The 53,128-nt window shown below is 61.0% G+C and carries 68 protein-coding genes and 2 tRNA genes (1 of these 70 cut by a window edge); 50 read left to right on the top strand and 20 right to left on the bottom strand.

Annotation, left to right across the window (positions count from 1 at the left end; all coding sequences use genetic code 11):
- Window positions 1-112 precede the first annotated feature (112 nt).
- From nagZ to LB571_RS24820, 10 genes are all read left to right on the top strand, one after another.
- Window positions 113-1,132, top strand: coding sequence for a beta-N-acetylhexosaminidase (gene nagZ, locus LB571_RS24775; RefSeq protein WP_140716626.1), 1,020 nt, complete (start codon window positions 113-115; stop codon window positions 1,130-1,132).
- 62 nt (window positions 1,133-1,194) lie between these two features.
- Window positions 1,195-1,995, top strand: coding sequence for a segregation and condensation protein A (locus tag LB571_RS24780; RefSeq protein ID WP_140724173.1), 801 nt, complete (start codon window positions 1,195-1,197; stop codon window positions 1,993-1,995).
- The gene (scpB, locus tag LB571_RS24785) at window positions 1,992-2,756 is read left to right on the top strand and encodes an SMC-Scp complex subunit ScpB (protein ID WP_140616077.1); all 765 of its coding nucleotides are present in this window, start codon (window positions 1,992-1,994) and stop codon (window positions 2,754-2,756) included. The genes LB571_RS24780 and scpB overlap by 4 nt, the downstream gene beginning before the upstream one ends.
- A gap of 180 nt (window positions 2,757-2,936) precedes the next feature.
- Window positions 2,937-3,158 carry a twin-arginine translocase TatA/TatE family subunit gene (locus tag LB571_RS24790; RefSeq protein WP_015317533.1) on the top strand — a complete coding sequence of 74 codons (222 nt, stop codon included), beginning with the start codon at window positions 2,937-2,939 and terminating at the stop codon, window positions 3,156-3,158.
- A 29-nt stretch (window positions 3,159-3,187) separates the two neighbouring features.
- The gene (tatB, locus tag LB571_RS24795) at window positions 3,188-3,958 is read left to right on the top strand and encodes a Sec-independent protein translocase protein TatB (protein WP_015317534.1); all 771 of its coding nucleotides are present in this window, start codon (window positions 3,188-3,190) and stop codon (window positions 3,956-3,958) included.
- Window positions 3,955-4,830: a twin-arginine translocase subunit TatC gene (gene tatC, locus LB571_RS24800; RefSeq protein ID WP_015317535.1), complete on the top strand. Its 876-nt coding sequence runs from the start codon at window positions 3,955-3,957 to the stop codon at window positions 4,828-4,830. The genes tatB and tatC overlap by 4 nt, the downstream gene beginning before the upstream one ends.
- 101 nt (window positions 4,831-4,931) lie before the next feature.
- Window positions 4,932-6,236 (top strand): serine--tRNA ligase, encoded by a 1,305-nt coding sequence (gene serS, locus LB571_RS24805; RefSeq protein WP_224598804.1) that lies wholly within the window; start codon window positions 4,932-4,934, stop codon window positions 6,234-6,236.
- Window positions 6,236-6,994, top strand: coding sequence for a 5'/3'-nucleotidase SurE (gene surE / locus LB571_RS24810; protein ID WP_224598806.1), 759 nt, complete (start codon window positions 6,236-6,238; stop codon window positions 6,992-6,994). The genes serS and surE overlap by 1 nt, the downstream gene beginning before the upstream one ends.
- Window positions 6,991-7,650 carry a protein-L-isoaspartate(D-aspartate) O-methyltransferase gene (locus tag LB571_RS24815; protein WP_140723708.1) on the top strand — a complete coding sequence of 220 codons (660 nt, stop codon included), beginning with the start codon at window positions 6,991-6,993 and terminating at the stop codon, window positions 7,648-7,650. The genes surE and LB571_RS24815 overlap by 4 nt, the downstream gene beginning before the upstream one ends.
- Before the next feature lie 164 nt (window positions 7,651-7,814).
- Window positions 7,815-9,347, top strand: coding sequence for a peptidoglycan DD-metalloendopeptidase family protein (locus tag LB571_RS24820; protein WP_140616085.1), 1,533 nt, complete (start codon window positions 7,815-7,817; stop codon window positions 9,345-9,347).
- A 103-nt stretch (window positions 9,348-9,450) separates the two neighbouring features.
- Here the strand turns inward: LB571_RS24820 and LB571_RS24825 are convergent, their stop codons facing one another.
- A complete protein-coding gene (locus LB571_RS24825; RefSeq protein WP_015317540.1) occupies window positions 9,451-10,347 on the bottom strand; it encodes an NAD-dependent epimerase/dehydratase family protein in 897 nt (298 codons plus the stop codon).
- Window positions 10,348-10,462: 115 nt separating this feature from the next.
- Here LB571_RS24825 and LB571_RS24830 point away from each other — a divergent pair, with 115 nt between their 5' ends.
- The gene (locus LB571_RS24830) at window positions 10,463-11,281 is read left to right on the top strand and encodes an AraC family transcriptional regulator (protein WP_224598809.1); all 819 of its coding nucleotides are present in this window, start codon (window positions 10,463-10,465) and stop codon (window positions 11,279-11,281) included.
- A gap of 39 nt (window positions 11,282-11,320) precedes the next feature.
- On the opposite strand, the gene LB571_RS24835 is transcribed toward LB571_RS24830, so the two are convergent.
- A complete protein-coding gene (locus LB571_RS24835) occupies window positions 11,321-12,196 on the bottom strand; it encodes an ATP-binding protein (RefSeq protein ID WP_015317542.1) in 876 nt (291 codons plus the stop codon).
- Window positions 12,197-12,487: 291 nt separating this feature from the next.
- On the opposite strand from LB571_RS24835, the gene yajC reads away from it, so the two are divergent.
- From yajC to LB571_RS24865, 6 genes are all read left to right on the top strand, one after another.
- The gene (yajC, locus tag LB571_RS24840) at window positions 12,488-12,829 is read left to right on the top strand and encodes a preprotein translocase subunit YajC (protein WP_010909882.1); all 342 of its coding nucleotides are present in this window, start codon (window positions 12,488-12,490) and stop codon (window positions 12,827-12,829) included.
- 51 nt (window positions 12,830-12,880) lie between these two features.
- On the top strand, window positions 12,881-15,430 hold the full coding sequence (gene secDF / locus LB571_RS24845) for a protein translocase subunit SecDF (protein WP_015317543.1): 2,550 nt from the start codon (window positions 12,881-12,883) through the stop codon (window positions 15,428-15,430).
- Window positions 15,431-15,457: 27 nt separating this feature from the next.
- A complete protein-coding gene (locus LB571_RS24850) occupies window positions 15,458-15,850 on the top strand; it encodes an Mth938-like domain-containing protein (protein WP_224598813.1) in 393 nt (130 codons plus the stop codon).
- A 1-nt stretch (window position 15,851) separates the two neighbouring features.
- Window positions 15,852-16,700: a phytoene/squalene synthase family protein gene (locus tag LB571_RS24855; RefSeq protein WP_224598815.1), complete on the top strand. Its 849-nt coding sequence runs from the start codon at window positions 15,852-15,854 to the stop codon at window positions 16,698-16,700.
- An 84-nt stretch (window positions 16,701-16,784) separates the two neighbouring features.
- On the top strand, window positions 16,785-17,219 hold the full coding sequence (locus LB571_RS24860) for a hypothetical protein (protein WP_224598818.1): 435 nt from the start codon (window positions 16,785-16,787) through the stop codon (window positions 17,217-17,219).
- Window positions 17,219-18,169 carry a sterol desaturase family protein gene (locus tag LB571_RS24865; RefSeq protein ID WP_015317547.1) on the top strand — a complete coding sequence of 317 codons (951 nt, stop codon included), beginning with the start codon at window positions 17,219-17,221 and terminating at the stop codon, window positions 18,167-18,169. Before LB571_RS24860 ends, LB571_RS24865 begins: the two co-directional genes overlap by 1 nt.
- Before the next feature lie 8 nt (window positions 18,170-18,177).
- On the opposite strand, the gene LB571_RS24870 is transcribed toward LB571_RS24865, so the two are convergent.
- The 5 genes from LB571_RS24870 to LB571_RS24890 form a co-directional block, all read right to left on the bottom strand.
- Entirely contained in the window at window positions 18,178-18,501 is a 324-nt protein-coding gene (locus LB571_RS24870; protein WP_224599064.1) for a type II toxin-antitoxin system RelE/ParE family toxin, read from the bottom strand.
- Window positions 18,476-18,775 (bottom strand): type II toxin-antitoxin system ParD family antitoxin, encoded by a 300-nt coding sequence (locus LB571_RS24875; protein WP_224598820.1) that lies wholly within the window; start codon window positions 18,773-18,775, stop codon window positions 18,476-18,478. The genes LB571_RS24870 and LB571_RS24875 overlap by 26 nt, the downstream gene beginning before the upstream one ends.
- Window positions 18,776-18,845: 70 nt before the next feature.
- On the bottom strand, window positions 18,846-20,258 hold the full coding sequence (trmFO, locus tag LB571_RS24880; protein WP_041163435.1) for a methylenetetrahydrofolate--tRNA-(uracil(54)-C(5))-methyltransferase (FADH(2)-oxidizing) TrmFO: 1,413 nt from the start codon (window positions 20,256-20,258) through the stop codon (window positions 18,846-18,848).
- Window positions 20,259-20,828: 570 nt separating this feature from the next.
- Complete coding sequence (locus tag LB571_RS24885) at window positions 20,829-20,969, bottom strand: DUF1127 domain-containing protein (protein ID WP_015317551.1); 141 nt, start codon at window positions 20,967-20,969, stop codon at window positions 20,829-20,831.
- 48 nt (window positions 20,970-21,017) lie between these two features.
- A complete protein-coding gene (locus tag LB571_RS24890) occupies window positions 21,018-21,158 on the bottom strand; it encodes a DUF1127 domain-containing protein (protein ID WP_013531315.1) in 141 nt (46 codons plus the stop codon).
- 235 nt (window positions 21,159-21,393) lie between these two features.
- Between LB571_RS24890 and LB571_RS24895 the strand changes: the two genes are divergently transcribed.
- Both LB571_RS24895 and LB571_RS24900 read left to right on the top strand, forming a co-directional pair.
- A complete protein-coding gene (locus LB571_RS24895; protein WP_140616097.1) occupies window positions 21,394-22,512 on the top strand; it encodes a DUF2157 domain-containing protein in 1,119 nt (372 codons plus the stop codon).
- Entirely contained in the window at window positions 22,509-23,093 is a 585-nt protein-coding gene (locus LB571_RS24900) for a GDYXXLXY domain-containing protein (RefSeq protein WP_224598822.1), read from the top strand. Before LB571_RS24895 ends, LB571_RS24900 begins: the two co-directional genes overlap by 4 nt.
- A 111-nt stretch (window positions 23,094-23,204) precedes the next feature.
- On the opposite strand, the gene LB571_RS24905 is transcribed toward LB571_RS24900, so the two are convergent.
- Window positions 23,205-23,287 (bottom strand) — tRNA-Leu (locus tag LB571_RS24905).
- A gap of 360 nt (window positions 23,288-23,647) precedes the next feature.
- On the opposite strand from LB571_RS24905, the gene tig reads away from it, so the two are divergent.
- Together tig and LB571_RS24915 are read left to right on the top strand one after the other, a co-directional pair.
- A complete protein-coding gene (tig, locus tag LB571_RS24910) occupies window positions 23,648-25,132 on the top strand; it encodes a trigger factor (RefSeq protein ID WP_224598824.1) in 1,485 nt (494 codons plus the stop codon).
- 152 nt (window positions 25,133-25,284) lie between these two features.
- On the top strand, window positions 25,285-25,809 hold the full coding sequence (locus LB571_RS24915; protein WP_224528020.1) for a hypothetical protein: 525 nt from the start codon (window positions 25,285-25,287) through the stop codon (window positions 25,807-25,809).
- A 155-nt stretch (window positions 25,810-25,964) separates the two neighbouring features.
- On the opposite strand, the gene radC is transcribed toward LB571_RS24915, so the two are convergent.
- The gene (radC, locus tag LB571_RS24920) at window positions 25,965-26,726 is read right to left on the bottom strand and encodes a RadC family protein (protein ID WP_224598827.1); all 762 of its coding nucleotides are present in this window, start codon (window positions 26,724-26,726) and stop codon (window positions 25,965-25,967) included.
- Between the two features lie 188 nt (window positions 26,727-26,914).
- On the opposite strand from radC, the gene LB571_RS24925 reads away from it, so the two are divergent.
- Window positions 26,915-27,298, top strand: a complete 384-nt coding sequence (locus tag LB571_RS24925) for a hypothetical protein (protein WP_224598832.1) — start codon at window positions 26,915-26,917, stop codon at window positions 27,296-27,298.
- A gap of 30 nt (window positions 27,299-27,328) precedes the next feature.
- On the opposite strand, the gene map is transcribed toward LB571_RS24925, so the two are convergent.
- Window positions 27,329-28,156, bottom strand: a complete 828-nt coding sequence (map, locus tag LB571_RS24930; RefSeq protein ID WP_140716652.1) for a type I methionyl aminopeptidase — start codon at window positions 28,154-28,156, stop codon at window positions 27,329-27,331.
- Window positions 28,157-28,482: 326 nt separating this feature from the next.
- Here map and LB571_RS24935 point away from each other — a divergent pair, with 326 nt between their 5' ends.
- The 6 genes from LB571_RS24935 (at window position 28,483) to LB571_RS24960 (ending at window position 31,612) form a co-directional block, all read left to right on the top strand.
- Window positions 28,483-28,779 carry a DUF982 domain-containing protein gene (locus tag LB571_RS24935; RefSeq protein ID WP_224598833.1) on the top strand — a complete coding sequence of 99 codons (297 nt, stop codon included), beginning with the start codon at window positions 28,483-28,485 and terminating at the stop codon, window positions 28,777-28,779.
- Between the two features lie 158 nt (window positions 28,780-28,937).
- Window positions 28,938-29,201, top strand: a complete 264-nt coding sequence (locus LB571_RS24940; protein ID WP_023769988.1) for a DUF6074 family protein — start codon at window positions 28,938-28,940, stop codon at window positions 29,199-29,201.
- A gap of 114 nt (window positions 29,202-29,315) precedes the next feature.
- Complete coding sequence (locus LB571_RS24945) at window positions 29,316-30,545, top strand: pilus assembly protein TadG-related protein (RefSeq protein WP_224599066.1); 1,230 nt, start codon at window positions 29,316-29,318, stop codon at window positions 30,543-30,545.
- A 21-nt stretch (window positions 30,546-30,566) separates the two neighbouring features.
- A complete protein-coding gene (locus LB571_RS24950) occupies window positions 30,567-30,992 on the top strand; it encodes a TadE/TadG family type IV pilus assembly protein (RefSeq protein WP_140723667.1) in 426 nt (141 codons plus the stop codon).
- Window positions 30,982-31,386: a TadE/TadG family type IV pilus assembly protein gene (locus tag LB571_RS24955; protein ID WP_224598836.1), complete on the top strand. Its 405-nt coding sequence runs from the start codon at window positions 30,982-30,984 to the stop codon at window positions 31,384-31,386. Before LB571_RS24950 ends, LB571_RS24955 begins: the two co-directional genes overlap by 11 nt.
- Before the next feature lie 150 nt (window positions 31,387-31,536).
- Window positions 31,537-31,612 (top strand) — tRNA-Cys (locus LB571_RS24960).
- Between the two features lie 100 nt (window positions 31,613-31,712).
- Here LB571_RS24960 and LB571_RS24965 read toward each other — a convergent pair.
- Window positions 31,713-32,852, bottom strand: a complete 1,140-nt coding sequence (locus tag LB571_RS24965; RefSeq protein WP_224598837.1) for a hypothetical protein — start codon at window positions 32,850-32,852, stop codon at window positions 31,713-31,715.
- 396 nt (window positions 32,853-33,248) lie between these two features.
- Here LB571_RS24965 and LB571_RS24970 point away from each other — a divergent pair, with 396 nt between their 5' ends.
- The 7 genes from LB571_RS24970 to LB571_RS25000 all read left to right on the top strand — a co-directional run bounded on the left by LB571_RS24970 (window position 33,249) and on the right by LB571_RS25000 (window position 36,681).
- Window positions 33,249-34,523 carry a tyrosine-type recombinase/integrase gene (locus LB571_RS24970; protein ID WP_140716656.1) on the top strand — a complete coding sequence of 425 codons (1,275 nt, stop codon included), beginning with the start codon at window positions 33,249-33,251 and terminating at the stop codon, window positions 34,521-34,523.
- Window position 34,524: 1 nt separating this feature from the next.
- The gene (locus LB571_RS24975) at window positions 34,525-35,214 is read left to right on the top strand and encodes a hypothetical protein (RefSeq protein WP_224598839.1); all 690 of its coding nucleotides are present in this window, start codon (window positions 34,525-34,527) and stop codon (window positions 35,212-35,214) included.
- 80 nt (window positions 35,215-35,294) lie between these two features.
- Window positions 35,295-35,498 carry a helix-turn-helix transcriptional regulator gene (locus LB571_RS24980; RefSeq protein ID WP_140663848.1) on the top strand — a complete coding sequence of 68 codons (204 nt, stop codon included), beginning with the start codon at window positions 35,295-35,297 and terminating at the stop codon, window positions 35,496-35,498.
- The gene (locus LB571_RS24985; RefSeq protein WP_140663846.1) at window positions 35,498-35,677 is read left to right on the top strand and encodes a hypothetical protein; all 180 of its coding nucleotides are present in this window, start codon (window positions 35,498-35,500) and stop codon (window positions 35,675-35,677) included. The genes LB571_RS24980 and LB571_RS24985 overlap by 1 nt, the downstream gene beginning before the upstream one ends.
- Window positions 35,677-35,856 carry a hypothetical protein gene (locus tag LB571_RS24990; protein WP_140716660.1) on the top strand — a complete coding sequence of 60 codons (180 nt, stop codon included), beginning with the start codon at window positions 35,677-35,679 and terminating at the stop codon, window positions 35,854-35,856. The genes LB571_RS24985 and LB571_RS24990 overlap by 1 nt, the downstream gene beginning before the upstream one ends.
- On the top strand, window positions 35,840-36,166 hold the full coding sequence (locus tag LB571_RS24995) for a hypothetical protein (protein ID WP_140663841.1): 327 nt from the start codon (window positions 35,840-35,842) through the stop codon (window positions 36,164-36,166). Before LB571_RS24990 ends, LB571_RS24995 begins: the two co-directional genes overlap by 17 nt.
- Complete coding sequence (locus LB571_RS25000; protein ID WP_140663838.1) at window positions 36,163-36,681, top strand: hypothetical protein; 519 nt, start codon at window positions 36,163-36,165, stop codon at window positions 36,679-36,681. The genes LB571_RS24995 and LB571_RS25000 overlap by 4 nt, the downstream gene beginning before the upstream one ends.
- A 208-nt stretch (window positions 36,682-36,889) precedes the next feature.
- Here LB571_RS25000 and LB571_RS25005 read toward each other — a convergent pair whose 3' ends face one another.
- Together LB571_RS25005 and LB571_RS25010 are read right to left on the bottom strand one after the other, a co-directional pair.
- The gene (locus tag LB571_RS25005) at window positions 36,890-37,069 is read right to left on the bottom strand and encodes a hypothetical protein (RefSeq protein ID WP_140716662.1); all 180 of its coding nucleotides are present in this window, start codon (window positions 37,067-37,069) and stop codon (window positions 36,890-36,892) included.
- A gap of 547 nt (window positions 37,070-37,616) precedes the next feature.
- Window positions 37,617-37,826 (bottom strand): hypothetical protein, encoded by a 210-nt coding sequence (locus tag LB571_RS25010; protein WP_224598841.1) that lies wholly within the window; start codon window positions 37,824-37,826, stop codon window positions 37,617-37,619.
- 86 nt (window positions 37,827-37,912) lie between these two features.
- On the opposite strand from LB571_RS25010, the gene LB571_RS25015 reads away from it, so the two are divergent.
- From LB571_RS25015 to LB571_RS25045, 7 genes are all read left to right on the top strand, one after another.
- Window positions 37,913-38,227, top strand: coding sequence for a hypothetical protein (locus LB571_RS25015; protein ID WP_140716666.1), 315 nt, complete (start codon window positions 37,913-37,915; stop codon window positions 38,225-38,227).
- 101 nt (window positions 38,228-38,328) lie between these two features.
- A complete protein-coding gene (locus LB571_RS25020) occupies window positions 38,329-39,255 on the top strand; it encodes a hypothetical protein (protein ID WP_140716668.1) in 927 nt (308 codons plus the stop codon).
- 461 nt (window positions 39,256-39,716) lie between these two features.
- Window positions 39,717-40,259 carry a hypothetical protein gene (locus LB571_RS25025; RefSeq protein ID WP_224598843.1) on the top strand — a complete coding sequence of 181 codons (543 nt, stop codon included), beginning with the start codon at window positions 39,717-39,719 and terminating at the stop codon, window positions 40,257-40,259.
- Complete coding sequence (locus tag LB571_RS25030) at window positions 40,256-40,651, top strand: hypothetical protein (RefSeq protein WP_140716672.1); 396 nt, start codon at window positions 40,256-40,258, stop codon at window positions 40,649-40,651. Before LB571_RS25025 ends, LB571_RS25030 begins: the two co-directional genes overlap by 4 nt.
- Window positions 40,651-40,986, top strand: coding sequence for a hypothetical protein (locus tag LB571_RS25035; RefSeq protein ID WP_140716674.1), 336 nt, complete (start codon window positions 40,651-40,653; stop codon window positions 40,984-40,986). The genes LB571_RS25030 and LB571_RS25035 overlap by 1 nt, the downstream gene beginning before the upstream one ends.
- 89 nt (window positions 40,987-41,075) lie before the next feature.
- Complete coding sequence (locus LB571_RS25040) at window positions 41,076-43,262, top strand: hypothetical protein (protein ID WP_140716676.1); 2,187 nt, start codon at window positions 41,076-41,078, stop codon at window positions 43,260-43,262.
- A 2-nt stretch (window positions 43,263-43,264) separates the two neighbouring features.
- Window positions 43,265-43,576 carry a hypothetical protein gene (locus tag LB571_RS25045; protein ID WP_140716678.1) on the top strand — a complete coding sequence of 104 codons (312 nt, stop codon included), beginning with the start codon at window positions 43,265-43,267 and terminating at the stop codon, window positions 43,574-43,576.
- Window positions 43,577-43,634: 58 nt separating this feature from the next.
- On the opposite strand, the gene LB571_RS25050 is transcribed toward LB571_RS25045, so the two are convergent.
- Entirely contained in the window at window positions 43,635-44,300 is a 666-nt protein-coding gene (locus LB571_RS25050) for an NYN domain-containing protein (protein ID WP_181173025.1), read from the bottom strand.
- A gap of 1,205 nt (window positions 44,301-45,505) precedes the next feature.
- Window positions 45,506-46,165, bottom strand: coding sequence for a hypothetical protein (locus LB571_RS25055; RefSeq protein ID WP_140716682.1), 660 nt, complete (start codon window positions 46,163-46,165; stop codon window positions 45,506-45,508).
- Between the two features lie 123 nt (window positions 46,166-46,288).
- Here LB571_RS25055 and LB571_RS25060 point away from each other — a divergent pair, with 123 nt between their 5' ends.
- The 3 genes from LB571_RS25060 to LB571_RS25070 all read left to right on the top strand — a co-directional run bounded on the left by LB571_RS25060 (window position 46,289) and on the right by LB571_RS25070 (window position 48,534).
- A complete protein-coding gene (locus LB571_RS25060) occupies window positions 46,289-46,510 on the top strand; it encodes a DUF768 domain-containing protein (protein ID WP_140716684.1) in 222 nt (73 codons plus the stop codon).
- A gap of 333 nt (window positions 46,511-46,843) precedes the next feature.
- Window positions 46,844-47,707, top strand: a complete 864-nt coding sequence (locus LB571_RS25065) for an RNA ligase family protein (RefSeq protein ID WP_224598845.1) — start codon at window positions 46,844-46,846, stop codon at window positions 47,705-47,707.
- 107 nt (window positions 47,708-47,814) lie between these two features.
- Window positions 47,815-48,534 carry an SOS response-associated peptidase gene (locus tag LB571_RS25070; RefSeq protein WP_224598857.1) on the top strand — a complete coding sequence of 240 codons (720 nt, stop codon included), beginning with the start codon at window positions 47,815-47,817 and terminating at the stop codon, window positions 48,532-48,534.
- Here LB571_RS25070 and LB571_RS25075 read toward each other — a convergent pair.
- Window positions 48,531-48,725 carry a hypothetical protein gene (locus LB571_RS25075; RefSeq protein ID WP_140716692.1) on the bottom strand — a complete coding sequence of 65 codons (195 nt, stop codon included), beginning with the start codon at window positions 48,723-48,725 and terminating at the stop codon, window positions 48,531-48,533. The two genes, LB571_RS25070 and LB571_RS25075, sit on opposite strands and share 4 nt — an antisense overlap.
- Window positions 48,726-49,379: 654 nt before the next feature.
- Here LB571_RS25075 and LB571_RS25080 point away from each other — a divergent pair.
- Complete coding sequence (locus tag LB571_RS25080; RefSeq protein ID WP_140716696.1) at window positions 49,380-49,601, top strand: DUF768 domain-containing protein; 222 nt, start codon at window positions 49,380-49,382, stop codon at window positions 49,599-49,601.
- Window positions 49,602-49,917: 316 nt separating this feature from the next.
- Here LB571_RS25080 and LB571_RS25085 read toward each other — a convergent pair whose 3' ends face one another.
- On the bottom strand, window positions 49,918-50,514 hold the full coding sequence (locus tag LB571_RS25085) for a response regulator (RefSeq protein ID WP_224598859.1): 597 nt from the start codon (window positions 50,512-50,514) through the stop codon (window positions 49,918-49,920).
- On the opposite strand from LB571_RS25085, the gene LB571_RS25090 reads away from it, so the two are divergent.
- Together LB571_RS25090 and LB571_RS25095 are read left to right on the top strand one after the other, a co-directional pair.
- Entirely contained in the window at window positions 50,501-50,755 is a 255-nt protein-coding gene (locus LB571_RS25090; RefSeq protein ID WP_140716698.1) for a hypothetical protein, read from the top strand. The two genes, LB571_RS25085 and LB571_RS25090, sit on opposite strands and share 14 nt — an antisense overlap.
- A gap of 53 nt (window positions 50,756-50,808) precedes the next feature.
- Entirely contained in the window at window positions 50,809-51,075 is a 267-nt protein-coding gene (locus LB571_RS25095) for an HNH endonuclease (protein WP_140716700.1), read from the top strand.
- Window positions 51,076-51,598: 523 nt separating this feature from the next.
- Here the strand turns inward: LB571_RS25095 and LB571_RS25100 are convergent.
- Genes LB571_RS25100 through LB571_RS25110 form a run of 3 tightly spaced genes read right to left on the bottom strand, consistent with a single transcriptional unit; the run spans window position 51,599 to window position 52,416 of the window.
- Window positions 51,599-51,823 (bottom strand): hypothetical protein, encoded by a 225-nt coding sequence (locus LB571_RS25100; RefSeq protein ID WP_140716702.1) that lies wholly within the window; start codon window positions 51,821-51,823, stop codon window positions 51,599-51,601.
- On the bottom strand, window positions 51,820-52,173 hold the full coding sequence (locus LB571_RS25105) for a hypothetical protein (RefSeq protein WP_140716703.1): 354 nt from the start codon (window positions 52,171-52,173) through the stop codon (window positions 51,820-51,822). The genes LB571_RS25100 and LB571_RS25105 overlap by 4 nt, the downstream gene beginning before the upstream one ends.
- 36 nt (window positions 52,174-52,209) lie before the next feature.
- The gene (locus tag LB571_RS25110; protein WP_411969740.1) at window positions 52,210-52,416 is read right to left on the bottom strand and encodes a transcriptional regulator; all 207 of its coding nucleotides are present in this window, start codon (window positions 52,414-52,416) and stop codon (window positions 52,210-52,212) included.
- 137 nt (window positions 52,417-52,553) lie between these two features.
- Here LB571_RS25110 and LB571_RS25115 point away from each other — a divergent pair, with 137 nt between their 5' ends.
- Window positions 52,554-52,973, top strand: coding sequence for a hypothetical protein (locus tag LB571_RS25115; protein ID WP_140716708.1), 420 nt, complete (start codon window positions 52,554-52,556; stop codon window positions 52,971-52,973).
- A 107-nt stretch (window positions 52,974-53,080) separates the two neighbouring features.
- Window positions 53,081-53,128, top strand: the 5' end (the start) of a protein-coding gene (locus LB571_RS25120; protein WP_140716710.1) for a hypothetical protein. The gene runs 261 nt beyond the window's last position; only the first 48 of its 309 coding nucleotides appear in the window; it begins with the start codon at window positions 53,081-53,083; its stop codon lies beyond the right edge, outside the window.

The following is a 53,128-nucleotide window of genomic DNA, read 5'->3' on the forward strand; positions in this document are numbered from 1 at the left end:
CGCCCCCCCCCCCCCCCCCCCCCCCGACTTTTTCATGTGGAAGCCTGTTTTGCAGCCGGCCATGCGGTCAGGGATGATTCCCTTTGACCTCGCGAAGCCCTAGACTCCTGAAATGACCGAATCAAAATCCATGATCCTCGGCTGTGCCGGGAAAACGCTCACCCGCGAAGAGATCCGTTTCTATCGCAATGAGTGCCCGTGGGCCTTCATCCTGTTTGCCCGCAACATCGGCGAGGCCGAGCAGATCCGCGATCTCGTCGCCGAGATGCGCGACTGCATCGGGCGCCCGGACGCGCTGGTGTTCATCGACCAGGAAGGCGGCAGGGTGCAGCGCCTGCGACCGCCGCTGGCGCCGAACTATCCGGCCGGTGGCGCGCTGGGGGCGCTTTGGCGCGACGATCACGACGCTGGCGTGCGCGCCGCCTGGCTGATGGCGCGGCTGCATGCCTTCGACCTCCTGCGCTATGGTATATCGGCGGATTGCCTGCCGGTGCTCGACGTCCCGATCGAAGGGGCCAGCGATGTCATCGGCGCGCGCGCCTATGGCAAGGATCCGCGTCCGGTCATCGAACTCGGCCGCGCCGCGGCCGAAGGCCTGATGGCGGGCGGCGTGCTGCCCGTGATGAAGCATGTTCCGGGGCACGGCCGGGCGTTTGCCGACACGCATTTCGAGCTGCCTGTCGTCGACGCCTCGCTCAGCGATCTGCAACGGCACGACTTCGCCCCGTTCCGCGAACTCAACCATCTGCCGATGGCCATGACCGCGCATGTCGTCTACAGCGCCATCGATCCCAAGAACCCGGCGACGACATCCGGCAAGGTCATCGACGAGATCATCCGCCGCGAGATCGGTTTTGACGGGCTCTTGATGAGCGACGACACCTCGATGAAGGCACTTTCTGGGGATTTCCCGACAAAGGCCGCCTCGATCCTTGCGGCCGGCTGTGATCTGGTCCTTCACTGCAACGGCGTTTTCGAGGAGATGGCGGGGATCGCATCGCGCACCAAAGGGCTTGAAGGCAAGTCGCTGGAGCGCGCCAAGCGGGCAATGACCTATATAAAGAAAAGCGACACGGTAGAAGAAACCGAGATACGCGCTGAATTCGCCACCTATTTCGACGCGGTGGCATAGCCAAGGGAAGTGACAGGGCAGTGGCGGAAGCATTGGAAAGCAAGGCTCCGAAGGCCGCACCGATGGACCGCCTGTGGGCCGAGAATGACGATTCACGCGTCACCGGCGATCCATCGCTGGTCGTTGACGTGGCCGGCTTCGAAGGCCCGCTCGACCTTCTCCTGCATCTTGCCCGTAACCAGAAGGTCGATCTGGCGCGCATTTCGATCTTGGCACTGGTCGAGCAATATCTGACCTTTGTCGAGACGGCGAGGGCGCTGCGGCTCGAACTTGCCGCCGACTATCTGGTGATGGCGGCTTGGCTGGCCTTCCTCAAGTCGAAGCTGCTGATTCCCAAGCAGCCGGGCGAGGAGGGCGAAAGCGGTGAGGAACTGGCGGCGGTGCTGCAGTTCCGGCTGAAGCGGCTCGAAGCCATGCGCGACGCGTCTGCGCGTCTGGTCAACCGCAACCGGCTCGGTCGCGACGTGTTCGCGCGCGGCATGCCGGAAATGGTGATCATCGAGAAGCGCAACGCCTATTCAGCGTCGCTCTACGACTTGCTGACGGCCTATGCCCAGCAGCGGCAGAAGCAGGCGATCAACAACGTGACGATCGCCAGGCGCGGTGTCTGGTCGCTCAAGGACGCGCGCGACATCCTGACCCGCCTTGTCGGGGCTGTAAGCGACTGGACGACACTGGAAAGTTTCCTGATCGTGTACATGACCAGCCCCGAGGAAAGGCGCACGGCGATCGCCAGTTCCTTCGCGGCAACATTGGAACTGGTGCGCGACGGCACGATGGACGTGCGGCAGGATCAGACATTTGCCCCGATCTATTTGCGCGGCCGCACGCAAGCAATCAAGGCAGTCGAGGTGGCATCATGAGCGAACGCGCCAACGCTTCGGTTATCCCGTTCAAGGTCGAGGACGAGCCTGGGCAGGAGTTGTTCTCCGAGGATGTGGCCGAGCAGGTGCAGAACCCGGCCGAGCGTCTGCATATGGCGGAAGCCGTGCGCATGGCGGAGGCGATCGTGTTCGCCAGCGCCGAACCCGTCAGCGAAAAGCAGCTTGCCGCACGCCTTCCCGATGGCATCAATGTCGCGCTAGCCATGAGGGAGCTGCAGCAGATCTACGCCCGGCGCGGCGTCAATCTGGTGCGGGTTGGCGATGCCTGGGCCTTCCGAACCGCTGGCGACCTGGCTTTCCTGATGAGCCGCGATACGGTGCAGCAGCGCAAGCTGTCACGGGCGGCGCTCGAGGTGCTGGCGATCATAGCCTACCACCAGCCGGTGACGCGCGCCGAGATCGAGGACATCAGAGGTGTCGAAACCTCGAAGGGCACGCTCGACACGCTGCTCGAAACGGAATGGGTGCGCATGCGCGGCCGCCGCAAAACGCCCGGCCGCCCCGTCACCTATGGCACCACCGAAACCTTCCTCGACCATTTCGCACTCGAGGAAATCCGTGATCTTCCAGGCATGGAGGAACTGAAAGGCGCCGGCCTGCTTTCGGGCCGCATGCCGTCGAATTTCTCCATCCCGCAACCGCCGGCCGATCCCGACGCGCTGACCGAGGACGAGGATCCGCTGACCGACATCGACCTCGAGGAGCTCGGCCTGCTGACGCCGCGCGTCACGGAAGATTGACCACGAGCGCCTTTCAAAAGCTGCTTTCCGGCTTTACATGCGCCGTTTGGTAGCGGGCCGCATCGCCGAAAATGCGTGACATCCGTCGGCCTTTCATAAACTCTGTCGCGGTTGTGTTTGAATCCCAAAGCGAAAACGCATAGATCATCGCCAGGGAAAACATTCGAGAGAGATTTGGTTATGGGTTCATTTTCGATTTGGCACTGGATGATCGTGCTGGTGATCGTGCTGCTGGTGTTCGGCCGCGGCAAGATTCCCGAGCTGATGGGTGACATGGCCAAGGGCATCAAGAGCTTCAAGAAAGGCATGGCCGACGACGACGTTGCCGACGACAAGCGCACCGTCGAACACCGTGCCGATGAGACCGTTTCGGCCGCGAAGGAAAAGGCCAGCAAGAGCTGAGCCAAAAGTTCTAGTCGGAACAGATTGCCATGTTTGAAGTCGGCTGGACCGAAATGCTGGTGATCGCGATCGTCATGATCGTGGTCGTCGGGCCCAAGGATTTGCCCAACATGCTGCGCACATTCGGCCGCACGACGGCGAAGTTGCGCGCCATGGCCGCCGATTTCCAGAAGCAATTCAACGAGGCCTTGAAGGAAGCCGAGCTCGACGACGTCAAGAAGTCGGTCGACGAACTCCGGGGTCTCAGCCCAGTCGCCGAGATCAAGAAGCAGCTCAATCCGTTCGAGCAGGCGGCAGCCGATGTGCGCGCCGGCGTCGACGCGGCGATGAAGCCGAAGCCGGCCGCCGCCGATCCATCGGCCCCTGCCGCGGCGACGCCACAGGCGGCCGAGCCGTTGAAGAACGGTGCAACGACCATGCCTGGCGTCAATGGCCCGGAAGTCACGACCCCAGCATCGATGTTCCCGGCGATGACCGATGAATCGGTGGTGGCGGCTTCCACGGAACCGAAGGCATCCAAGAAAACCGCCAAGGCGGTGCCGGCTTCAAAAGCGCCATCCATTAAGGTGGTGGCGGCAAAAGCCTCACCCGCAGGGGCGGCAAAAACCGCACCCACGCCCAAGGCGTCGACAAAGGCCACGACAGCGGCAGTTCCTGAAACCGCGGCTGTGACGAAGCCTGCCGTCGCCAAGGCGCCTGCAGCCAAGGCGCCTGCTGCCAAGGCGCCTGCGAAAACCGAACCGAAACCTGCTGGGGCCAAGAAGCCGGTAGCCAAAAAGACGGCTGGAGCCGCCAAGTGAGCGTTTCGGACAAGGAAAAGGACGAGATCGAAAAATCGTCGGCGCCTCTGATGGAGCATCTGATCGAGCTGCGCAGGCGGTTGATCTGGTCTCTCGGTGGCTTCTTCGTTGCCTTCCTGGTTTGCTTCTTCTTTGCCAAGAGGCTGTTCAACCTTCTGGTTGTCCCCTTCAAGTGGGCGACGAAATGGGCAGGGCTGGACCCGCACAAGGTCGAGCTGATCTATACCGCGCCGCAGGAATTCTTCTTCACGCAGGTCAAGCTCGCCATGTTCGGCGGCATGGTCATCGCCTTTCCGCTGATCGCCACGCAGATCTACAAATTCATTGCGCCTGGGCTCTACAAGAACGAGCGCAATGCCTTCCTGCCGTTCCTGATCGCATCGCCCATCCTGTTCCTGATGGGCGCCTCGCTGGTCTATTTCTTCTTCACGCCGATGGTGATGTGGTTCTTCCTCGCCATGCAGCAGGTCGGCACCGATGACCAGGTACAGATTTCGCTGCTGCCGAAAGTGTCGGAATATCTCAGCCTGATCATGACGTTGATCTTCTCCTTCGGCCTGGTGTTCCAGCTGCCGGTGGTAACCAGCCTGATGACGCGCGTCGGCATGCTGTCGTCCAAGGCGCTGGCCGAAAAACGCAAATGGGCGATCGTCATCGCCTTCATCGTTGCCGCGGTGCTGACACCTCCGGATCCGATGAGCCAGATCGGCTTGGCCATTCCGACCATCCTTCTCTACGAGGTTTCCATCTGGGCCGCGCGGTGGATCGAGCGCGACCAGGAGAAACAGCGGCTTGCGCGCGAGAAGCAGGAAGCCGGCGAGACCGTGGCCGGCAAGGCGCCGGACGAGCCGCCAGCGCCGGCGGCCTCGTAGGGCATCGGCGGCGGCGGAAAACGACAACCGCCGCCCGGCCCATCTTGCATCGATCAAGGATGCGGTTTACGCCCCTCAAACCTAGCTTGAGGACGGACACCATGCTTGACATCAAATGGATTCGCGACAACCCGAAGGCCCTTGTCGAGGCGCTCACCAAGCGCTCGTGGTCGGCGGATGAGGCGCAGTCCACGGTCGACGGGCTGATCGCCAAGGACGAGGCGCGGCGCGAACATGTCACCGAGCTGCAGACCAGGCAGGAGCGCCGCAACGCCGCCTCGAAGGAGATCGGCAACGCCATGCGTTCGGGCGATGCCGCCCTTGCCGAGAAACTCAAGGCCGAAGTCGGCGAGATCAAGACCTTCATCCAGAACGGCGAGGCGCGCGAGCGCGAGCTTGACAAGGCGCTGAACGATGCGCTGGCGGTGCTGCCGAATGTGCCGTTCGGCGACGTGCCGGTCGGCAAGGACGAGCACGACAATGTCGTCAAGCATGTCGTCGGCAAGGTGCCGACACGGCCGAACTGGGTGAAGGAGCATTTCGAGATCGGCGAAGCGCTCGGCATGATGGATTTCGAGCGCGCGGCGAAACTGTCGGGATCGCGCTTCACCGTGCTCAGGAGTGGTCTGGCGCGGATGGAACGCGCCATCGGCCAGTTCATGCTCGACCTGCACACGACGGAGCATGGCTATGAGGAAGTGATCCCGCCGCTGATGGTGAAGGACGACGTTCTGTTCGGCACCAACCAGTTGCCGAAGTTCGAGGAGGATCTGTTCTTCACGCCACATGGAGAGGGCAGGCTTGGCCTGATCCCGACCGCCGAAGTGCCGCTCACCAACCTCGTGCGCGAAGAAATCACGGCGCATGAAAAGCTGCCGCTGCGCTTCACGGCGCTGACGCCCTGCTTTCGTTCCGAGGCAGGCTCGGCGGGACGCGATACGCGCGGCATGCTGCGCCAGCATCAATTCTACAAGGTCGAGCTGGTCTCGATCACCGACCAGGAATCCTCACTCGCCGAGCATGAGCGGATGACACAATGCGCCGAGGAAGTCTTGAAGCGGCTTGAGCTGCCGTTCCGGACCATGGTGCTCAGCACCGGCGACATGGGTTTTGGCGCGCGCAAGACCTATGACATCGAGGTCTGGTTGCCCGGCCAGAACGCCTATCGCGAAATCTCGTCCTGCTCTGTCTGCGGCGATTTCCAGGCGCGCCGTATGGATGCCCGTTACAAGGACAAGGATGGTAAGGGCAACCGCTTCGTCCATACGCTGAACGGTTCGGGCACCGCTGTCGGCCGCGCGCTCATAGCTGTCATCGAAAACTATCAGAATGAGGATGGCAGCGTAACCATTCCTGAAGTGCTGCGGCCTTACATGGGCGGCCTGGAAAAGATCGAATCGAAATAATGCGCATTCTTCTGACCAATGACGACGGCATCCATGCCGAGGGCCTGGCCTCGCTCGAGCGCGTCGCCCGCATCCTGTCCGACGATGTCTGGGTGGTAGCGCCGGAACAGGACCAGTCGGGCTATGCGCATTCGCTGTCGATTTCGGAGCCGCTGCGGTTGCGGAAAATCGGCGAAAGGCATTTTGCCGTGCGCGGCACGCCAACCGATTGCGTCATCATGGGCGTCAAGAAGATCCTGCCCGGTGCGCCCGACCTGATCCTGTCCGGTATCAATTCGGGCGCCAACATCGCCGACGACGTCACCTATTCCGGTACCGTCGCCGGCGCCATGGAAGGCGCGCTGCTCGGCATCCGGTCGATAGCGCTCAGCCAGGGCTACAGCACTGTCGGCGAGGATCGCGTCGTCCCCTATGAGACCACCGAAGCGCTGGCGCCGGCACTGCTGAAGAAGCTCGTCGCGACGCCGCTGCCGGACGGCGTCCTGCTCAACGTCAATTTCCCCAACTGCCTTCCCGAGGAAGTGGCCGGCACGGTGGTCACCACGCAGGGCAAGCTGGTGCACAGCCTGTGGGTCGACGAGCGCCGCGACGGGCGCGGCCTGCCTTATTACTGGCTGCGCTTCGGCCGCGAGCCGGTCGAGGGCAAGCAGGGCACCGATCTCTTTGCCCTGCGCAACAGGCTGGTGTCGGTGACGCCGCTGCAGCTTGACCTTACCGCGCATGAGATCCGTGACCAGCTGAGCAAGGCGCTTGCATGAATCAGGGCTTTCCAATCGATGATCGCGAAGGATTTGCCGCTTTCCTGCTGCGCCTGCGCGGCAGGGGAACGGTGCCGAAGGCGCTGATCGCGGCTTTCGAGGCAACGCCGCGACGCGGCTTCCTGGCAGCGCAATACCACCAGATCGCCTGGTCGGACCGCATGCTGCCGATCGAATGCGGCGAAGCGATCGAAGGGGCGGATCTGCAGGCGGCGGTGATCGCCGCATTGGCCATTGAAACGGGAAACCGCGTGCTCGAGATCGGCACCGGTTCCGGCTACACATCGGCTGTCATGTCGCGGCTGGCGGCGCGGGTCGTGACCGTGGATCGGTACAAGACGCTGGTCGAGCAAGCCAGGCAGCGCTTCGAGGCACTCGGCATCAGCAATGCCATCGTGCGGCAGGCCGATGGTTCCAACGGATTGCCCAATGAAGGGCCGTTTGACCGCATCGTCGCCTGGGCGGCATTCGACAGCCTGCCGCGCTTCCTGCTCGACCAATTGTCGAGCGGCGGCATCGTCATCGCGCCGATCGGGCCGGAGGAGGGCGAGCAGGTGCTGGCCAAGCTCACCAAGGTCGGCAGCCGTTTCGAGCGCGAGGATATCGGCCTCGTGCGGCTGCAGCCGATCCTGCGCAGCATTGCAGCGGTTATCTAGTTTCCGGCCGGCCGCCAGATCTCTTTCGGGCTCGCCATCGTGCCGCTGATCATCCCCAAATGTTTTAAGAAAATTTTCGTCGGATTCTAATGGGTTAACCGGCCAGTAACATTAACGCGCTTTAATCCTGTCCAGTTGGTGCAGCGTTTGTGCGGGTTAGTGCGATGCAACTCAGTGTTTTGAAGACAAATAGTCGCAATCTGGCGCGGGGCTGCGCTGTTCTGATGATTGCAGGCGCGGCGGCCGGGTGCAGTTCCCAGGCTTCGCGGTTCAACAGTGTCGACGACGTCTTCACGTCCTCGACCAACAATCAACGTGCCATCATCAACAAGCAGGATGCGGTGCAGCCTTATCCGGGCGATGTCTCGGCTGCTCCGCTTGATGGCAGCCACACGCAGTCGGTGAGCCGTTCCAGCCTCGATCCGGTTTCGAGCCGGCCTTTGCCGCCGCCGGCTTCCGCGCAGGCGCAGCCGGCTCCAGCGCTCGCGCCTGCCGCCAATCCGGTGCGTGTCGCATCGGCGCCGGCCTTGGTTCGGCCCGCTCCTCATGTCGACAGGACGACGACCGGCACTGTCGCGCCGGCCGCCAAGCCTTTCAAGAATGCCCAGCCCGACGAGCCGAGGATGGCCCAGGCAGGCACGCCGCACGCGACCGAAATCACCGTCAGGGACGGCGAGACCATTTCCGGCCTGGCGGCGCATTACAAGGTGCCGGCCGATGTCATCATGAAGGTGAATGGCCTGAGCCCGACCAAGGGGCTGAAGACCGGCCAGAAGATCGTCATCCCGGCCTATGCCTATTCGAGCAAGGCCGAGCCGAAGGTCGCCGACGCAAAGCCGGCAAAGGACGGCAAGCATGACCTGCCGGCCAGCGCGCCGGACAAGGTGGCGGTGCTGCCGCAGCAGCCTAAGCTGAAGGAGGGCAAGTCCGCCGCCCAGGTCGATGCGTCGGCCACGGCGAACCAGCCCAAGGAACCCAAGCCGGCGCAGATGGCCAAGGCAACCGGCGCCGCCGGTACGTATACGGTCCAGTCGGGTGACACGATGTCCTCGATTGCCAGAAAGACCGGCGTCGGCGTGGTCGCGCTGAAGCAGGCCAACGGCATGAAGGACGGCATATTGAAAATCGGCCAGACCTTGAAGGTGCCGGGCGGCGGAACGGCGACGGTTGCCAGCGCCAAGCCGGCCAAGGTCGATCCGGTGACCACCGCGACAACGCAAGTCCCGGCAAAGGCCACGCCTTCGGAAACGCTGGCCTCCTACACGCCGCCGAAGAAGGACGCCAAGGTCATCCAGCAGGCCGAGGACGACGACGCGGTGGCACCCGATGCCACCGGCATCGGCAAGATGCGCTGGCCGGTGCGCGGCCGGGTGATCTCCGGTTTCGGATCCGGCAAGGACGGCGTCGATATCGCCGTGCCCACGGGCACGCCGGTCAAGGCGGCCGAGAACGGTGTTGTCATCTATGCCGGCGACGGCCTCAAGGAATTCGGCAACACGGTGCTGGTGCGCCACGAGAACGGCCTGGTCACCGTGTATGGCCATGCCAGCTCGATCGAGGTCCAGCGCGGCCAGAAGGTCAAGCGCGGCCAGGAAATCGCGCTCTCGGGCATGAGCGGCACGACGGATTCGCCGAAGCTGCACTTCGAAGTGCGCAAGAACTCCGCCCCGGTCGATCCGTCAGGCTATCTCGAATAGAAGAAAAAAAGCGATATGCGGGTCGCCTGACCTCCAGTCCAGCCCGCCGGCTCAGCCCGTTCCGCAAGGAGCGGGCTTTTTCAGTTCTGTCGAAGGCCGGCCCTCAAGCGCGGAGATGATCACGCAGCGTGTCGGCGATCATGACCTCAAGGCTGCTGGCCTTGATACCGAGAAGCACCTCGGCGTCGGAAGAATCCACCAGCAAGGGGTTCTCGAAAAGATAGCTCATCTCGATGAGCTCATGCATACCCAATGCTTCCATCTCGGCAATCGAATAAGAACGGATTTCTGAAACCTCCTGTCGAAGCATCGCAGCGGTTTTCTGGATGAGCTCCCGGGGTGAGGCGTATTGCGAGGGGACGTGAAACGCCCGTCCCCATTCGCCCGTGAAGCGGGAAGCCGCGACCAGCGTCTTGGCGACGTCCTTGGTGAAGGCCCAGGCATGCGTCGCATCGAGGTTTCCAATGAAAGCGGTAGGCTTCCCTTCGATGATGGAGGGCAGGGCGACCAGCGAGAAGTAGCTGATCGCGCTGTGGCCGAGATAGTCGCTGGACCGCACTTCGATTGCCGGCACGTCGGCACGGGCGGCTCGCTGCCACATGATCGTCCTGGCCGTTCCCTTCTTCGAAGTAGGATCCAGGGACAGGTCGGAACGAAGCGGGCTATCGGCATTTTCCCCATAGCCATAGAGGTTGCCCAACACGATGAGTTTCGCGCCGACCGCTTCGGCCGCGCGCACGGTGCCGTCGATGATGGGGAAAAAATCGGTTGGCCACCTGTGATAGGTGGCCATGGCGCACATGAAGATGGCATCGGCGCCTTGGCAGACACGCGCGAGTTCCGACGCATCGGTAGCATCGGCCTGCATGGGCCGCACGTTCCGCAATGCGTTGGAGCCGACGCTTCGGCTGGTGAGAACGACATCATGTCCTTCCTCGCCAAGAAGGCGAGCGGTTTCGCGACCGACCGGGCCCGCTCCGACAACAACATAGAAACTCATGGTGTAACCTCTCGTCCAAGTTTGATGGAGAGGCGTGAGTACAGGTCGACGCCATTGAAAATCGCGCGGGAATTGCCAAATCTCGGACAGGTTTTGCCATGAATCGAGAGAGAGCATGCGGTCGCAATACGCTCCGGCTCAAGCCGTGTCCGATGTAACAATGGCCTCCCGGCATATCGAAGCCGGAGTCCACCGCCTGTCCCGGGCTCCACACCATCGCATCATGGTGCATGCCAGCGCGGCGACACGCTCCTACTGCGATCAGGTTGGGCGATATTTCGTCAGGCGCGCCGGGGATATCGACCTGGTGCCAGCCGGCCAGGAGGGCGGCTTCGAGGCCGAAACCCCGTTCGACACGATCGAGATTGCGTTGCAGCCAGCGCTGATGGAAAGGGTGGTGGCGGAGCTTGGCGGCAAGGGGCAAGCATTGCGGCTCGACACGCGCCACCTGCTTCGCGACCAGCGCATCGAACATCTCGCCCGGGCGCTCGAGAGCGAACTGAATGCAGATTCGCCAAGCGGCCCTTTGTTTGCCGACAGCATTGGCGCCGCACTGGCGGTGAGGCTGCTCGGCCTTGGTGAACCTGATATCGGTCGAACGAACCGTTTGTCGGATACCCAGCTCAAACGCGTGCTGGAGCACATCGAGGCGTCTCTTCACGAGCCGCTTTCGATTCATCGACTAAGCCGCGTTGCCGGCGCGAGCAGCTCCCATTTGCGGACATGGTTCAAAGTGGCGACGGGCGTCACCCTGCACCGCTATGTGTTACGGCGTCGCGTTGAACGCGCACGCGTTCTGCTGCAGCGAGGCGACCTCAGCACAAGCGAAGTAGCTGAAATGACGGGCTTCGCGCACCAGTCACACCTGGCGCATTGGATGCGCCGCGAGATCGGTCAAACGCCGCGCGATTTGCGACGGACGCCGCCCAAATGACGCTGTCGGTTGATCGGGTTGGCGGCGCGATCCATCGCCTCAATCCTTCAATGGCTTGCCGAGCCTGCCGGCCAGATCCTGGGTGAATTGCCAGGCGACGCGGCCTGAGCGGCTGCCGCGTGTGGTGGCCCATTCCAGCGCTTCGGCGCGCAACTGCTCGGGGTCGATGTCGAGGCCATGATGGCTGGCATAGCCGTTGACCATGTCGAGATATTCGTCCTGCGAGCATTTATGGAAGCCGAGCCACAGCCCGAAACGGTCGGATAGCGAGACCTTTTCCTCGACCGCTTCCGATGGGTTGATGGCGGTCGAGCGCTCATTGTCGATCATGTCGCGCGGCAACAGGTGGCGGCGGTTCGAGGTCGCGTAGAAGATGACGTTGGCCGGACGGCCCTCGACGCCGCCTTCGAGTGCTGCCTTGAGCGACTTGTAGGACGTATCGTCATGGTCAAAGGACAGATCGTCGCAAAACAGGATGACGCGGAAGGGGGCCGCCTTCAGCAGGCCCATCAGCTTCGGCAGCGTGTCGATGTCCTCGCGGTGGATTTCTATCAGCTTGAGTGGCAGGCCGGGCTTCGCCTTGGCATTGATCCGCGCGTGTACGGCTTTGACCAGCGACGATTTGCCCATGCCGCGGGCACCCCACAACAGGACGTTGTTGGCGGCGAAACCGGCGGCGAAGCGCTCAGTGTTGTCGACGAGGATGTCGCGGACGCGGTCGACACCGCGGATCAGGCCGATATCCACGCGGTTGACCTTGCGCACCGGCTCCAGATATCCGGGATCGGCCTGCCAGACGAAGCAGTCGGCCACGTTGAGGTCGGTTTCAGGCGCCGGCGGCGGCGCGAGGCGGCTGACCGCCTCGATCAGGCGGTCGAGTTTCTGGTTCAGGGCGTCGATGCTGGTATCGGTCATGTCGGGTCTTTTTTGCTTCGGTTTTTGCGGTGGCAGGTAGGTCCGGTTCGATTCCGGCGGTTTCGAAACCGGTTGCAACCATTTGTTCGAGCGTGATCTTTTCCGAAAACCGGCTCGCGGTTTTCGCGATCCTGCTCTAACACGGCTAAACAGGCCGGAAAAGCAGCCGATTTGCCCGGCCGCGCAGTTGCATTGACAACTTTACCGACTATATTCCGGCCAAATTTCTAGGGGCCGCCAAATCCCGCTTGATCGTTTGGTGGCTGTTTTTCAAAATTCAGGAGTACCTCGATGTTCGTGACACCGGCATACGCCCAAGGCATCGGCGGCGCCTCTCCCGATATGTTCATCAGCATTTTGCCGTTTGTCCTGATTTTCGTGATCATGTATTTTCTGATCATCCGCCCGCAACGCACGCAGCTGAAGAAGCGCGGCGAGATGCTGGCGGCGGTTCGTCGCGGCGACACTGTCGTCACCGGCGGCGGCTTTGTCGGCAAGGTGACGAAAGTGATCGACGACAACGAGCTGGAGATCGATCTTGGCGGCGGCACCAAGGTGACGGCGCTGCGCTCGACGATCGCCGATGTGCGAGTCAAGGGCGAACCGGTCGCCAACCAGAACGCCAAGAAATAACCAGATTCAAGGCGGAGCGATCCGCGGACACGCTCTGACGGACGACGCCCTATGCTTTATTTCTCGCGCTTCAAGATGATCCTGATCTGGCTGGCCGTGGCCGCCACAGTGATCCTCGCCGCGCCCAACCTGTTCCCCGCCAGCACGCTGGCTCAGCTGCCCAGTTGGGTGCCGAAGCGGCAGATGACGCTCGGCCTCGATCTGCAGGGCGGTTCGCACATCCTGCTGGAGATGAACCAGAACGATCTGATCAAGGATCGGTTGGAGACGACGCGCGACGAAATCCGCACACTGCTGCGCGATGCCAAGATCGGCTATACCGGTCTTGCCGGCACCGGCAAGACCCTGCAGGTCCGCATCACCGATCCCGCCCAGCTCGATGCCGCCAAGAAGGCATTGAAGACTTTGACCGATCCTGTCGCCGCCGGCTTGTTCACCGGCGGTTCCATCCAGGAAATGGCGCTGGATGATTCCGAGCCGGGCCTGCTCAAGTTCACCGTCACCGACGCCGGCATCAAATACCGCACGTCGACCGCGTTGGCACAATCGATCGAGGTGGTCGAGCGCCGCGTCAACGAACTCGGCACGACCGAGCCTATCGTGCAGCGGCAAGGCGAGGACCGCATCCTCGTCCAGGTGCCTGGCCTGCAGGATCCGCAGCGGCTGAAGGAAATTCTCGGCCAGACCGCGAAGCTGACCTTCCAGATGGTCGACCAGTCGATGCCGGTGCAGGACGCGCTCAAGGGGCGCCCGCCAGCCGGTTCGTCGGTGCTCTATTCCCAGGACGATCCGCCGGTTCCATACCTGATCGAGAACCGCGTTATCGTGTCGGGTGAAAACCTCGTCGACGCACAGGCGACGTACAATTCGCAGAACAACGAGCCGGTGGTTTCGTTCCGCTTCGATTCCAAGGGTGCCGCCCGCTTCGGCCAGGCCACCGCGCAGAACGTCGGCAAGCTGTTCGCCATCATCCTCGACAACCAGGTGATTTCGGCGCCGCAGATCCGTGAACCGATCCTTGGCGGCACCGGCCAGATCTCCGGCAATTTCACAGCCCAAAGCGCCAACGACCTCGCCGTGCTGCTGCGCGCCGGCGCGCTGCCCGCGACATTGACGGTCATCGAGGAGCGTACCGTGGGTCCGGGCCTCGGCCAGGATTCGATCCACGCCGGCAAGGTCGCCGGCATCATCGGTTCGATTCTCGTCGTGGCATTCATGTTCGTCGCCTACGGTTTCCTCGGTTTCCTCGCCAATATCGCGCTGGCGGTGCACGTGGCGATGATCGTCGGACTGCTGTCGCTGCTCGGCGCGACGCTGACCTTGCCGGGTATTGCCGGTATCGTACTGACCATCGGCATGGCGGTCGATTCCAACGTGCTTATCTATGAGCGTATCCGCGAGGAGCGACGCGCCGGTCGCTCGGTGATCCAGGCGATCGACACCGGCTTCTCGAAGGCGCTGGCGACCATCGTCGATTCCAATGTTACCTCGCTGATTGCGACAGTGGTGCTGTTCTATCTCGGTACCGGACCCGTGAAGGGCTTTGCCATCACCTATGCCATCGGCATCCTGACCACGGTCTTCACCGCTTTCACCTTCACCCGCCTGCTGGTGTCGATCTGGCTGCGCCGCGCACGTCCGAAGGAACTGCCGCGCGCACCGGTGACTTTCGTTCCGCCCGGCACGAAAATTCCGTTCATGGGTATTCGCCGGTGGACGTTCGCGCTGTCGAGCACATTGTCGATACTGTCCGTCGTGTTGTTCATGAGCGTCGGCATCAATTACGGCATCGACTTCAAGGGCGGTTCTCTGATCGAGGTGCAGTCGAAGAGCGGCGATGCCAATATTGGTGACATCCGCAGCCGATTGACGGAACTGAACATCGGCGAAGTTCAGGTGCAGCAGTTCGGTGCGCCCAACGACGTGTTGATCCGCGTCGGCACGCAGGATGCCGGTGAAAATGCCGAGCAGACCGTGATCGACAAGGTGCGCGGCGAGCTGCAGGATCAGTATAATTTCCGTCGCGTCGAAGTGGTGGGCCCGACGGTTTCCGGCGAGTTGGCCAAGCAAGGCACGATCGCCATGATCGTCGCGCTGGCCGGCATCCTGATCTATGTCTGGTTCCGCTTCGAATGGCAGTTCGCGGTCGGCGCCATTGTCGCGACAGTGCACGATGTGGTCATGACGCTCGGTTTCTTCGTCATCACCGGGCTCGAGTTCAACCAGTCGTCACTGGCGGCGATCCTGACCATTATCGGGTATTCGCTGAACGACACGATCGTGGTCTATGACCGCGTCCGCGAGGATCTGCGAAAATACAAGCGAATGCCGTTGCCGCAGCTGTTGAACAACGCCATCAACGAGACGTTGTCGAGAACGACGCTGACGTCCGTGACGACCAGCTTGGCGCTGCTGGCGCTGGTGCTGTTCGGCGGCGAAGTGATCCGCTCGTTTACGCTGGCGATGCTGTTCGGCGTCGTGTTCGGCACGTATTCGTCGATCTTCATCGCGGCGCCGTTGCTGATCCTGTTCAAGCTGCGGCCGCAGGCTTCGGCCGACGAGGAAAAGCCGGTCAGCGGCGGCAAGGCCGTCGCGACCTGACGCGCGGCCCCGAGGGGTGATAGAGTGATGGCCGGCAAAGGCATCATTATCCGCGAGGCGCATTTCCCCGGCCGCGCGCCGATCGAGGCCTATGGCAATGGCGGCTTCCGCTTTGCCGACATGTCGCATCGCGGCTCTCTCATGTGCCTGTCCACAGGCATCCATGGTTGGGAGCCGGCAAATCCCCAAGCGCTGACCGTGGCGGATTTCGACAGGCTGCTCGCCGAGGCCGACAAGGTCGAGATCCTGCTGGTTGGCATGGGTCGGGATCTCAGGCCGTTGCCGGCGGCGCTGCGGGCCGCGCTGAAGGATGCCGGCATAGCGTCCGACCCGATGTCGACTGGGGCAGCAGTGCGGACCTACAATGTCCTTCTGGCTGAAAACCGCGCCGTGGCGGCCGCGCTCATCGCCGTCGATTGATATGTCGCAGAATACTGAAATCGTCATGGATGCGGTGCGCGTCGCCGACCATGATCGGTATCTCACCGCGCTCTACGCGCCGGCCGACAAGCGCAAGCCGCTGTTTTCGCTGTACGCATTCAATGCCGAGATATCAGGCATTCGTGACCGCATCCATGAGCCTTTGCCCGGGGAGGTCCGGCTGCAATGGTGGCGCGATGTCATCGCCGCCGGCGGCGAGGCGGGCGCGGGCCATCCTGTTGCCGAAGCCTTGAACGCCACCATTGCGGCGTTCAAGCTGCCGAAACTGGCCTTTGAGAACATGCTCGAAGCACGCATCTTCGATCTCTACGACGATCCGATGCCGTCGCGCACCGATCTGGAAGGCTATTGCGGCGAGACGGCAGCCGCGCTGATCCAGCTTGCGGCAATGGTGCTCGATCCTGTCGAGGCGCCAAGGTTCGCCGAACTGGCCGGCAGGGCGGGCTGCGCGCAGGCAATGACGGGCCTTTTGCTTCTGTTGCCGCTGCACCGCGGGCGCGGGCAGTGTTTTGTCCCGGCTGACATCCTGGCGGCGGCGGGCTCGTCGCCGGAAGAATTTATTGCCGGCAATGGCGGTCCTGGTGCCCAGCGCGCCGTGGCCGCGATGATCTCGCTGGCGCGCGAACATCTTTCCGCCTTCGAACGGGGTGCTGCCGCGCTGCCGGGGTCGTTGCGTCCGGCATTCCTGCCGCTGGCGCTGTCGCGCGCTTATCTCGACAAGATGGAAGGCTCGCGCCGGGCTCCGCTCGGGGGCGTGGCGCGGCTGTCGGCATTGCGCCGGCACTGGCTGCTGTTGCGCCATGCGGGCAAGGGCTGGCCGACACATTGACGTAAACGTCAATCGTGTTAAGAAGTCCGCCTGCCGAGAACTGTCGCCTAAGACGACAGGCTGGCCCGAAGGAGATCCCCGTCCATGAGCTTGCCCGTGCTGGTCGTGATCGTCGTTCTGGGCATCGCGCTGTCGGTAGCCGCCGTGCATTTCACCGGCGGCAGCAATATGGTCACTCTGACCGGCGCGGATCAAGCCATGGGCCGTTTCGCACAGGACTTTCCCAACGAGATCGCGACCGCGGTTCGACTAACCGCGGACAGCCGGTCCGCTTTTCTCGATCTTGGCCATGGCCGCACGGGCATCGTCCACGGTATCGGCGACTGCTTTCTGACCCGCGTCGTGACGCCTCGGGACGTCGTTGTGTCCCATGCCGACGAGACGGACACGATCCAGCTGCGGTTGACGGACTTCACCTGGAAGGGCGGCCGCTTCCGCTTCGCCAACGCCGCCGACGTGCAGGCCTTGCTGAACGCTCTTGGGCCGCGAGACACGAGTTCCGGGAAGGAGGCAGCGTGATGGACAGCTACGACTTTCCGCAGGTCACCCAACTGGCCATTCCGTTTTTCGTCGCCGCGATCCTGATCGAGCTCTGGCTGGTGCGGACCGGTCGCGCCAAGGGCTCGTTCGAGACCCGCGACACGCTGACCAGCCTGATGATGGGCACCGGCAACGTCGTCGCCGGGCTGCTGCTCGGCGTCGTGTCCTACTGGGCGCTGTTGTGGCTGTGGCAGTTCCGAGTCTCCAATCTCGGCCTGTCGGTTTGGGTGTTCCTGGCGGCCTTCCTGCTCGATGATCTGCGCTACTACGTCTACCACCGCATCGCGCACCGGGTGCGCTGGGTGTGGGCGGAGCACGTCAACCATCATTCCAGCCAGCACTACAATTTGTCGACGGCGCTCAGGCAAAGCTGGACCGGCCTGTTCACCTTCATGTTCGTGCTGCAGGCGCCGCTGGTGCTGCTCGGCTTCCATCCGGCGGTGATTGCCTTCACCTTCGGTTTCAACCTGGTCTGGCAGTTCTGGATCCACACCGAGACGATCGGCAAGATGTGGAACTGGTTCGAGTTCATCTTCAACACGCCCTCGCACCACCGCGTCCATCACGCCACCAACCCGCGCTATCTCGACGCCAACTATGCGGGCACGCTGATCATATGGGACCGCATGTTCGGCACCTTCGTCGAGGAGTTGGAAGAGGACCGGCCGCGCTACGGCATCGTGAAAAATCTCGGCACTTTCAATCCGCTGAAAGTGGCGTTCCACGAATGGATCGGCATGTTCAGGGATGCCTTCGCGCCGGGGCTGACAGTGAGCGAGCGACTGAACTACCTGATCAAGCCACCAGGCTGGAGCCATGACGGCTCACGCGAAACTTCGGAGACGCTGAAGGCTGCTTATGTCAGGCGAAATCCTGCGGAGGCGGGCAAGCCAGGCTTGCCGTTAGCGACCGCCGAGCCGGCCGAGTAGCTGTCCGATCAAGAGGGCTTGTCGCTATCGCGCATCAGCGCTTCGTAGTCGCGGCCGCCGTAGAAGATGTTGACGATGTGAACGACATCGCTTTCGACCACGTAGGCTATAACAGCGGAGTGTTCGAAAGGAACCGTCCTCAGTCCCGGCGCGATGTCATCACGCGGGCGACCGCCACGAGGGACGTTTCCAACGCCCAGGCAGCGTTCCTTGATCCGGTCAACGAAACCGTTGGTGATGCTTTCGCTTCCGCTGCTCTCAAGCACATAGGCGGCGATAGCCTCAAGGTCGGATATAGCTCCTTCGCTAAGAACGGCGAGACGCTGAATCATCATTGTCTCGCGCCAGTTGCGAAATGCGGTTCTTTACTCTGTCGATTGCCTCATTGAGCGGAACGGCGGGTCTCGTATCCTCGATCGACGCCTTCACACGCGCCCTGATCGAGGCCATGCGCTCGGCGTGTTCCTCTTCTTCGCGTTGGAAAGCGCGAAGAGCTGCGCGGATAACCTCGCTGGCCGAGCCGAACGAACCGTCCTCGACTCTTTCGCGGATCATGCGTGCCATCGCGGGTGTGACGGTGACGGATAGTTTCTCGGCTGCTTCCATGGAACGGCTCCGCTCGGCGTAAAGTAGGATAGTATCCTACTTTACGCCGAGCGTCCATCAGGCCGCGAGCTTATTCGGCAGCCTCAGCCGTCTGCGCCGGCACACCCAGCCATTCACGGCAGTCTTGCAGGGCACGCGAGGTGATGGCGTGGCGCTTGGCGACGGTCTTGTCCTTGCCGCGCATGCGCTTGCCCTCGCTCTTCGGCGCCTCGACCGGCGGGAACAGGCCGAAATTGACGTTCATCGGCTGGAAAGAGCGTTTGCCCGGCTCGTCGTCGGAAACGATGTGGCCACCGGTGATGTGGTTGAGCAGCGCGCCGAAGGCGGTGGTAAGCGGCGGTAGCGATGGTGCATGGCCGAGCCGCTCGGCCGCGGCGAAGCGCCCGGCGAGCAGGCCGATGGCGGCGCTCTCGACATAGCCTTCGCAGCCGGTGATCTGGCCGGCGAAGCGCAGGCCGGGTCGCGACTTCAGCTGCAGCGAGGCGTCCAGCAAGGTCGGCGAGTTGATGTAGGTGTTGCGGTGCAGGCCGCCAAGGCGGGCGAAGTCGGCGTTTTCGAGGCCCGGAATGGTGCGGAACACGCGCACCTGTTCGGCGTGCTTCAGCTTGGTCTGAAAGCCGACCATGTTGTAGAGCGTGCCCAGCGCATTGTCCTGCCGCAACTGGACGACCGCATAGGCCTTCACCGTCGGATTGTGCGCATTGGTGAGGCCCATCGGCTTCATCGGTCCGTAGCGCAGCGTCTCGACGCCGCGTTCGGCCATGATCTCGATCGGCAGGCACCCGTCGAAATAGGGCGTGCCTTCCCATTGCTTGAACTCGGTCTTCTGGCCGTCGACCAGCGCCTGCACGAAGGCGAGGTACTGATCCTTGTCCATGGGACAGTTGATATAATCCTTGCCGGTGCCGCCAGGCCCGACCTTGTCGTAGCGCGACTGGAACCAGCAGGTATCCATGTCGATCGTGTCGAAATGGATGATCGGCGCGATGGCATCGAAGAAAGCGAGCGCATCGGCGCCGGTCGCTTCGGCGATCGACTGGGCAAGCGACGGCGCGGTCAGCGGCCCGGTGGCGATGATCGTCTGGTCCCACTCCGCCGGCGGCAGGCCGGGAACTTCCTCGCGCTCGATGGTGATCAGCGGATGTGCCTCGAGCTTTTTCGTCACCGCGTCGGAAAAACCATCGCGGTCGACGGCCAGCGCGCCGCCTGCCGGCACCTGGTTGGCGTCGCCGGCGCTCATGATCAGCGAGCCGGCCAGCCGCATTTCGGCATGCAGCAGGCCGACGGCGTTGTTTTCGGCGTCGTCGGAGCGGAAGGAATTGGAACAGACGAGTTCGGCCAGGCCATCGGTCTTGTGGGCATCGGTGCCGCGAACCGGGCGCATTTCATGCAGGATGACGGGAACACCGGCCTCGGCCGCCTGCCATGCCGCTTCGGAACCGGCGAGGCCGCCGCCGATGATATGGATTGGATTTTTGCTCATGGCCGCCGGAATAATCGCTTGCCGCGGCGATTGCAATTGTCGCGTGGCGGTAACGCGAAACGCCTGGTCGGGAACACCTGCCCCTGAATACAACAACACCCGCCGGGGGAGGAGGTCCGGCGGGTGTCGTTTTGGGGGTCGACCCTCGGGAGGAGGTGAAGGCCGACCGTATTCGTCATCGCCGGGGAGGAGATCGGCTCAGACGAAATTCTCTTCGCATTTTTAGAGAGGGCGAAACCTCTGGGGCAAAATTCGTTTGTCCCGGGGAAACAGCGCCCGCCGCGGGAGGAGGTGCGGCGGGCGCCGTTTGGGTGGCCAACCTTCGGGAGGAGGTGAAGGTTGGGCCTATTCGTCATCGCCGGGGAGGAGGTCGGCTCAGACGAAATTCTCTTCGCATTTTTACAGAGGGCGAAACCTCTGGGGCAAAATCCTTTTGCCCCGGGGAAACAACGCCCGCCGCGGGAGGAGGTGCGGCGGGCGCCGTTTTGATGGTCAACCCTTGGGAGGAGGTAAGGGCGGACCGAATTCGCTTGGGTCGGGGAGGAGGTCGACCCCAGCGAAATTCCTTGGTTACATCGCCTGGCGGGCGATGATCTTGATTTCGTCGCGGACGATGCCGAGATCATGCAGCTGGCGGTTCGAAAGGCGACCCAGCTCGGTAACCGTCTCGCGATAAACGCGCCAGTTACGATAGTTGCGGATCAAGTTCATTGTCGTTCTCTTTTCAAAACTGGTTCGGACCATTCGCGGCCCGAAGGATTAGACCGCCTTGCGAGCGACGTAAGGGATGTCGCTGCGGCTGATGCCGAGGTCGGTCAGTTCACGGTTGCTCAGGCGGCTCAGCTCGGAGACGGTGTCCCGGTAGCGGCGCCAGTTGCGGTAGTTGCGGATCAGGTTCATGGTAGTTCTCGTTTCGTCTTTCTTGCGGATCATTCCGTTTGTGTACGAACCATAAGTAGGGGGACCCATATCGATTTAAAAGCGCTATGGCTGCATGGCAGCAATGCAAATTGTGCAATGCAACATTAACGCGGCTTCACCGACCCGACACAAAGAAGCCAGAATCAGAAAGTGCCGCGACGTCAACGGTTTGGGGCTGATCGGCTGAAAAAAGACCAACTGGGGGAGAAGGGGAATGGCGGGCTATTCATCACGATTAAGGTCCGATATCGCGCGGTGGCGGCAGGCAGGCCTGATCGACGCCGCCACAGCCGATTCCCTGGTCCGTGACGTCGACGCCAACGCCCGCCAGTCGCTCAGCTTCGGCTCGATCCTCGCGATGATGGCGGCCCTGCTCTTTGGAGCGGCCATCCTGATCTTCGTCGCCGCCAATTGGGAAGCGATCCCGCGGCTGGCGCGGGTGGCCGCGCTGTTCGCCGTTATCCTTGGCGGCTATGTCGGCGGGGCGGTGCTGAAGACGCGCGACCATGCGGCGATCGGCGAAGCCCTGTGGATCGTGGCGGCGGCCGCGTTCGGCGCTTCGATCGCGCTGATCGGGCAGATGTACCATTTGTCCGGCGACGAGGCTTCCGCCCTGGTCACCTGGGGCGCCGGCACGGCATTGGCGGCGGTTGCGCTGCGCTCCAACGCGCTGACCGTGGCAGCGATCGGCATCGCCGACGCCTGGCTGTTCCTGAAAGGGTTCGACTATTACAGCCGTAGCGAGTTTCCACACGCCTTCGTCGTCATGGCGGTGGTGCTGTTTGCTGTTTCGTTCTGGACCCGCAGCCAGCCGGCGCGGCATCTGATCATCCTGTCGCTGCTTTTCTATCTGGTGCTCCTGGCCATGGATCACGCGACGCTGCCGGTAGCGATCCCTCTGGTCATCGTCTCTGTCGCGCTTTTTGCTGCTGCCGCCCTTGCGCCGGAACCGGTCGACAGGATCGTGCAACTCGGCGGTCGTTTGCCCCTGCACGCGCTGCTTGGCTTCCTCACCGGCCTGGCCATCATCCAGTTCGAACTGGCTGGCGAGAGCACCTACAACAGCGGTTTCGCCATCGCTTCGGTCGTCGCATTGGCGGGGATCGTCGCGGCAGTCGTGTTCGCAGGCCGTGAGAGCCGTGGCCTGCGCTGGCTGGCCTATCTCGGCTTCGCCTTCGAACTCGCCATCATTTATGTCGTGACGCTTCAGTCGATGCTCGACACCGCCGGCTTCTTCCTTGCCGCCGCGCTGCTGCTGGGCGTGCTTGCGATCGTCATCATCCGCGTGGAAAAACGCATGAAGGGTCCGGCCATTGGGGGAGCCACGGCATGATGACCGGGAAGAGGCTTGTCATCTCGGCGCTGGTGCTGGCGCTCGTCCAACTCGGTTTTCTCAGTTGGATCCTCGCCAGCCGGGCGGCGATCCTGCGTAATGGCAAGGAAGTGCTGCTGAAGATCCAACCAGTCGATCCGCGCGACTTGCTGCGCGGCGACTATATCGTCCTCGGCTATGACATCTCGCGCATACCGGTTAAAATGATGGCCAACATTGCGTCCGACAAACAGTCCAGCGACGACACCTCGATCGTGGTCCGGCTGAAGAAGGGCGCCGACGGCTACTGGACGCCGACCGCCGCCTGGTTCGGCACGGCGCCGACGCCGGCCGCCGCGGACGAAGCCGACATTTCGGGCCATGTCGCCGCAGGTTGGGATCTTCGCGGCGAAGGCATGACGATCGCGCCGGATTACGGCATCGAGCGCTTCTATCTGCCCGAAGGCGAGGGGATGGCGATCCAGAGCGACATGCGGGTGCGCCCGTTCGGGATCAAGCTGGCGCTCGCCGCCGACGGCACGGCGCAGATCAAGGCGCTGATGGATGGCGACAAGACGCTTTTCGAGGAGCCGCTTTATTAGACCGTGGGACGCGCGATAACGACGCCGGTCCTCTTCGCCAGGTTTCGCAGGACGCTCCTTCGTCTAGCGAGCTCCGGGTGACCTGCCACCCGAAGCTCGAAGAGCGAAGGGTGGTGCGGGTAGAGGGACTCGAACCCCCACGATCTCTCGCCAGAACCTAAATCTGGTGCGTCTACCAGTTCCGCCATACCCGCGTGGCCCGGCAATCCCATGTAGCCATCATTCTGTCAATGTCGGAGACAAGATGTCGGCTCAGGGCCGGAATGTTGGTTATTCGCCTAAACGCGAAGACTGTTGAAAATTAGGCTCGCCTGTGACAAAAGGCGTGTCAAATGTGACGGAACGCGACGATCCGCTTCTACAAGATGTGATAAGAAGTAGGAAAAACAAGAACTTATTCACATTTTGGAACGCAGTTTGGGAGAGTTTGAGCCGTATTTCCGGTCAAATCGCCAGGTTCCGTACCAAAAGCCATTCCCGGCAAGAATTACCGGCAGGCTGTGAACGGCAGGGAGCCGTTTGGCAGCCTCATTGGTGAAAACAAAGGTTTTACGATGCAGGTCACCGAAACTCTCAATTCCGGTCTCAAGCGCGAGATCAAGATCACCGTGCCGGCCGGTGATATGGAAGCCAAGCTGATGGCGCGGCTGTCGGACGCCCGCAACAAGGTCCGCATCAACGGCTTCCGTCCGGGCAAGGTGCCGGTGCAGCACCTGCGCAAGGTCTATGGCAAGTCGTTCATGGCCGAAGTGGTCAACGAGATCCTCAACGACTCGACCCGCTCGATCATCACCGGGCGCGGCGAAAAGGCCGCCATGCAGCCTGAGGTCATCATGACCGAGGACGAGAAGGAAGCCGAGAAGATCCTGGCCGGCGGCGCCGACTTCGAGTTCCGCCTCAACTATGAGGTCATTCCGGCGATCGAGATCAAGGATTTCTCCGACATCAAGGTGACGCGCCAGGTGTTCGACGTTCCGGATTCGGAAATTGACGACCAGGTCAAGCGCGTCGCCGAATCGGCGCGCAGCTACGAGCCGAAGACCGGCAAGGCCGCCGAAGGCGACCGCGTCACGATCGACTATGTCGGCAAGATCGACGGCGAGGCTTTCGCTGGCGGCGCCGGCAACGACCAGCCGCTGGTGCTGGGCTCCAAGGAGTTCATTCCGGGCTTCGAGGATCAACTGATCGGCGCCAAGGCCGGTGACGAGAAGCAGATCACCGTGACCTTCCCGGAAAACTACCAGGCGGCGCATCTGGCCGGCAAGGAAGCGACCTTCGAGGTCACCGTCAAGGAAGTGTCGAAGCCCGGCGAGCTCGAAATCAACGACGAGACCGCCAAGAACCTTGGCCTGGAATCGCTCGAGCGCCTGCGTGACATCGTGCGCGGCCAGATCGAGAACCAGTTCGGTTCGATGACGCGCCAGAAGGTCAAGCGCCAGCTGCTCGATCAGCTCGATGCGGCCTATTCGTTCGAAGCGCCGTCGAAGCTCGTCGAAGCCGAGTTCAACAACATCTGGGCGCAGGTCAACCGCGACCTGGAAGCCGCCGGCCGCACCTTCGCCGACGAAGAGACGACCGAGGAAGATGCGCGCGCCGAATACATGCGCCTTGCCGAGCGCCGCGTGCGCCTTGGCCTGGTGCTGGCCGAGATCGGCGAGAAGGCCGGCGTCACGGTTTCGGACGAGGAACTGCAACGCGGCCTGTTCGAGCAGGTTCGCCGCTTCCCGGCCAACCAGCAGCAGGAAGCCTTCGAGTTCTATCGCAGCAATCCCGAGGCGCTCAACGCGCTCAGGGCGCCGATGTTCGAGGAGAAGGTTGTCGACCACCTGCTCGAACAGATCTCGGTCACTGACGTCAAGGTCAGCAAGGAAGAGCTGATGGCCGACGACGAGGAAGACGAGACCAAGGCCAAGGCGAAGCCGGCCAAGAAAGCCGCGTCGAAGAAGGCCGAAGCCAAGGCAAGCGATGCCGCTGACGAGACGGAAGAGCCGAAAAAAAAGGCCGCGCCGAAAAAGAAGACCGCCAAGGACGCCGAATAGGCCGCTCATTGCAGCGAATTCCAAAAGGCCGCCTCCGGGCGGCCTTTTTTCGTTGCCAAACTGCAACATCGGATTCGTTCCTGATGGGCACCGGTGGCGATACGAAGCCTTGATCATTATCTGGTTGGTTGGAAGGCCAGAGGTAATTGGTGATGTCGTTGGGGGTGTTCGTGGGAACGAGGCGCGCTGCCGCCACGGTGCTTTTCCTTGCCTTGGCCTGCGGCGCTGCCGGGGCCGGTACGGAGAATTGGCGTTTTGACACGGCCAATGACGGCCTCGTCACGGCGTCGGTCTATGCCACCAACAAACTGATCACCGGAGGCGGCGCGCTGAGCTACAGCCCGGTGCTGACCATCGCTTGCCGGGCTGACGGCGAGCCGGCCTGGACCGAATGGCTGCAATTGAACGACGCGGTCTCCGCAAGCCGGAAAATCACCATGTCGGTGACCATCGACGGCGCCGGCAAATTCGACGAGAGCTGGTCCGTCGGCACGCGCGGCAGGCAGCTGATGCGCGACGGCGCCGATGGCATCAAGCGCCTCGTTCCGGCAAACCGCCTGCTGCTGTCATGGCGCTTCGGATTGTTGTCGGGGCGTGGCCAAGCCGATTTCGACCTCGCCGGCTTCGACGAGGCGGTCAGCCAGATTGCCGGCAGCTGCAAGACCGATCGGCCTTGATTTTAGAAGAGTGGCGATCTTTTGGGCTGTCGCCACTGGAAGATTGATCCGCGAGTGCGCGGCATCAGCATCGTTCTTTCCACAATTGAATGATTTCAAATTCCGGCCAGGATAATCGCCAGCGCCGTGGCGTTGCCGTCTCGCGAATACAAGACCTAGATCAGCAGCAGGCCCTTCATGCTGGAATAGCCCTTTCGCCCGATGATGATGTGGTCGTGCACGGAAATGCCCAGCCGCTTGGCGGCTTCGATGATCTCTTTCGTCATCTCGATATCGGCACGCGACGGCGTCGGGTCGCCGGAGGGGTGATTGTGGACCAGGATGATCGCGGTGGCCGACAGTTCGAGCGCGCGCTTGACCACTTCCCTGGGATAGACGGGCGTGTGGTCGACCGTGCCTGTCTGCTGCACCTCGTCTGATATCAGCGCGTTCTTCTTGTCGAGGAAAAGGATGCGGAACTGCTCGCGCGCCTCGAACGCCATGGCCGAGCGGCAATAGTCGAGGAGCTGCTGCCATGACGAGAGGATTTCGCGGCCCTGAACCTCGCCGCGCGCCATGCGCTGGGCGGTCGCCGCGACGACCTTCAGCTCGAGCGCCACGGTCGGGCCGATGCCCGTGACCTCCTGCAACAGGCCGACGGGCGCGCCGAGCACTTCGGCCAACGTGCCGAAGCGGGCCAGCAGCGCCTTCGCGACCGGCTTGGTGTCGGCGCGCGGGATCAGGCGGAAAAGCAGGAGTTCCAGCAGTTCATAGTCGGGCAAGGCATCCGGGCCGGCCGAGGCAAAGCGCTCGCGCAGACGATCACGGTGGCCGAGATAGTGAGGCTTTTCGGCGGGAGCCTGTCTGGCCTTCGTGGCTTGCCGCACTGGCACCACGGAGAAGAAACTCCGCTCGTCGTCATCGCCCTGTGTCGCCATGTGCCGCCCATCCAGCCCGAGCAATGATCGCTGATCCCCGCGAAACACTAGGACGGCGGGCGGGGGCGGTCGAGGTCTTTTCGGCGGCAAGGAATAAGTAAGCCACCGACCTCGACGCAATGTCGCGGCAATGGGGGTCGCGCAAGCTCACGGCATCGCCATTGATGGCCCCGCATTGGAGAACCAAGATGCCCAGCCTCGTTCGTATCCTGCTGTCCGTCGGGCTGTTTCTGAGCTTCAGCCCTGCAATGGCTGCCCTGGTGATCGATGCCGTACCCGCCGGTAGCCGCTCTGATCAGAACCTCCCGATCCATTTCATCCAATACGATGATCCTTGCACGGACGGCCGTTACAGCGACGGTAAGCTGCATAACTGCCGGGAGCTCCTGCGCATGCTGGACCGCCGGGAGCGTTATCGGGAACGGCACGACAATTACCGGCGCGAACGCTACGATCCCTGCATCAATGGCAGGGTTAGCGATGGCCGTCCGCGCAGTTGCCGGGAAATAATGCGCTGGCTACGAGATATGAATGAGGACGAAGACTGGCGGCCGCGCAAACACTGGAAATAGGCCGCTATTCAAGACCCTCGCCACGGCGTCCTAAATCGGCAGGCCGGGGCGGTCGAGCTTTTTGGGCGACAGCGTGAAAATCTCGCAGCCGGTGTCGGTCACGCCGATCGTGTGCTCATACTGCGCCGACAGCGAGCGATCGCGCGTCACCGCCGTCCAGCCGTCCGACAGGACTTTCACATGCGGCCGGCCAAGATTGATCATCGGTTCGATGGTGAAGATCATGCCGGCGCGCATTTCCACGCCTTCATTGGCGCTGCCATAATGCAGGATGTTGGGGGCATCATGGAACAGCTGGCCGACACCGTGGCCGCAGAAATCGCGCACCACGGAGCAGCGCTCCGCTTCGGCGTAGGTCTGGATGGCAGCGCCGATGGCGCCGGTGCGCGCGCCCGGCCTGACCGCGGCGATGCCGCGCATCAGACACTCATGGGTGACCTCGAGCAGGCGTTCGGCGGCGCGCTTGATCGTGCCGACCGGATACATGCGCGAAGAATCGCCGTGCCAGCCATCGAGGATGTAGGTCACGTCGATGTTGACGATATCGCCATCCTTCAGCGGCTTGTTGTCGGGAATGCCGTGACAGACGACATGGTTGATCGAGGTGCAGGACGATTTCGTGTAACCGCGATAGTTGAGTGTGGCCGGCAGCGCGCCGTTGTCCATGCCGAACTCGAAGACGAAACGGTCGATCGTGTCCGTGGTGACGCCGGGACCGACCATTGGCACCAGCTCGTCCAGGCAGCGCGCGGTGAGGTCGCATGCCTTGCGCATGCCGGCAAAGCCTTCCTCGCCATAGAGGCGGATCTGGCCGGTGTTTCTGAGCGGTGCAGTGGCGGCGTCGAGATAGGTGACCATTTTGTCCATATAGAAGGTGGCGCGCGGCAGGAGTGAGGCGCGTAAGTGGCACCAGATTTGGCACTTGGGGGCGAAAGGTTCAAGGAAGAACTGCCTGATGCGGTCTCAGCCGCCCGGATATTCGCTTGCCGAGGCAATGCTTTTCCGGTTTTTCGCGGCGTTGCTTTCCACTGCCGGGCCGCCTGGTGCCGGCAGGCTTTGCCTTTGCCGCTGCAGCAAAGCGGCGACTTTCCGCAGTGACGACACATTTCCGTGGCACAAAACGAACGAAGCAACTTTTGACGACGAACGGCGTTGCTGGGCGATGCCGGTTCGGGAGATGTCGAATGGACAGATTGCAATTCGAGGTGCCGGTGCGCATCGCACCAGGCTCCGGCTTGCCCGTCGAGGAAATCTACAGCGTCGAGCAGGCGCTCGATTTTCTGCAGGATTGGCCGGCACGCCGGCAGGGGCCGGTGTATCAGAAAGCCTTCAATGCCTGTTTCGGTGCCACGGTGGATGTGGTCGAGACCGAAGACGCCTGCCGGGCGTTCATGGCGTTCTGCCGTGTCACCGGACTGATGGCCGGCGACATGATGGTGCCGCGCAAGCGCGCCGGCGAGGCGAGAGCACTGCCGGCCTGAGGGCCGCCGGGTGAACCAGTTCGGGTTCGAAAGTACATGACAATTCGCGTGCGCGACGCATCGGCCGGTCACCGTTAAGCTTCCGTTTCCACCTTCGCTGTTAGCCATTGCTTGTTCGGCAATGGTTGATTCGTTGCGTCAGTTTCATGGTTCGGAAGATGTATCCAGAAAAAGTCCGTGCGTTCCCGATCGATCGTCAGCTATTCTTGGTCAGGGAAGTTGCCGCCAAGCTCGGCAATCTGCATGGCGAGACCGCTACCTCGTTCTGGAAGGCAAAAGCGACGGAGTTGCTCGATCTCGTTGTCGGGACGGGCAGGGACAGAACGGCAGCCAGCGACGAAGTACGCAGGTTCTTCCTGGCCGTGCAAAGAGAATTGTTGGCTGAGTCGAACGGTGAGTCCGTGCCAGTTCTTTCTGCCTGAAGCGGCGGACGCCGATCAGACGATGGCATCTCCGATCAAACAATGGCACCCCTGATCGAAAATGAGCCTAAGTTTTTAGCCATTCGTTCATATATGCGTGCTTTCTAATTGATCATGGTATTCAACTGCTTCACCCGGATACGGCTGACGGCGGCTGGCATAGGTCGCAGCAGAGCCGCGAACGTCGCCACCATCTTTGCCCTCACGCTGCCGATCGTTGTCGGTGCGGCGGGTTTTGGCGTGGAAACCTCCTATTGGTACTATAACAGCTTGAGACTGCAGGCCACGGCGGATGCCGCGGCCTATGCCGGCGCGCTGGAGCAGATCTCGGGTTCCGACACGCCGACGATTGTCGCCGCAGCGACCCAGTCGGCCGCGACGAATGGGCTCGGCGAGGGCACGATCGTCGTCAATACGCCGCCTGCATCCGGACCGAACACGGCCAAGAAAGCGGTTGAAGTGATCGTCGGCCAAAAGCTCAATCGGATGTTCACCTCGATCTTCACTCAGACCCAGGTTCCAGAACAGGCGAGGGCCGTGGCCCTCATCACCAATGCTTCGAAGGCCTGCATGCTGGCGCTCGATCCGACCGCCTCGCAGGCTGCCCTGTTCTCAGGCAACACCAGCGTGAAGGTCACAGGCTGCTCGGTGATGGCCAATTCGATTGCCTCGGATGCCATCAAGCTTCAGGGATCGGCGGGTCTCCAGGCCGATTGTCTGATCACGGCGGGCGGCGTCTCTCTCAGCAATCCCGTCACCACCGTTTGCGCGGCCCCGATCACCCAGGCGCTGCCTGCCGCGGATCCATTTGCCGGCCTGCCGGCCCCGGCGGCCTCGAACCCCTGTCAGAACGCCAACAAATCAGCGCTGGGCCCGGGTACATATTGCAACGGACTGAGCTTGAGCGGCAGCGTGACGCTGCAGCCTGGCGTTTATGTTATCCAGGGTGGCGATTTCAAGGTGAACGCGAACGCCAACGTCGCCGGCGATGGCGTCCTTATCTACCTCGCCGGCGGATCGCGTGTGTCGATGAATGGCAACGCCACGGTGAATCTGAGCGCGGCGACGTCCGGCACTTACTCGGGCGTGCTGATGTATGGCGACAGAACGGCCATCGGCGGACAGAGCACCTTCAACGGCACGGCAACCTCGCTGCTGACAGGCGCGCTCTATTTTCCCAAGCAGCAGGTCAATTATCTCGGCAATTTCTCCGGCCAGAACGGATGCACTCAGGTTGTCGCCGACATGATCCAATGGTCCGGCAACTCGACCATCAATCAGGACTGCACAAGTCTCGGAATGCGCGACATTCCCGCCACGCAATCCGTAGCGCTGGTCGAGTAGCCTTCCATGGGACGACCATCAGTGCCGATCCTGAGCGATGACACCGGCGTCGCCGCGGTCGAGTTCGCAATGGTGCTCCCTTTCCTGTGCGTGGCGTTGCTTGGCATCCTGGACGGCTGGTCCTATGTGACCAGCTCGCTGTCGATGCGCGCCGGCGTAAAGACCGCCGCGAACCTGATCATGGCCGGGTCGACCAATGATACGGCGACCCAGGCCGTTGCCATTGCGAGCTGGGAAAAGCGGCCGGCGGACGGCCAGGTCGCCCTAAGCCGGATTTATATGTGCGGGACTACCGTGGTCGACGCGTCCACTTTGTGCAGCGGGCCGAAGGCGCCCTCGGTCTTTGTTCAAATCCAGGCATCTGCCACCTGGCAGCCGCCCGTCACCTTCGGCGTCTTTTCCGCCTCCAGCACCATCGGCCACCTGGAGGTGATCCGTGTTCGGTGATGCGAGGGGCTTCAGGGCCGATCGATCGGGCGGAGCCGCGCTCGAATTCGCGCTGATCGCACCGTTCCTCATCATGCTGCTATTCGGAATCTTCGCCTTCGGCTGGTCGATGAATTCGGCCTCAAGCGTTCGGTACACGCTGGAGGCGTCCGCACGGTCCCTGCAGCTTAACAACACGCTGACTCAGGCCGACATCCAGGCGATCGCGACGCAGAAACTGCTTGCGCTGGGTCTGAAGGATGTCAACGTCACGATCGCCATCGATCCCGTGAGCGGCGGCTTTCGCATGGCGCACCTGACCGCTGCCTATGCGTTCGTCATAGACTTCCCGTACTTCAGTGCCTTTCCGATCAATTATGCGACGACCGTTACCGTGCCGCTGGTCGGCAGCTAGACGTGGGCTGTCCCTGCCATGTCGGCGAAGGACGTTTGGAACGGTTCCATTCCGCCCAGTAACAGGCTCTTTTGCCAGCGCGGGATTGTCGAAATTTTTATCCAAGACATCAAGAATCTTTAAACGTGTGCCCTTTACGAAAGCACGTATGGCCTCGTGGCGGAGCGGCTACGCTAGAGACTGCAAATCTCGGAAGCCTCGGTTCGATTCCGAGGCGAGGCCTCCAAAATCCCGATGCGGCTGGATCGTCGGTCCGGGACGGGATTGGAGCCGTCCCTGGTCCATTACGCATTACGCCGAGCGGTTCCGCTTGGGCGCAAAAAGCTCTAACGGAACAGATATCTCGACACCTCGGGGTTGCCGCGGCGCCACATCACGTTATCGAGGAAGTAGTGGTGTACGTTGATGAAAATCAACACGATGAAGAAGAACAGCGACGATCCAAGGACCTCCCGGTCATAGGGGACAATGGCGGTCAGCGCGGTCGGAATCAGCCAGAAGCCCAGACCACCGAGGAGGAGGCCAGCACTGATGAACTCCAGGAGCCGCACTCTGTAGGCCGGACCAAGAATCGACAGGATTCTGGATTGCAGAATTTTTTCGGCATCGCGCGCATCACGCTCGACATTGCTCTGATAGCGCCAGACCACCGCCAGGTACTGCAAGGAATGGAGCGCCGGCACTACGAGCAGCCAGAGCGGATTTGTCCTTACGATCAGAATCCAAAGATATAGCGACGCGCTGTAGGCGATGATGCCGTTATATGGCAGGCTGCCGCCATTCCTGGTCCAGCGATTGATCAGCATCACAACCGTGGCAGCCGTGGAAGCGGCCGCGGCCGAGAGTGCAATCGCGTTGAGCCATGCAGGGGTGGCAAACGTGTAATATTCCAGCCCCAGGTATTTTCCCTGGCTGACCGCCGTGTTCGTCTGAAGCCACGCGAACAGCCAAACGGCATAGCTGTTGACCAGCAGGATTTTCTTGTCCGGATCGGTGAAGAACCGGCGCTTCAGGACGGCATCCACCATCAACATGCCGTAGCCTTGCTTGACGTAGTGCCAACCCACGAAAAAGAACATCGCGTTGGTTGCATTCCCCAAGAGCCGGGCGTTAGCCGTTATCGAGCCATAAGCGAAAAATGCGCCCATGAGCAGGGGAACGACGATGCCGGCGAAGATGTAGCGGATCTGCAGGTTCCTGTCGTATCCGTCGCCACGCAGCTTCCGCCCAAAATTACGGTAGAAGAGTTGGTAGGAGTGGGCGAAGTGCGGATAGTTGATCAGATAAGCCAGGAAAAGCATCGTCGCCGCAACGAGCCCTTCGTATCTCAGCGGCACGAAATACAGCACGGGCAAAATCAGGAATGCGCTGCCGCCAAGCATCAGAAAGTCCGCGAGCGGACCAAAGAGATATTTTGGAGGCGTTGCCGCAGGAGCGCGTGTATCCGCCGAAAGGTGAACTGCCATGTGAGCGCTCCCTTACGGTCCATTTAACCACCGGCCCGTTTGCTCGACAAGGTCGAGAATCCGAGCGGTCACCGCAACAGGCTTGAGCATCGGCCGCAACGGACGCCGTGATCCTCAAATTGTCGATGCGGTGCCGCCCTGCCAAATCTGCCGGGCACTCGCTGTGTAGAATCGGGAAGGAGAGACCGAGGCCTGAAAAATCTGGTACGCCCAAGGGGAATCGAACCCCTGTTACCGCCGTGAAAGGGCTTCTAAGCCGTCCAGCGCTGTCCATTCATATTTCCTGAACCCGTTGTCCTGTAAGGCTTTGCATCCAGTTATGTTTGTGCTTGTCCAATACGGTCTACGCCTGTATATTGGACAAATAGTTGGACACGGGACGGGCGGGATACCTTCATGGCAAAGCGAGTTCGTGATGCGACACTGGACAGCAAGGATGCTCGGGCGAAGCTCAAGCCGCGCGGCAAACCATATTACAAGAGCATCGGCGCAGGGCTTCACCTTGGCTATCGGAAGGGCAAGGATGCGGGGCGTTGGGTCGTTCGCATGTATGTCGGCGATCAAAATTACCGCGTCGAAACAATAGCCGATGCCGACGACCAGTTGGACGCGAACGGCTCGACACTGCTGACCTTCTGGCAGGCGCAGGATAAGGCCAGGGAACTCCACAAGGCTATGTCTGGTGATACCGGCAAGGTTGCGGGCGCCTACTCCGTCCAAGTTGCCATTGAGGATTATCTGCTTTGGATGGAAGGCAATCGGAAATCCGCAAAGGATGCGCGTTACCGCGCCGAAGCGCTGATTTTGCCCGAACTTGGCAGCGTCGACGTCTCGAAGCTTACGGCCAACCAAATCCGGAAATGGCATCGCAAGGTTGCGACAACCGCGCCGAGGCTCCGCACCAAGGCGGGCAAAGAACAGCGGTTCAAAGATCTCGGGGAAGATGCGGACGCAACCCGCCAGCGCCGAGCAACAGCCAATCGCGTCCTGACCACTCTCAAAGCCGCCCTGAATTATGCATGGCGGGAAGGTAAGGCAACTTCAGATAGGGAATGGCGCCGCGTCGAACCGTTCGAAGATGTCGAGACGGCCCGCGTTCAATACCTCTCCATCGCCGAGGCGCAGCGCCTTGTGAACGCCAGCGGCGGCAAGTTCCGGGATCTTGTACAGACCGCATTACAGACCGGCGCCCGCTATAGTGAGCTTGCACGGCTGCGTGTGGAAGATTTCAACGCCGATGTCGGCACCCTAACCATTCGCGCCAGCAAATCCGGCAAGGCGCGCCATGTGGTGCTGACCGACGAAGGCGCAGAGCTTTTCAAGCAGCTCACTGCCGGCAAGAATCATGGCGACCTGGTGCTGACCACCGAAGCCGGCGGGGTATGGGAAAAGTCCCATCAGTTCCGGCCGATGAACGAGGCTTGCAAGAACGCCAAGATCGTTCCGGCGATCGGCTTCCACGGCTTGCGGCATACTTGGGCAAGCCTTTCCGTCATGAACGGAATGCCGCTTCTGGTGGTGGCGAAGAACCTGGGGCACACTGATACGAGGATGGTGGAAAAGCACTACGGTCATCTGGCGCCGTCCTATGTGGCCGATGCGGTGAGGGCAGGGGCGCCACGGTTCGGCACAGTGCAGATAACCAACGTCGTTTCGATGGGAGGGGCATGAAATGCCGTCCTTCTGGAAAACGCCGCGTGAGATTTTCCGAGCCACTTTCGAACGCGAGGCCATGGCCGAAGTGGACGGGAAATATGTGTCAGCGCACAAACTGCATGACAAATGGCACCAGGTGCTCTTGCAAGAGGCCCGTGTCTGGGAAGCTTCGGGGATGCAGCCTGAAGATCTGCCCGTCTATGAGGCGACCGTCGCGCCGACGAAGGAACTCATAGCAGCATCGAACGCCGAGACACTTCGATTGATGCTTGACCTTGCCGCGCGTGGCAAATGGTTTGCTGTCGGTCGCCGTGTTGCTGACAAGGACGAAGAAGCTATCCCCGCTCGATATTGGCCGTTCCTCGAACTGGACATGAAAAACGCCACAGCCAAAGGCGAGGGCATGCAGTTTCGTGCATTGCGGTGCGCCTTCATCGCCGACGTTCCGGCGGATGATCCGATCCGCACAGAAATTGAGCGCGCCAATTCCATGCAACCAGCATTGCCGACCAAATCGGCAACTGTTGCCCCGGCGGCGCGGCGGCGAGGGCCTGCACCGCAAAAGCTTCTCGGTGTGAAGGCGGCGATGGCCGATTTCGACCGGGCCATTCTCGACGCCATGACCGAGGAAGCCATGGTCGCGCAGTTTAAAGCTTCCCGCGATACTTGCCGCCGCGCTCGTCGGGAATTGTCGGAGTTTAAGTGAAACTATCTACCACCATCGACAATTAGCGACAGTGGAAACTGCCGTCCATCTTGGGCCTGTAACAACACAGGGAAACCCAAATGGACTACTCTTTCGAAGCTTACAGCATTCCCGAGTTTTGCGCCGCTCATCGGATCAGCCGCGCGACGTTTTACAATCTCGTCAATGATGGTCATGCACCGCGCACCATGAAGGTGGGCGCCCGCGTCCTGATCTCCAGGGAAGCGGCGGCGGATTGGCGCAAAGCCTGCGAACTTGGCGCGGCCAAGGCGGAGGCCGCATAATGCAGTTCGATCTCAATCCCGACCAGCAAGTCCAGCACGCAGCCGAATGGCTCGCCGGTGGCGGCAAGACCGGCGCGGCAACCGTTCCTGAGTTGCGCAGCCGCTTCGGCATCACGGCACCCCAGGCAATCGAGGCCATTCGCCTCGCCAACGCCCTTCGTTTGGCGAGGGCGCATTGATGACCTTCAGCGATGACATGATCGAAAAGGCCTCTTGGTTCATCGCCTATGCTGGCGAAGGCCGGACCCATTGGACCACGCGGGAGATGCTGGCGCAGCGCTTCAAACTGACACCGGACGAAGCGTTGACGTTGTTCAAGATCGTGAAGGGAGGCATCAGCAATGCAGACGCCTCTTGAAAACGAGGCCGCCGCCCCGATTGCAGTCGGGAACGGCGGCAAAGGAAGGTTGACGCGTAAGTCTAACGCCGACCGCATTACGCCGCAAGAGAGGTGGAAGCGCGCCAACCCGAAAAAAGTCTGGGCTCAACAGTCCTTGCGGAGTGCCTTGAAGCGGGGGCTGGTCATTCAGGAGCCGTGCAGGGTCTGCGGCAATCTCGATGCCGAAGCACATCATCCGGACTATGACCGGCCGATGGATGTGGATTGGCTTTGCCGGCGTGACCATCAGGCAGAGCATCGGCGCCTTCGGTGCGAGGCAGCCGAATGAGCGCCCGCAGCTTCACCAAGGTAGCGCCGGCCGTCTGGCGCTCCCGGCGGTTTATCAGCTTGCCGGACGAGGCGAAGGTGGGATTTCTCTATCTCCTCACCAATGCCCATGTGACGAGTGCCGGGGTCTACGACCTCCCGCCTGGGTACGCTTGCGCGGATCTCGGCTGGACTGATGCGGCGTATGAGAGCGCACTTCGCGAGCTGGTCGAGGTTGAGTTGATCGACCGCGACCGCGACGTGATCCTCATAGAACGCTGGTTCAAGCATAACCCGCCGACCAACGATGACCACGCCATAGGCACACGGCGCCGCCTCCAGGCAATCGAGAGCGACCGGTTGCGAGAGAAGGCCGTCGCGGGCTTCGATGAGGTCAACGCGGCTCGTATCGAACGGGAAGCACAGAAGGCAGCGGACAAGGCCGCAAAGGCCGCTGGAATGTCCAGATCGGTGGCTGAGACCATCGGAACCACTTCGCGTCTGATGGGCACTCGATTGATGCGGGGTGGCCAATGAGACCCTGTAGACACCCTGTAGTGACCCTGTGCACACCCTCTGTAGGGGTAATTTTACACCCTGTGCCAGGGTGTGCACACACCAAGACCAAGACCGAGACCTTAGACCGAGACCTGAGACCGGCTCAAATCGCAAAGGCCCAACCCGCCATCAGCGCCGCAAGAGGGCTTTGGAGAAAGAGGGAGCCAGGATCGAACGTCGGCTCGCGTCAGGAAACTCGCTGGCCTAATTGGAAGAACTGTATCAACGCCGAAATAAGATCTTCCGCCGTTTCGGAATCGAGCTGCAACTCGATCACCTCGTCGTCGTCGCCAACAAGTTCCACGCTGCCAACAAGCGGGTCTTTCGAGACGACTGTCAGATCGTTTCCTTGGTATTCGGCAGCCACGTTCGTCCTCCCTCAAAAGCTTGTCTGCGACGGCGCCCCGAAGAGCCTACATGTTGCTGGCTGCGTGATGCTGAGGCGGAGCCGGTCTGTTCCTGGCGGGCCGGGGTTTGATGTGAACCGGCCTATTGGCGAGTGTTTTCACCATCGGCGAGTTTACGTGCTGCTTAGCAGCTACGCGCTCGCGTTTCACCAGCTTGGCGACAAAGCTCCGCACCTCGAACATAAAGGGCTCCTCCCAGACGCCCTCCCGCACTGTGAAGCTACGCTTCTTCAGGACGTTCGCAAAGGAATTTCCCGACCGCCGGCTCGGCCCCCGAGTTGGTCAGCTGCCAAATGCCAGCCAGCGGCGAATGCGCCGCCGTCCGAAGCCTCCAGAGCCGCTTGCCTCAGCCATCCTGGCAACCGCTTTCTCGACCAGCCGAGCCGATGCATCCGTGTGTGCGGCTTGCTCCGCCAACTGTCGGCGAAGCGCCGATATCCTTTTTGCCCGATCTGTGTCGGGCATTGTCGGAGTGTGAAATTCGGAATTGTAGATCATAGCACCACCTCAGCCCATGTTGCCGGTCTTGATCTTCGTCAGGTGCTCTCTGGCTTCACAGACACGTCTGTGCGCGCCTCGTATCGTGTCACAGAGGGTAAGGTCGATGCCCACGCCGTAGCGCTTGTCCTGCATCCGCTCGACACGTTTGAGCTCGGATTCAGCTTGGCTCACGCTCAGCCTGGCCTTGGCAAGCTCCAGATCGAAAAGTTCAAGCATTGTTTCGCGTCCGTTGGAATCCCTTCCATTAGGAAACCCTCATATTCTGCTTTGGTTCCTCGTTCCCTGCTTGCGATGGGGAGCGTATGACAGCGCCCGATCCGCAACTGGAAGCCTACGTCGCAGCCGCAGAAGCCGCGCTGGCGGACCTACGTCGCTACGTCAGGAGCGAGCCAATCCCCATCGTACAAGAACGGCCGGCACCCTTTCCGGAGCCCGATCGCCGCCCCGAACTGATCGGCAGGGACTGGATTGAATCCGGAGAAGCGGCGAGCCGATTCAACATCTCGAAATCGAAAGTCCGAAGGTTGTGTCGGGATGACGACCGGCTGTCGTGGAAGGTGGTTGGTCGCTGGTACGTATCTGTGCCTGGGATGAGGGTGACACTGGGCTTCGAGTAGCGTGTACGTTTTGGACGTTTTGAACGTTTCCGCCTGTTGGGGATGGACGTTTCGAAGCTCACTCTCTGTGGCATCGAAACCCAACAAAAGGCGAGTGCGCCGTGATCCAAAACATCCTTAAGACCATCCGTGGCCAGGCAAAGAGCGTTGCCGATCTGGAGCGCGCACTTGGTCAGATCGACATCCCCGGGCTCGAAGCTGATGCCGATAAGCTGGAGGGAGATCGGCGCATCGCACTGCTGGATGGCACCGACAAGGATGTCGAACTGGTCGAGCGCAAGATCGAGGTCGCCAACCGTGAGGTCGAGCGCGCCTATGCCGCCAAGGCCGAACTGGAGCGCAGGATTGAGCAGGCCCGCAATTCGGAGGCAGACCAGGACAAGGTTGCTCGATACCAAGCCGCCAAAGCCCAGGCTGATGCAGCGGCCAAAGCGCTGGCGAAGGAATATCCCGAGATTGGCCGCAAGTTCGTAACGCTGATCAAGACGGTGATCGAGGCGCGAACCGCAATCGAACAGGCAAACCAGAATCTCCCCGATGGTGTGTCGCCGCTGCTCGATCCAGAGTTCGCCGTCCGTGGCAGGCATGGCGAGCCGGAGCGAACCCTCAAAACTGAGGAGGTCGCACTCTGGTGCTATGCCAACTCATCGGGCATCCAGGTCCTCCCTCCGGAGAAGCAGCTAGAATTGGACGCTCGCTTCAAAGGCTCGGATCAAGGGACGGTAAGTAGCGATAGCAGCGGAGGCCACACCAGCGTTGTAAGGCGTCGACTCACCAAGCGCTCCTATCTACCCGCATCCCAGACCGAGAGGCCCGACAGCATCCTCACCATCAAGATGCCGGGGCTGAAGATAGGCGACGTGCCATTCTGGCAAGCACTGCCTTATTCGGATCTGGGTTCAGTGCGAGCCAATCTGGACAAGATCGCATCAATGCGCCCCGCACCAGCGGTGAACGATAGCGAGATCCGCATCGAGTATCACGAGACCACAAGCGCCGACCCTGCCATGGCAGAAGCGGCCGAGTAAGCACCGATGGGCATGTCCTTTGGGTATCACACCATCAGGCCGGACGGTGAAAGCTGCCCGGTCCTACCAATCGCTTGCGCGTTTCTCGTCATGACGCGTGAGCACAGCAGGCAGGACGGCGTTTGGTTCCGCTGCCCTGCCTGCACCTCAGATTGCCATTGCGTTCCTGTCAGTCCGCAACGGCATAGGGCCGAGAGCTTCACAGCGGTTGATCTCGGCCCGCTCAATTCGGGTTGCCACTGTGCCGGCGAAGATCGGCAGACTGGCGGCAAGGGTCGGATGATTGCGGGTGCATCGTCCGGCCCGCTCCCACAACTCCAAGGTACTTCCCAGCTCATAAACCGTATGCGGGGCGGCGTAGCACATCGCACGTCTAGGGACAGGATTTCAAACTTCACTTCCGTTTCCGTTTCGAGGCCGAGCCCATGAATTTGGCGACGTTGACGGTTTCGGCGCGGCAATTGGGCGATGTCCTCGACCTTACGGACAGGCGCGTTCGTCAGCTTGCCGAGGAAGGTGTGTTCGACCGCGTCGAGCGCGGGCAATACCCTTTGGCCGCTTCAGTGCAGGCCTACATCGCCACCATGGAGGCGGACGAGTCGGACGAACTTCGACGCGAGCGTATCGGCTTGATGAAAGCCCAACGGCGCCGGCTTGAGCTGGATAACGAATTCAAGGAATCGACTGTCGACGAGATCGACTGGCAGGAGTCCGTCATCGGCGTCCTGGCGGCATACTGGCACCTAAGGGCGATCTTGGTTTCGACCTGGCTGCACGACGCCATGAGCCAGCACGGGTTGCAGAAGGATGCAAAAATCATCGCCGGCAATGTCCACAATTGGATGATTGCCAGCCGGCACGAAATCGAGACCGACCTAAGGAAGGCCGCGCAGGAAGCGCGCCGCCAGAAGATCACAATCAAGACGTTCGACGAACTCGCCCGGTTGCTGGCCAAGATCGGCGCGGCAAGCATCGCGGGCGTAGCAAAAGAGGAAGACACATGATCCCCAACACCTTCGCTGCCCACTGGCGCCGCGCAATCGAAAGCGGCGATGCATCCGGCTTCAAAGACCGTGAAGACCTCGTCGGCTTTTTCACCGCAACGGGCGCCAATACCGGCGCTTATGACACGTTCATGAAACTGACGGACGACGAAAAGGACCACGTGGTCGAAATGCGCAGCCGCTATTCCGGCGAATCTCTTGAGGCTGCAACTCGCGCTCACGCCAAGCGGAGCGAGGCGGCACAGGCCATCATTGCCAAGAACAGGGCCAATCTTGGCGGTGGCGATCCCGCTGTTGCTGCGGCTGCCGCCAAGGTTCCCGAAAAGTCGAAGGTGAGCGCTTGGGACCGCGCCATCGCTGCCACCAATGAAAAACTGGCGAGGGGCGTCTGATGGCTGCTTTAACTGAACGCCAGCCGACTGGCGCATTCTTGCTTTACGACGCGAGCAAAATGGGCATTACGCGTGGAAGCGCCGTCGCTGGCGGCAGTTTCGCAGTCGGCGAAGTTCTGAAGATGACGGCGAACCAACTCGTCTCCTACGACGGAACCGGCACCGTCGTCGGTATCGCTTTGTATGCGGCCCGAGCGGGCGACTTTGTCACCTACATCGCCGGTTTCGCTGAGATAAACGGCAATCTCGTGACGTCGACCGAACAGACGGATGGCACGGTTCTTTCCGGTGCTATCGCTGGTCTCGCCGCCAAATACATCATCATCCGCCGCTAGAAATAAAGGGCGCAACACTAATGGCAAAAACCATCACCCAGCGCATCGCGCTCGACGGCGGCAACGATATCAAGGCGCAACTTCTGGCATTGGGCGCGGCCGGCGAGAAAGCTTTCAAGCAACTTAAGGCGGCGGTCGACAAGGCGAATTTCGACAAGTTCACAGCGAGCCTTTCGAAGGCGCGAACTGACCTCGCAACCGTCGGCAAGAACCTGGCCCTGCTGGGTACTGGACTCGCGGCGGCGGCCGGCGGCGCTGGTGCGGCAGTGCTGGGGCTCGCCAAGTCCGGATCCGAAGCGGCCGACGCTGCCGGTAAAGCGGCACAGAAAACCGGCTTGCAGATCGATGCTTATGGAAAGCTCGAATTTGCGGCCAGCCAAGCCGATGTCGGTAACGAGCAATTCGTCTCTGGCATGTCGAAGTTGAACAAGGCGATTGCGGAAGCGGCGGCGCTGGGCACCAAGGCGGCAACCGCTATCAATCAGACTGGCGTGGAGGTGATCCGCTTCGGCGCCAAGGCCAAGGATGCTGCGACTTCGGCAAAGCCGGTTGCCGACATCTTCACGCGGCTGGGCGTCAACATCAGAGACGCGAACGGCAAGCTGAAGACCAACGAACAGATTTTGCTCGACGTCGCTGACGCCTTCGCCAAGCTGCCAGACGGCGCGCTGAAATCGGCTCTGGCAATCGAGTTGTTCGGCAAGGCTGGCGCGGAATTGCTGCCGTTTCTCAATGCCGGCAAGAAAGGTCTGATCGATCTCGGCAAGGAAGCCAAAGCCCTGGGAATAGTCTTCAGTCCCGAACAGGTCGCGGTCGCGGAAGATTTCAACGATACGCTGGCATCGCTCGGCAAGTCGATCAAGGGCACGCGCATTCAACTCGGGCTGCTGTTCGCGCCGCTGTTCACCACGCTTGCAGCGGGGCTGCGCGACGAGATCAACAAAAATCGAGACGCCATCGTCGGTTTCGGGCAGCGGGTGGCCAGCCTCACCGCTGGCGTGCTCGGGGATCTTCTACACCTCCTGAGCGGCAACTCGCAAAACATCAAAAGCCCTTGGATCCGCGAGTGGTCGGCAGCAATCATCCAGTTCGGCAATGATGTCGCGGGCGTTTTCAATGGCCTGGTGTTGCCTGCCTTCAAGTTGCTTCGTGAGGGCGCACAATTCGTCGCCGATCAAATCAACCGAGTTTTCGGCACCGACATAACAGCCGGTGAGCTTGCGCTTGGCGCTGCCGTGCTATCGGCCGTCGGCGCCTTCGCCGCGCTCGGGTCGACCATCGCGGCTGTTGTGGCGGGCATCGGGTTCCTGGCCGGTCTTGTCGGCGGAATTCCGTTGGCCATTGCTGCGGCTGCGGTCGGGGCTGGCATCGCCATAGGCGTGTTCTGGGCCGATATTCAGGCCGGCGCCGCCGCTGCGTGGCAGTTCATCACCGAAGGCGCTAGCGCGGCCTGGGAGGCGATCGTACAGGGCGCGTCTGACTTGTGGGCGCAGATCGTCAATGCCTTCCAGGGGGGCCAGCAACAGGCCGTGGATGCCTTCAACGGCATTGTCGAATCTATCGTCTCAGCCTGGAACGGCCTTGTCGATCGCCTGGGATCGATCGCGCAACAGATCGTTGACACCATCGCCAACTGGTTTGGCACCTTGCCGCAACGGATCACTGCAGTCTTCAACAGCCTGGTTAGCATCGCCAGCAGCGTGCTCAGTCGCGTCTCGTCGCTGGTCGACAGCATCGTCTCGAAGATCCAGGCGGCGATCAGCGCTGCGAAACAGCTTGTCGGCCTTGGCGGTTCGTCCGGATCTGGTGGCGATTCCTCGTCCGGATTTGCATCTGGCGGCTTCGCCAGCGGCCCGGGCGGCCCGAAGGGCGACAAGATCCCGGCATGGCTGTCGGATGGCGAGGCGATCACTCAGACACCGGCTGTGAATTACTATGGGCGCGGCTTCTTCGCTGCACTCAACGACATGCGCATTCCACGAGAAAACCTGATGAACGCTCTTCGCGGCTTGCGCGGCTTCAGCCTCGGCGGCTTTGCTGACAGCTTCAATCGCTCGATGGCAATGCCGAGCTTTGCTGGCGGCGGTTTCGCGGACGTGAAGCTCGCGCCTGCCTCCGGCTTCTCCGGCAAGACCGTGAACGTAAGGCTTCAATACGGCACGAGCCCGCAGGATGTCATAGACCTGATCGGGCAGTTTGATCCTGTGCAGCGGCTTCAGCAGTTCGCCCTCAGTGAAGCGACGGCCAGCGCCGGCCGCAGGCCAGGTAGGAGATGAAAATGTCTGACAAGGAAACGCCAGAGAGATGGTGGGCGCCGCCGGCCGAGCACGTCGCGCGCGTCGAGCAGAACCGCCAGGACTTCATGAAGCAGTTCGGCGACTTCGAAGCGGCGGCATGTGATGGCTTCTGGCTGGGCAGCTCGCCAGATGGCCAATACCTTGCGCTCCAGTTCGATCGGCCGGACGGAACCATTGAGCGGATCGCGATCCATTGGCAGAACGTCGATTCGTTCTTCACCGAGCTTGCCGGAGCGATCGAATACGTGGGGACGCGACAACTCGCCAACGTCAAGCCGGGCGGGTCCGCATGAAGCCGGCGCTCGCCCTCATTGCCTCTTGCGCCATCGTGTTGGCGCTGGCGTGGCCGTTCTAACGGTTGCGCTTCGGTCTTTTGTCCGGCGGCATCCACCAATCAGGCGGATCATATTCCTTTGGGCGTCTAATGAACCCGCCACCGAGACTCGGGACAAGTTGGGGGAGCAAAGAGCGTTCAATCTGGTCTTTGCTGATCGTAAATGTCAGATCGGCGTAAGCATTTGCCTTGTCTGGCGGGGAACGATTGGGTGGTGCCACCACTACCAGTCTCTTTTCCTTGAACCGTTCCTTAAACACCCGCGCAGTGGCCGCTTGATCGGAATCGGCGCTTACTAGGAATGCCCAATCATAAATGTCATCAATCCCGTCCATAATCAAAGAAAGCGCTACGTTGATGTCGGATTGCTTCTCAGAGTGCCGGCCAAGTTCTTCGTTAAAGATGTAGTGCCCTTCGATAACCTGGACGCCGCTCGCGATTTGAGCATTGTTAAACGTTCTGTGGCGTCCGATTGTGTCGGCTCTGTGCATCTGCATAGCTGTGCAAAGCACCACCTTTTGAAGAGCCAGATCGTGGGGAGCACATAGCAGTTCAGACAGTCGCCAGAGGTTACACCATTTGAGAAACGGCTCGCTCATTTCACGAATAGGATGATACAAATTGAAGCCGTCGATGTATGCGGCCGCCCGGTTTGCAACCTTCCCCCCTTGATTTTCCCCCACGGTTCCCTTACCTTTTTGGCAACAACGTCCCGCTGTTTTCAGCGGAACAGCCCCAGCGCGAGGCCTCGGCCGGTGTCTGGGGTTTCTTTTTATCTCGCGATTCGTGAACTTGGCAAACGCCCGCTGACCTGCCCAGTCTTTAAGTCGGCTTATCGACTAGCGGCCTTTTGCGCTTCGGCGGCACTCGCGTAGATTCCCGATCGGAACATTAGCGTCATCTAACGGTTCTACCTATGCGATGTGTTCCCCGGACCCTATGATCGGCAAAGAGCGATGGCAGTGGTGTTGGCTTTTGATTTCGTCCATTTTCTCGGGTTGACCGGGGACGAACTGCTAGTCGACGTCCTATCGGTCGCAGCGTGCTTGCTGCTTTTTGATACTGTGGCGCCCCGCCGCCCATATCGATAGGAAGCGGCGTCGCGGTCGCGTCCGGGCAGGATCGCAGCCCAGGTGATCGTCATCTCGAAGTCGGCCGGCTAACCGATCCAGACAAAGCAGCCCGCTGGGCTACGCCCGGCAGCTTTTTAGTGTTCTGGTCGGGAACAGCTCGACCAGTCGCAAGTTTCGGCGAAGGCGGCGGCGCGTCCGGGTCTTTCGCGACGCTGGCCGGCCCGCGCTCTACAGTGGGGTGGGGTGCGGGCCTCAATGGAACATAAGTCAGAGACAAAGGTTCGGGAGCCAGCCGCCCACTCCGGCGGCTCTCCACTTCTGTCAGCTGCCCGCTGGCTCCGGCCGGCGGGCATTTTGTGCGCATGTGGGAACTTGGTATTTCTCGGCAAGTTCGAAACGTGGCAGCTCCCCGCTGCTGGTCAGGATGTCCCCCTGACCGGGCCCGCTTTCCCCGCCCGTACTGCCAGGAGGCGGGCCCACGGGGTGGCGGGCGTTCTGCATCTCGTTTATCATCGTCCTTCATGGGGATACTTCGACCACGGCAGAAGCCAAAAAAAGCTTACCCGAACAGCGACCGCTTCTCCGAAGACGGCCAGCATCTTTACAGCGCGTATGCGCCAGCAGCAGCCCGCAAAGCGGCGCGTCGCAGGTATGCCAGGACTGGATCGGCGGGTCTCATCGCTGCAGCAATTGTGCTGGCGGCCATTTGGTGGTTCGTCTAGCTGGTCAGCTTTCTCCACTTGGGGACGATGATCGCCTCGGACTGTCAATTAGCGGAACCTCAACGTTCACTGTTGAGCTTTATCGCTCCATCTTTAAAAATCATTGGCGCGGATATTCATCGATGCGCGGAGCGTCGTTCGATATGGCGCTTCCGCATAGACAATAAGTTCAACTTCGAACTCGACAGGAACGATCTCCGGCGCGTCGTTGTGGAAAGTGATGTAGACCGTGACGTCGGCAAAGGGTGGCGGTCCGTTGCGATCCTCCCACCCAGGAATGCGCACGATGCCCTTGAGTGTTCCCATCCTTGTGTCCCGCTCTACCGGCGTTCCGGAAATCGAAACCTTCGACATCGCCATCCCAGCTGCAAATTGGTTTTCGTCCATGCGCACGGCTAAAACGTCAGACGGAAACCGATTCCAATTTACTACGTGAAGAACCGCATCCTCGAGGCTGTTGATGACGTGAGCGGCGCTTAGGGTTGCGGGCGCGTAGCCCAGGGCAAATTCCGTCTGTCTACGCTGCTCCCGTAACTGACCCAACAACGGCCGGACTGCGATCGCCGCCGCGATGGCGGCCATCCATCCGCTCGCTGCGCCGATCCATTCTCTGGCGCATATCGCGCCACCTTCTCCGTCACGGCAAATGGTCGAATAGTCTGGCCAGATCCTTGAAAGCAGCAGGGCGGCCACGGCGACGGCGGCAAAGCCCGCTGGGACACGCCAGCCTAAATCGTCGTTCCTCTGCGTCATGTGAAAGGCATAGCACGAGCGGCTGCTTGAAAGCTTCGTCGAAAATCTAAAATCCGCGCAGGCCGCCCTTCGGTGGCTGGAAGGATAAGCGGAACCTAATATCTCCCGGCGGCTTATGCCCCGATGAGCACTCGCGGCGCCAATTTCCTCGACCGGTGGATGGCAGAGCATCTGCCAAATGCGATCACGGATGATCCGATCGCGGCGAGCGACCTCGCCGACGAGGCAATGCGGGCGGCCGAGCGCGAGGGCATCGACCCGGCGGAGATCACCGACGAAGTCGGCAGCGTCTTCGAAGTCATTCTGGAGGCGATGCAGCACCGCGATGGCAGCTTGGCCGACTGACTCGCGCCCATCATGGATTTCCGTCCTCGCTGGATTTCCGCTTTGGAAATGCGATCACCTTCGCCTCAGGCTCTGGCTCCAGCGGCTCATGACCGGGCCGCTCATGCCAGAAGACTTGCCGCAGATCGCGTTGGTCGACCCGCTGACCGCAGTGCGGGCACTTGTAGAAGTGCAGATGCTCTTCAATGTGCCTCCCTCCATGCAATTTGCCGGGAATCGGGGGGCCAAGGTCAGATAGCTTCGTCATGCGGGTGGCAACATCCGGCCACGCCAAACGTTCCGGAACTATTTTAGCTAAAGCTTATTGAATCGACGGTGGTCGTGAGTGAGTTGATGCGTCTGAAGTTTGTTAAGCCAATGGAGCCCGAACTGGTCGATACCCCGCCACAAGGCGATGAGTGGATCCATGAGATAAAATTCGATGGGTACAGGACCCAGGTCATCAAGGATGACGACGGGATTCGGCTGATCACCAAAAACGGCTATGACTGGACCGGCCGCTATATCCAGCTTGCCGGCGAAGCAGCAGCGATCGAAGCGAAAGACTTCATCATCGACGGCGAGGCGATCACCATCAACGAAGCCGGCCTGTCTGACTTCCATGCAATGCAGTCAGCCGTCACCAGCCGAACGCCATCTCGCGACCTCTATCTGGTGGCGTTCGACCTCCTGCACCTCAATGGTCACGATTTGCGCGACATGCCGGTGGAAGACCGCCGCGACATTCTCCAGGCATTGATCCCGACCGGCGGCCGCATCCAGTTCAGCGAAGCAATGCCGGGGACCGGCGATGCCGTTTATCACCTTGTCGACCAAGCCGGCCTGGAGGGCATGGTTTCAAAGCGCAAGGACAGTACATACCGCAGCGGGCCGACGATGAACTGGCGCAAGATCAAGTGCTATGCCGAAAAGGAAATGGACATCATTGGCGTGCAGCGTGAGGCGGGGAAACCCGCGATGGTGCTCATGGCCGACAAAGGCCGCTATGCCGGTGGCGCCTTCGTCACTTTCAAGGCTCACAAACGGCAAGCGTTATGGGATCGCGTGCAGGGGAAGGTCGGCGGACCTGTTCCAAAGGGGCTTAAGAGCGACAAGGCAGAATGGCTGAAGCCGGGTCTGGTCGGCCGCGTGCGGTTCCTGAAGGGCGAGGAGAAGCTACGTCACGCCAAGCTGCTCGATTTCCGGGATAAGCAATAGCCAACGCTTGCCTGCCGTCAGGAAGGCGGAGGCTGTCGGCGAGGGCGGCGCGATCGAGTAGCCGTCCCGAAGTAGACTCTTGCCTTTCGGGTCCCTATCTCTGGTGCATGTGCGGACGAGTTTTCGTGAAAACCACAATCCCTGACATGGTTCGTCGGTTCGAATTCGCCCATCCTGGCGAGGTCGAACGGCTGGGCAACAGCTTTCCTCTCTGGAACGGCGCGCCAAGCCTGACCTATCCGATCATCATCCGAGAAGAGCTGTCGACCAGCATGGCCGGCTTTGTTTCGGCTCGCTGGGGTTTGGTCCCCGGTTGGGCTCGGGAAGGTGGCGGCCGCCCGCCACCTGTCAACGCCCGCTGCGAGACGATCGCCAGTAATGGCTTGTTCCGCAAGGCTTACAATGCGCGCCGCTGCCTGGTGCCCGTCGACGGCTATTTCGAATGGCAGAAGCTGGACGCGTCGGGCAAGAAAAAGCAGCCCTACGCCATCGCGATGAAGTCTGATGAGCCCTTCGCCATGGCGGGCATCTGGGAAGAGTATGCCGACAAGGTCACCGGCGAACTGGTGCGGACCTTTGCCATTGCCACCTGCGAGCCGAATTCGCTTATGGCGACCATCCACGACCGCATGCCGGTGATCCTGGCGCCGGCCAACTACATGCGCTGGCTTGGGCCGGAGCAAGACCCTCGCGATCTGATGAAGCCTTTCCCGTCCGATCTGATGAAGATGTGGCCGATCGACAGCAAGGTCGGTTCGCCGCGCAACAACACGCCCGATATCATCGACGAGATCGGTCGCGGGCCTACTGATCTGTTTGAGGTCTAGGTTCTGCCGTTCGTGAGGTGCGTCTCGATCTTGCTGAGCGCCTTCCGAATGACGTCGACCGCCTGCAAATTGAGTGCGAAATCGAAATTACCTTCGGCCGTCTCGAAAATCAGGACGCCGACCTTCGTTTCGTCGTCCCGCAGCATGCCGATGCCAATTCCGGTGGGCATATACGGTGGTCTATCTGCCATGGGTTTCCTCCTTCAGAGATAGCGTTCGCCGTCGCCTCGGTGCTCGAAACAGAACCAATGCGGCTCGTGGCGAGGCCGAGCAAAGCCGAACCCTCCGTGCTTCGCGCAACCCGTGTGCTCGCACATGTGCCATAAAACTCTGGCGCGCTCGCGCGGCGCTGGTGTTATGCCGTCGGGAAGCCTGATCGGTTCGTCGCTCATCGCCGAAAGATTCCACAAGACGGCTTGACGGGCAAGGAATTTGTTCCTTTTTTGTTCTGATGGCCCACGAACCCATCGACACGCTAGGCAAGGCGACCCGGCACATATTAATGCGCTTCACCGATCGCAGTCGGAGAGACGACGATGAAAGATATTCCTGGGATCGGCAAGGTGTTGCTAATATACAGCACCCCGACTGCTTCTCAATCGGTCTCGCGCGGAACGGCTTCCATCGGGCCACCCGTTAGCGTCAAAATGACAGCGAACAATGCGAGACGGCGAAGATGGACAAGCGGCAAAATACGAGAACCATCGAGATGTGCTGTCTTATAGCCGTGCCAGTGTCACTGCTCCTCACTGTGATATTCGCTGGAATGGTCATTGGCTGAACTGGTACGGCCTCTCGGACTGTCAATTAGCGGAACCTAACGTCACTGTGAGCTTTATCGCTGCATGAGTACGCGCGGCACGAACTTCCTCGACCAGTGGATCCGGTCCAACGTTCCGACGACAGTCGGTGCGGACGTCATCTCAGTCGCCGAGCTGACACAAAAGCTTTTCGCCGATGCCAAAACGCTCGGCATCAGCAGCACTGAGATCGAGGAAGACACCGGCAGCGTCTATGAGACGGTCCTTGATGCGATCGTCCACCACAATGCCGGGTTGGCCGACTGACTGGCCCGCTCACATCGGCAGGTCAGTTGGAATTCGGATTGGATCGGCGACATCGAAGCCGACCGCTCGCGGTTCGCATCAGCAGCAGGCGACATGCGCTCAGTGTCGGCTATCCCACCTTGGGTGCATGTCAGCCCTTCGCTCACGGGCTGTCCCGGAAACAGCCTGAGGAACTCTGGACGTAAGCCGTCACCTCGTGTCGCCGCAATCTTACGGAACTCCCAGAGTCCAAACATTGGCGAATTCTCCCTTAAAATCTGTGCGGGAGTCTGACGTCGGCGTTACTACACGCCACCCGTTCCTTGCCTTGCTCATGTCACACCGGGGCCTTGAGTAACGTCGTCAGCGCTGTGACCACCTGAGCCATGAAAAAGGGTTTGTGGATCATGATGCTATTCGACACTCCCCCACGTGAAGCAGCGGGGTCGGCGGTGACGTAGACGACTGCAATCTTGGGATTTCCCAGCCGAGCGTATCGGGCAACTTCCCAGCCCCGCTGTTTTCCTGGCCCGAGATGAATATCCGTGACGAGAGCGCCGATTTGCGATGGTTGGCCGTCGAAAACCATCATTGCAATTTCGGCATTGCTGGCGAGGAGCACTTCGAAGCCCGCTGAGGCGAGTGCGAATTCAAGGTCAAGCAATATGACCGGCTCGTCTTCGGCAACCAGGACTTTGCAGCCATGCATCGTGGACCGTCCGTTGAGCGTTGGCGCGCGAATCCTTTCCAACAATGAACGGACGGGTATGTTCCAGCCACCGATGGCAAATGATCGCGAAGGTGTTGCCAGCACCGCGATGGCAGCTTGGCCGATTGACGATAGGGCTTGCCAACCATGTCGAGAAAAGGAATATAATCCTCTCTGTTGCGGCGACCCTTCAACGAAACGGAGATCGCCAATGGCCAGGTCCAAACCATCAAAACAGCTTTCCCAAGCTGAAATCGAGCGCTTTCTCGTCGCGGCGGAAGCGCTGCACAAGAGCATCATAGAGCCGTTTATATCACCACACTGTGAGCATTACCGCGCCACGCGAACCCTGCATGAGGCGCTGTTGAAGTCAGTGCGGGAAGTGACGGGGAAGGAAGTCGAGTTCATCCAGTGGAACACCACCGGACCGGTGCGGCCGGCGCCTTCTTCGTCAAGGAGTTGCTAATGTAGGAACTTGACCTCTGGTCGCGACCATGGTCTCTTTTCGGTGGGGGCAGCATGCCGACACTGAGAGATCCACAATACCGCGCGTTTGCACGCCGTGAGCTTTATAGACGGCAGGGCGGGAGGTGTGTTTACTGCAACCGCGAGTTCACCAAGAGCGGCCCAACCCGAATGACCATCGAGCACCGGAAGGCCAAGATGAAGGGTGGCAAGGATGACCTTAAGAACCTCGCCGCCGCCTGCTGGCACTGCAACCATCACCGTGGTGAGCAGATGAACGAGACCAAGCAGCGCAAAGAGGCAATGGCAAAGGCGATCTAAAAGCCGAAGTCGGGGCCGTTACCCGGCTACAGCGTGACCTATGGCGATTCCTAGGCCGATTGCGAAGCCCAGCACCAAGTTCGCTGCCATCTTCAGGGCAAACGCGCTGTAGCGGCTCCCCTGGCTGTTCTGAGGGGCTTTCAGGGCGCTGGCGATATCATCAAAAGCATGGTCCATGCCTAGAATCTAGATCGGAACCGGGCAAATGTGAATCCCCGGTTTGTTCTCAGCGCCCGCCTGAGCCGTCAGCTTTTTAACAACTGCAGTAACGGTTGATTCAACCATTGCTGGTATTTATCCCAGAGTGTGGTGGCGGCTCCGACAGTGCATGGGGATGCTGGGTTGCCGAAGCCGCCTGCGCAGTCCGGGTTGGGATCTGACCGCGCTGTCTCAGAATAGGACAGCGCGGTCAACGATCCGTTAATTGCGATTCCCCGGCAGAGCGGGCATTAGCCGTGGAGCATCAACGCATCGTGGTGATTTGCTGGCGCCTGTGTTGGCGTGTTCGAAACACGAAGGATGCTCACCTAAGACGCTGGATGATCGCGCTTCCAACTTCGTCGTAAGACCCCGACACCAGCCGAACCCGACCGCGCTTGTCGAGTTCTTTCAAAACGTCGGACCACACCATGACGGCGAGTGAAGCGAAGTTTTCGACCTTCGCCACGCATTCCATCATCATGTCGTCGAAGCCTTCCAAGGCCTCTAATGTCATCGCATCTGCATGGATTGCGCGAAAAGGCGTCATCCCACCGTCCTCTCGATCGTGACTTTCTTCCCGCGTGAAAGAGCGACAAGCAGTCCGAGAATGATGTCGCCGAACACCCACAGCCAAAGCAGCATGCCAACCGCAAGTGTCCCGCCGATCGCAGTGCCAGCCTGTCCGGCTGCATCTGTTGTGGCTTGGTAGTGCTCGCTGGAAAGCTTGATGGCGTAGAATATCCAGAGCCCCATCAGCGCGTTGAAGGCCAGGAACATCCACCAGAAAATCATTCCGAAGAAACCGCGCTTACGTTTCTCGATGCGCTCTATATGCGGCATAGTGTAATCCCCCCTGTTTATTTCCCCGGCCAACAATTGCGCAAACAAGGCGCGCACGCAAGCAGGCTCCCCGAAGGGAGCGGCTTGTCGATTTCAGCCGTTGCCGACGATACCGCCGGATGCCTGGGGATTGCGCAGTCTCACGCCAGCGCCGCCACCGTTCTCCGGGATGAACTGGACGCCGGCTGCTTCCAGCGCAGTGCGGATGGCATCAACTGTTCTTTCCTTCAGTTCCTCGCCAGCTTCGAATCGGGAAATCGTAGCCTGCGCCACCTTCGCGATGGCGGCCAAATCCCTCACACCCAGACCTAGCGCAACCCGCGCCATCTTGCATTGAATTGGCAGCATTATAACCCTGTTATCATTTCAGATTGACGTTATCACGGCGTCACGTTAAAAGAACAGTGTAGTCTTTTTATAACACAGGAGCAATCCACATGCCGAAACTGACGTTTCCGGCGGCCGGCGAAGCTATGCCCGCTGCTGAGGAAATGCACATCATCACCGGAAGGTTTTCCCGCCGGCTCATCCTGGCCGGGCTTGCCTCTCTGCCGGCCATAGCTGGCGCTACAGCGGCGTTACCGGCACCGCTGGCCCTTCTGATCACACCGCCGACACTGCCGACCAGGGAAAGCGCTCATGCCAAACTTGGGCGCCTCGAAGCCCTGTTAGACACGCTGCCGCCAGAAATCGCCGCCGCCTATCGTGCGCAACTGTACGGGTGGATTGACCATATTGCATGGATGCATGAGAGCGGCGCGCCTCGCGCTGAAATTCACGCCTACATTCGCAGCATGAGGTACAACGATGAAGTCTTCGATCGATTCAAGGCGGCATTGTCGGGGACGACGCTATGAATGCGCCTGTCAGCCTTCTCAAGCCATACGGGATGCCTGCCGGGGTAGATCCCCGGACATGGCGGCAAGCCGTCGAGAAGCAGCTTAACGACCTCCTAGACCGCGCCATGAGCCTCATTACGGCGCTCGACCTGATGGAAGCCGACTGCGACCTG

Source organism: Mesorhizobium sp. BR1-1-4, assembly GCF_020165375.1.
Lineage (GTDB): Bacteria > Pseudomonadota > Alphaproteobacteria > Rhizobiales > Rhizobiaceae > Mesorhizobium > Mesorhizobium australicum.

Bases quoted from the DNA above. Each gene is read 5' to 3' on its own strand.
- nagZ (WP_140716626.1), top strand. From the start codon at position 113: ATGACCGAATCAAAATCCATGATCCTCGGCTGTGCCGGGAAAACGCTC.
- LB571_RS24780 (WP_140724173.1), top strand. From the start codon at position 1,195: ATGGACCGCCTGTGGGCCGAGAATGACGATTCACGCGTCACCGGCGAT.
- scpB (WP_140616077.1), top strand. From the start codon at position 1,992: ATGAGCGAACGCGCCAACGCTTCGGTTATCCCGTTCAAGGTCGAGGAC.
- LB571_RS24790 (WP_015317533.1), top strand. From the start codon at position 2,937: ATGGGTTCATTTTCGATTTGGCACTGGATGATCGTGCTGGTGATCGTG.
- tatB (WP_015317534.1), top strand. From the start codon at position 3,188: ATGTTTGAAGTCGGCTGGACCGAAATGCTGGTGATCGCGATCGTCATG.
- serS (WP_224598804.1), top strand. From the start codon at position 4,932: ATGCTTGACATCAAATGGATTCGCGACAACCCGAAGGCCCTTGTCGAG.
- surE (WP_224598806.1), top strand. From the start codon at position 6,236: ATGCGCATTCTTCTGACCAATGACGACGGCATCCATGCCGAGGGCCTG.
- LB571_RS24815 (WP_140723708.1), top strand. From the start codon at position 6,991: ATGAATCAGGGCTTTCCAATCGATGATCGCGAAGGATTTGCCGCTTTC.
- LB571_RS24820 (WP_140616085.1), top strand. From the start codon at position 7,815: ATGCAACTCAGTGTTTTGAAGACAAATAGTCGCAATCTGGCGCGGGGC.
- LB571_RS24825 (WP_015317540.1), bottom strand. From the start codon at position 10,347: ATGAGTTTCTATGTTGTTGTCGGAGCGGGCCCGGTCGGTCGCGAAACC.
- LB571_RS24830 (WP_224598809.1), top strand. From the start codon at position 10,463: ATGCGGTCGCAATACGCTCCGGCTCAAGCCGTGTCCGATGTAACAATG.
- LB571_RS24835 (WP_015317542.1), bottom strand. From the start codon at position 12,196: ATGACCGATACCAGCATCGACGCCCTGAACCAGAAACTCGACCGCCTG.
- yajC (WP_010909882.1), top strand. From the start codon at position 12,488: ATGTTCGTGACACCGGCATACGCCCAAGGCATCGGCGGCGCCTCTCCC.
- secDF (WP_015317543.1), top strand. From the start codon at position 12,881: ATGCTTTATTTCTCGCGCTTCAAGATGATCCTGATCTGGCTGGCCGTG.
- LB571_RS24850 (WP_224598813.1), top strand. From the start codon at position 15,458: ATGGCCGGCAAAGGCATCATTATCCGCGAGGCGCATTTCCCCGGCCGC.
- LB571_RS24855 (WP_224598815.1), top strand. From the start codon at position 15,852: ATGTCGCAGAATACTGAAATCGTCATGGATGCGGTGCGCGTCGCCGAC.
- LB571_RS24860 (WP_224598818.1), top strand. From the start codon at position 16,785: ATGAGCTTGCCCGTGCTGGTCGTGATCGTCGTTCTGGGCATCGCGCTG.
- LB571_RS24865 (WP_015317547.1), top strand. From the start codon at position 17,219: ATGGACAGCTACGACTTTCCGCAGGTCACCCAACTGGCCATTCCGTTT.
- LB571_RS24870 (WP_224599064.1), bottom strand. From the start codon at position 18,501: ATGATTCAGCGTCTCGCCGTTCTTAGCGAAGGAGCTATATCCGACCTT.
- LB571_RS24875 (WP_224598820.1), bottom strand. From the start codon at position 18,775: ATGGAAGCAGCCGAGAAACTATCCGTCACCGTCACACCCGCGATGGCA.
- trmFO (WP_041163435.1), bottom strand. From the start codon at position 20,258: ATGAGCAAAAATCCAATCCATATCATCGGCGGCGGCCTCGCCGGTTCC.
- LB571_RS24885 (WP_015317551.1), bottom strand. From the start codon at position 20,969: ATGAACTTGATCCGCAACTATCGTAACTGGCGCGTTTATCGCGAGACG.
- LB571_RS24890 (WP_013531315.1), bottom strand. From the start codon at position 21,158: ATGAACCTGATCCGCAACTACCGCAACTGGCGCCGCTACCGGGACACC.
- LB571_RS24895 (WP_140616097.1), top strand. From the start codon at position 21,394: ATGGCGGGCTATTCATCACGATTAAGGTCCGATATCGCGCGGTGGCGG.
- LB571_RS24900 (WP_224598822.1), top strand. From the start codon at position 22,509: ATGATGACCGGGAAGAGGCTTGTCATCTCGGCGCTGGTGCTGGCGCTC.
- tig (WP_224598824.1), top strand. From the start codon at position 23,648: ATGCAGGTCACCGAAACTCTCAATTCCGGTCTCAAGCGCGAGATCAAG.
- LB571_RS24915 (WP_224528020.1), top strand. From the start codon at position 25,285: ATGTCGTTGGGGGTGTTCGTGGGAACGAGGCGCGCTGCCGCCACGGTG.
- radC (WP_224598827.1), bottom strand. From the start codon at position 26,726: ATGGCGACACAGGGCGATGACGACGAGCGGAGTTTCTTCTCCGTGGTG.
- LB571_RS24925 (WP_224598832.1), top strand. From the start codon at position 26,915: ATGCCCAGCCTCGTTCGTATCCTGCTGTCCGTCGGGCTGTTTCTGAGC.
- map (WP_140716652.1), bottom strand. From the start codon at position 28,156: ATGGTCACCTATCTCGACGCCGCCACTGCACCGCTCAGAAACACCGGC.
- LB571_RS24935 (WP_224598833.1), top strand. From the start codon at position 28,483: ATGGACAGATTGCAATTCGAGGTGCCGGTGCGCATCGCACCAGGCTCC.
- LB571_RS24940 (WP_023769988.1), top strand. From the start codon at position 28,938: ATGTATCCAGAAAAAGTCCGTGCGTTCCCGATCGATCGTCAGCTATTC.
- LB571_RS24945 (WP_224599066.1), top strand. From the start codon at position 29,316: ATGGTATTCAACTGCTTCACCCGGATACGGCTGACGGCGGCTGGCATA.
- LB571_RS24965 (WP_224598837.1), bottom strand. From the start codon at position 32,852: ATGGCAGTTCACCTTTCGGCGGATACACGCGCTCCTGCGGCAACGCCT.
- LB571_RS24970 (WP_140716656.1), top strand. From the start codon at position 33,249: ATGGCAAAGCGAGTTCGTGATGCGACACTGGACAGCAAGGATGCTCGG.
- LB571_RS24975 (WP_224598839.1), top strand. From the start codon at position 34,525: ATGCCGTCCTTCTGGAAAACGCCGCGTGAGATTTTCCGAGCCACTTTC.
- LB571_RS24980 (WP_140663848.1), top strand. From the start codon at position 35,295: ATGGACTACTCTTTCGAAGCTTACAGCATTCCCGAGTTTTGCGCCGCT.
- LB571_RS24985 (WP_140663846.1), top strand. From the start codon at position 35,498: ATGCAGTTCGATCTCAATCCCGACCAGCAAGTCCAGCACGCAGCCGAA.
- LB571_RS24990 (WP_140716660.1), top strand. From the start codon at position 35,677: ATGACCTTCAGCGATGACATGATCGAAAAGGCCTCTTGGTTCATCGCC.
- LB571_RS24995 (WP_140663841.1), top strand. From the start codon at position 35,840: ATGCAGACGCCTCTTGAAAACGAGGCCGCCGCCCCGATTGCAGTCGGG.
- LB571_RS25000 (WP_140663838.1), top strand. From the start codon at position 36,163: ATGAGCGCCCGCAGCTTCACCAAGGTAGCGCCGGCCGTCTGGCGCTCC.
- LB571_RS25010 (WP_224598841.1), bottom strand. From the start codon at position 37,826: ATGCTTGAACTTTTCGATCTGGAGCTTGCCAAGGCCAGGCTGAGCGTG.
- LB571_RS25015 (WP_140716666.1), top strand. From the start codon at position 37,913: ATGACAGCGCCCGATCCGCAACTGGAAGCCTACGTCGCAGCCGCAGAA.
- LB571_RS25030 (WP_140716672.1), top strand. From the start codon at position 40,256: ATGATCCCCAACACCTTCGCTGCCCACTGGCGCCGCGCAATCGAAAGC.
- LB571_RS25035 (WP_140716674.1), top strand. From the start codon at position 40,651: ATGGCTGCTTTAACTGAACGCCAGCCGACTGGCGCATTCTTGCTTTAC.
- LB571_RS25045 (WP_140716678.1), top strand. From the start codon at position 43,265: ATGTCTGACAAGGAAACGCCAGAGAGATGGTGGGCGCCGCCGGCCGAG.
- LB571_RS25055 (WP_140716682.1), bottom strand. From the start codon at position 46,165: ATGACGCAGAGGAACGACGATTTAGGCTGGCGTGTCCCAGCGGGCTTT.
- LB571_RS25060 (WP_140716684.1), top strand. From the start codon at position 46,289: ATGAGCACTCGCGGCGCCAATTTCCTCGACCGGTGGATGGCAGAGCAT.
- LB571_RS25065 (WP_224598845.1), top strand. From the start codon at position 46,844: ATGCGTCTGAAGTTTGTTAAGCCAATGGAGCCCGAACTGGTCGATACC.
- LB571_RS25070 (WP_224598857.1), top strand. From the start codon at position 47,815: ATGTGCGGACGAGTTTTCGTGAAAACCACAATCCCTGACATGGTTCGT.
- LB571_RS25075 (WP_140716692.1), bottom strand. From the start codon at position 48,725: ATGGCAGATAGACCACCGTATATGCCCACCGGAATTGGCATCGGCATG.
- LB571_RS25080 (WP_140716696.1), top strand. From the start codon at position 49,380: ATGAGTACGCGCGGCACGAACTTCCTCGACCAGTGGATCCGGTCCAAC.
- LB571_RS25090 (WP_140716698.1), top strand. From the start codon at position 50,501: ATGGCCAGGTCCAAACCATCAAAACAGCTTTCCCAAGCTGAAATCGAG.
- LB571_RS25095 (WP_140716700.1), top strand. From the start codon at position 50,809: ATGCCGACACTGAGAGATCCACAATACCGCGCGTTTGCACGCCGTGAG.
- LB571_RS25100 (WP_140716702.1), bottom strand. From the start codon at position 51,823: ATGACGCCTTTTCGCGCAATCCATGCAGATGCGATGACATTAGAGGCC.
- LB571_RS25115 (WP_140716708.1), top strand. From the start codon at position 52,554: ATGCCGAAACTGACGTTTCCGGCGGCCGGCGAAGCTATGCCCGCTGCT.